The 57,671-nt window shown below is 44.7% G+C and carries 53 protein-coding genes (1 of these 53 running past the window's edge); 27 read left to right on the top strand and 26 right to left on the bottom strand.

The features are described 5' to 3' along the window. Both JGK20_RS05530 and fetB read right to left on the bottom strand, forming a co-directional pair. Positions 1–257, bottom strand: partial view of a Uma2 family endonuclease gene (locus tag JGK20_RS05530; RefSeq protein WP_293208971.1) — the start only. It extends 364 nt beyond the left edge of the window; 257 of the gene's 621 nt are visible here — the first part of the coding sequence; it begins with the start codon at positions 255–257; the stop codon falls past the left edge of the window. Between the two features lie 194 nt (positions 258–451). Then, complete coding sequence (fetB, locus tag JGK20_RS05525) at positions 452–1,231, bottom strand: iron export ABC transporter permease subunit FetB (RefSeq protein WP_293178359.1); 780 nt, start codon at positions 1,229–1,231, stop codon at positions 452–454. Between the two features lie 127 nt (positions 1,232–1,358). On the opposite strand from fetB, the gene JGK20_RS05520 reads away from it, so the two are divergent. From JGK20_RS05520 to JGK20_RS05510, 3 genes are all read left to right on the top strand, one after another. Continuing rightward, the gene (locus JGK20_RS05520; RefSeq protein WP_293178362.1) at positions 1,359–2,531 is read left to right on the top strand and encodes a DegT/DnrJ/EryC1/StrS family aminotransferase; all 1,173 of its coding nucleotides are present in this window, start codon (positions 1,359–1,361) and stop codon (positions 2,529–2,531) included. A 560-nt stretch (positions 2,532–3,091) separates the two neighbouring features. Next, the gene (locus JGK20_RS05515; RefSeq protein WP_293178365.1) at positions 3,092–3,298 is read left to right on the top strand and encodes a hypothetical protein; all 207 of its coding nucleotides are present in this window, start codon (positions 3,092–3,094) and stop codon (positions 3,296–3,298) included. A gap of 20 nt (positions 3,299–3,318) precedes the next feature. Continuing rightward, complete coding sequence (locus JGK20_RS05510) at positions 3,319–4,995, top strand: AarF/ABC1/UbiB kinase family protein (RefSeq protein ID WP_293178367.1); 1,677 nt, start codon at positions 3,319–3,321, stop codon at positions 4,993–4,995. Here JGK20_RS05510 and JGK20_RS05505 read toward each other — a convergent pair. Next, positions 4,992–5,150 (bottom strand): hypothetical protein, encoded by a 159-nt coding sequence (locus tag JGK20_RS05505; RefSeq protein ID WP_293229694.1) that lies wholly within the window; start codon positions 5,148–5,150, stop codon positions 4,992–4,994. The genes JGK20_RS05510 and JGK20_RS05505 overlap by 4 nt on opposite strands. Positions 5,151–5,169: 19 nt before the next feature. Here JGK20_RS05505 and JGK20_RS05500 point away from each other — a divergent pair, with 19 nt between their 5' ends. Further along, a complete protein-coding gene (locus JGK20_RS05500; RefSeq protein WP_293229691.1) occupies positions 5,170–5,550 on the top strand; it encodes a hypothetical protein in 381 nt (126 codons plus the stop codon). A 52-nt stretch (positions 5,551–5,602) separates the two neighbouring features. On the opposite strand, the gene JGK20_RS05495 is transcribed toward JGK20_RS05500, so the two are convergent. Continuing rightward, a complete protein-coding gene (locus JGK20_RS05495) occupies positions 5,603–6,628 on the bottom strand; it encodes an Npun_R2821/Npun_R2822 family protein (RefSeq protein WP_293229688.1) in 1,026 nt (341 codons plus the stop codon). Positions 6,629–6,684: 56 nt separating this feature from the next. On the opposite strand from JGK20_RS05495, the gene JGK20_RS05490 reads away from it, so the two are divergent. Beyond that, positions 6,685–6,951, top strand: a complete 267-nt coding sequence (locus JGK20_RS05490) for a hypothetical protein (protein WP_293193360.1) — start codon at positions 6,685–6,687, stop codon at positions 6,949–6,951. 15 nt (positions 6,952–6,966) lie between these two features. Here JGK20_RS05490 and JGK20_RS05485 read toward each other — a convergent pair whose 3' ends face one another. The 11 genes from JGK20_RS05485 to JGK20_RS05435 all read right to left on the bottom strand — a co-directional run bounded on the left by JGK20_RS05485 (position 6,967) and on the right by JGK20_RS05435 (position 18,745). After that, positions 6,967–7,839: an Npun_R2821/Npun_R2822 family protein gene (locus JGK20_RS05485; RefSeq protein ID WP_293229685.1), complete on the bottom strand. Its 873-nt coding sequence runs from the start codon at positions 7,837–7,839 to the stop codon at positions 6,967–6,969. After that, complete coding sequence (locus tag JGK20_RS05480) at positions 7,836–8,810, bottom strand: Npun_R2821/Npun_R2822 family protein (RefSeq protein ID WP_293229681.1); 975 nt, start codon at positions 8,808–8,810, stop codon at positions 7,836–7,838. Before JGK20_RS05480 ends, JGK20_RS05485 begins: the two co-directional genes overlap by 4 nt. Before the next feature lie 115 nt (positions 8,811–8,925). Next, positions 8,926–9,876, bottom strand: a complete 951-nt coding sequence (locus JGK20_RS05475) for a glycosyltransferase family 10 (RefSeq protein WP_293229679.1) — start codon at positions 9,874–9,876, stop codon at positions 8,926–8,928. Between the two features lie 91 nt (positions 9,877–9,967). Further along, the gene (locus JGK20_RS05470) at positions 9,968–11,167 is read right to left on the bottom strand and encodes a glycosyltransferase family 4 protein (protein ID WP_293229676.1); all 1,200 of its coding nucleotides are present in this window, start codon (positions 11,165–11,167) and stop codon (positions 9,968–9,970) included. A gap of 139 nt (positions 11,168–11,306) precedes the next feature. Further along, on the bottom strand, positions 11,307–13,307 hold the full coding sequence (locus tag JGK20_RS05465; protein ID WP_293178388.1) for an ATP-binding cassette domain-containing protein: 2,001 nt from the start codon (positions 13,305–13,307) through the stop codon (positions 11,307–11,309). An 86-nt stretch (positions 13,308–13,393) separates the two neighbouring features. Next, the gene (locus JGK20_RS05460) at positions 13,394–14,551 is read right to left on the bottom strand and encodes a glycosyltransferase family 4 protein (RefSeq protein WP_293178391.1); all 1,158 of its coding nucleotides are present in this window, start codon (positions 14,549–14,551) and stop codon (positions 13,394–13,396) included. 14 nt (positions 14,552–14,565) lie between these two features. Further along, positions 14,566–15,363, bottom strand: a complete 798-nt coding sequence (locus tag JGK20_RS05455) for a class I SAM-dependent methyltransferase (protein ID WP_293203539.1) — start codon at positions 15,361–15,363, stop codon at positions 14,566–14,568. Positions 15,364–15,389: 26 nt separating this feature from the next. Further along, a complete protein-coding gene (locus JGK20_RS05450) occupies positions 15,390–16,217 on the bottom strand; it encodes a hypothetical protein (RefSeq protein ID WP_293178394.1) in 828 nt (275 codons plus the stop codon). Continuing rightward, entirely contained in the window at positions 16,217–17,140 is a 924-nt protein-coding gene (locus tag JGK20_RS05445) for an alpha-1,2-fucosyltransferase (protein WP_293178397.1), read from the bottom strand. Before JGK20_RS05445 ends, JGK20_RS05450 begins: the two co-directional genes overlap by 1 nt. Before the next feature lie 47 nt (positions 17,141–17,187). After that, complete coding sequence (galE, locus tag JGK20_RS05440) at positions 17,188–18,189, bottom strand: UDP-glucose 4-epimerase GalE (RefSeq protein ID WP_293178400.1); 1,002 nt, start codon at positions 18,187–18,189, stop codon at positions 17,188–17,190. Positions 18,190–18,541: 352 nt separating this feature from the next. Further along, positions 18,542–18,745 (bottom strand): hypothetical protein, encoded by a 204-nt coding sequence (locus JGK20_RS05435; protein ID WP_293178403.1) that lies wholly within the window; start codon positions 18,743–18,745, stop codon positions 18,542–18,544. A 224-nt stretch (positions 18,746–18,969) separates the two neighbouring features. Between JGK20_RS05435 and gloB the strand changes: the two genes are divergently transcribed. The 5 genes from gloB (at position 18,970) to JGK20_RS05410 (ending at position 30,758) form a co-directional block, all read left to right on the top strand. Continuing rightward, positions 18,970–19,743 carry a hydroxyacylglutathione hydrolase gene (gene gloB, locus JGK20_RS05430; protein WP_293178406.1) on the top strand — a complete coding sequence of 258 codons (774 nt, stop codon included), beginning with the start codon at positions 18,970–18,972 and terminating at the stop codon, positions 19,741–19,743. A 472-nt stretch (positions 19,744–20,215) separates the two neighbouring features. Further along, complete coding sequence (locus JGK20_RS05425) at positions 20,216–20,365, top strand: hypothetical protein (RefSeq protein WP_293196482.1); 150 nt, start codon at positions 20,216–20,218, stop codon at positions 20,363–20,365. 109 nt (positions 20,366–20,474) lie between these two features. Then, entirely contained in the window at positions 20,475–25,568 is a 5,094-nt protein-coding gene (locus JGK20_RS05420) for a PAS domain-containing protein (protein ID WP_293229673.1), read from the top strand. A 350-nt stretch (positions 25,569–25,918) separates the two neighbouring features. After that, complete coding sequence (gene rplI, locus JGK20_RS05415) at positions 25,919–26,377, top strand: 50S ribosomal protein L9 (protein ID WP_293127513.1); 459 nt, start codon at positions 25,919–25,921, stop codon at positions 26,375–26,377. A 277-nt stretch (positions 26,378–26,654) separates the two neighbouring features. After that, positions 26,655–30,758 carry a replicative DNA helicase gene (locus JGK20_RS05410; RefSeq protein ID WP_293229670.1) on the top strand — a complete coding sequence of 1,368 codons (4,104 nt, stop codon included), beginning with the start codon at positions 26,655–26,657 and terminating at the stop codon, positions 30,756–30,758. A gap of 198 nt (positions 30,759–30,956) precedes the next feature. Here the strand turns inward: JGK20_RS05410 and JGK20_RS05405 are convergent, their stop codons facing one another. After that, complete coding sequence (locus tag JGK20_RS05405; RefSeq protein WP_293207258.1) at positions 30,957–31,562, bottom strand: FKBP-type peptidyl-prolyl cis-trans isomerase; 606 nt, start codon at positions 31,560–31,562, stop codon at positions 30,957–30,959. Between the two features lie 256 nt (positions 31,563–31,818). Then, the gene (locus tag JGK20_RS05400) at positions 31,819–32,145 is read right to left on the bottom strand and encodes a phasin family protein (protein ID WP_265235356.1); all 327 of its coding nucleotides are present in this window, start codon (positions 32,143–32,145) and stop codon (positions 31,819–31,821) included. Positions 32,146–32,361: 216 nt separating this feature from the next. Here JGK20_RS05400 and JGK20_RS05395 point away from each other — a divergent pair, with 216 nt between their 5' ends. The 5 genes from JGK20_RS05395 (at position 32,362) to JGK20_RS05375 (ending at position 35,991) form a co-directional block, all read left to right on the top strand. Continuing rightward, positions 32,362–32,718, top strand: coding sequence for a zinc ribbon domain-containing protein (locus JGK20_RS05395; protein ID WP_293178492.1), 357 nt, complete (start codon positions 32,362–32,364; stop codon positions 32,716–32,718). 76 nt (positions 32,719–32,794) lie between these two features. Further along, a complete protein-coding gene (locus JGK20_RS05390; protein ID WP_293229667.1) occupies positions 32,795–33,760 on the top strand; it encodes a BadF/BadG/BcrA/BcrD ATPase family protein in 966 nt (321 codons plus the stop codon). A 50-nt stretch (positions 33,761–33,810) separates the two neighbouring features. Then, on the top strand, positions 33,811–34,005 hold the full coding sequence (locus tag JGK20_RS05385; RefSeq protein ID WP_293178421.1) for a hypothetical protein: 195 nt from the start codon (positions 33,811–33,813) through the stop codon (positions 34,003–34,005). Between the two features lie 33 nt (positions 34,006–34,038). Continuing rightward, positions 34,039–34,695 (top strand): hypothetical protein, encoded by a 657-nt coding sequence (locus JGK20_RS05380; RefSeq protein WP_293178424.1) that lies wholly within the window; start codon positions 34,039–34,041, stop codon positions 34,693–34,695. 219 nt (positions 34,696–34,914) lie between these two features. Next, complete coding sequence (locus tag JGK20_RS05375; protein WP_293178428.1) at positions 34,915–35,991, top strand: transposase; 1,077 nt, start codon at positions 34,915–34,917, stop codon at positions 35,989–35,991. A gap of 613 nt (positions 35,992–36,604) precedes the next feature. Here the strand turns inward: JGK20_RS05375 and JGK20_RS05370 are convergent. Further along, positions 36,605–36,820: a hypothetical protein gene (locus tag JGK20_RS05370; RefSeq protein WP_293149964.1), complete on the bottom strand. Its 216-nt coding sequence runs from the start codon at positions 36,818–36,820 to the stop codon at positions 36,605–36,607. A gap of 44 nt (positions 36,821–36,864) precedes the next feature. Beyond that, complete coding sequence (locus JGK20_RS05365; protein ID WP_293149962.1) at positions 36,865–37,098, bottom strand: hypothetical protein; 234 nt, start codon at positions 37,096–37,098, stop codon at positions 36,865–36,867. Between the two features lie 373 nt (positions 37,099–37,471). On the opposite strand from JGK20_RS05365, the gene JGK20_RS05360 reads away from it, so the two are divergent. Continuing rightward, positions 37,472–39,220 carry a hypothetical protein gene (locus JGK20_RS05360; protein WP_293229664.1) on the top strand — a complete coding sequence of 583 codons (1,749 nt, stop codon included), beginning with the start codon at positions 37,472–37,474 and terminating at the stop codon, positions 39,218–39,220. A 186-nt stretch (positions 39,221–39,406) separates the two neighbouring features. Here JGK20_RS05360 and JGK20_RS05355 read toward each other — a convergent pair whose 3' ends face one another. Then, entirely contained in the window at positions 39,407–39,706 is a 300-nt protein-coding gene (locus JGK20_RS05355; RefSeq protein WP_293229661.1) for a hypothetical protein, read from the bottom strand. 242 nt (positions 39,707–39,948) lie between these two features. Between JGK20_RS05355 and JGK20_RS05350 the strand changes: the two genes are divergently transcribed. Further along, the gene (locus JGK20_RS05350) at positions 39,949–40,575 is read left to right on the top strand and encodes a hypothetical protein (RefSeq protein ID WP_293178440.1); all 627 of its coding nucleotides are present in this window, start codon (positions 39,949–39,951) and stop codon (positions 40,573–40,575) included. Here the strand turns inward: JGK20_RS05350 and cobS are convergent. Then, positions 40,572–41,366, bottom strand: coding sequence for an adenosylcobinamide-GDP ribazoletransferase (gene cobS, locus JGK20_RS05345; RefSeq protein ID WP_293178443.1), 795 nt, complete (start codon positions 41,364–41,366; stop codon positions 40,572–40,574). The two genes, JGK20_RS05350 and cobS, sit on opposite strands and share 4 nt — an antisense overlap. A gap of 548 nt (positions 41,367–41,914) precedes the next feature. Here cobS and JGK20_RS05340 point away from each other — a divergent pair. From JGK20_RS05340 to JGK20_RS05330, 3 genes are all read left to right on the top strand, one after another. Next, positions 41,915–42,361: a hypothetical protein gene (locus JGK20_RS05340; RefSeq protein WP_293219733.1), complete on the top strand. Its 447-nt coding sequence runs from the start codon at positions 41,915–41,917 to the stop codon at positions 42,359–42,361. 226 nt (positions 42,362–42,587) lie between these two features. Further along, entirely contained in the window at positions 42,588–43,718 is a 1,131-nt protein-coding gene (tgt, locus tag JGK20_RS05335; protein ID WP_293178449.1) for a tRNA guanosine(34) transglycosylase Tgt, read from the top strand. Between the two features lie 60 nt (positions 43,719–43,778). After that, the gene (locus JGK20_RS05330) at positions 43,779–43,916 is read left to right on the top strand and encodes a photosystem II reaction center protein K (protein WP_293149949.1); all 138 of its coding nucleotides are present in this window, start codon (positions 43,779–43,781) and stop codon (positions 43,914–43,916) included. A gap of 159 nt (positions 43,917–44,075) precedes the next feature. Here the strand turns inward: JGK20_RS05330 and JGK20_RS05325 are convergent, their stop codons facing one another. After that, positions 44,076–44,630 (bottom strand): glutathione S-transferase family protein, encoded by a 555-nt coding sequence (locus JGK20_RS05325; protein WP_293178452.1) that lies wholly within the window; start codon positions 44,628–44,630, stop codon positions 44,076–44,078. 573 nt (positions 44,631–45,203) lie between these two features. Here JGK20_RS05325 and JGK20_RS05320 point away from each other — a divergent pair. From JGK20_RS05320 to JGK20_RS05310, 3 genes are all read left to right on the top strand, one after another. Beyond that, positions 45,204–45,803, top strand: a complete 600-nt coding sequence (locus JGK20_RS05320) for a cytochrome b/b6 domain-containing protein (RefSeq protein WP_293196486.1) — start codon at positions 45,204–45,206, stop codon at positions 45,801–45,803. 328 nt (positions 45,804–46,131) lie between these two features. Then, entirely contained in the window at positions 46,132–47,712 is a 1,581-nt protein-coding gene (locus tag JGK20_RS05315; RefSeq protein ID WP_293189883.1) for an SDR family NAD(P)-dependent oxidoreductase, read from the top strand. An 8-nt stretch (positions 47,713–47,720) separates the two neighbouring features. Continuing rightward, positions 47,721–47,999 carry a hypothetical protein gene (locus tag JGK20_RS05310; protein ID WP_293189885.1) on the top strand — a complete coding sequence of 93 codons (279 nt, stop codon included), beginning with the start codon at positions 47,721–47,723 and terminating at the stop codon, positions 47,997–47,999. A 162-nt stretch (positions 48,000–48,161) separates the two neighbouring features. Here JGK20_RS05310 and JGK20_RS05305 read toward each other — a convergent pair whose 3' ends face one another. After that, the gene (locus JGK20_RS05305) at positions 48,162–50,540 is read right to left on the bottom strand and encodes a cache domain-containing protein (RefSeq protein WP_293189887.1); all 2,379 of its coding nucleotides are present in this window, start codon (positions 50,538–50,540) and stop codon (positions 48,162–48,164) included. A 289-nt stretch (positions 50,541–50,829) separates the two neighbouring features. Here JGK20_RS05305 and JGK20_RS05300 point away from each other — a divergent pair, with 289 nt between their 5' ends. Further along, positions 50,830–50,994 (top strand): hypothetical protein, encoded by a 165-nt coding sequence (locus JGK20_RS05300; RefSeq protein ID WP_293178467.1) that lies wholly within the window; start codon positions 50,830–50,832, stop codon positions 50,992–50,994. A gap of 238 nt (positions 50,995–51,232) precedes the next feature. On the opposite strand, the gene JGK20_RS05295 is transcribed toward JGK20_RS05300, so the two are convergent. From JGK20_RS05295 to JGK20_RS05285, 3 genes are all read right to left on the bottom strand, one after another. Beyond that, positions 51,233–51,697 (bottom strand): hypothetical protein, encoded by a 465-nt coding sequence (locus JGK20_RS05295; protein WP_293178469.1) that lies wholly within the window; start codon positions 51,695–51,697, stop codon positions 51,233–51,235. A gap of 176 nt (positions 51,698–51,873) precedes the next feature. Then, entirely contained in the window at positions 51,874–52,434 is a 561-nt protein-coding gene (locus JGK20_RS05290) for a sugar O-acetyltransferase (RefSeq protein ID WP_293178472.1), read from the bottom strand. A gap of 178 nt (positions 52,435–52,612) precedes the next feature. Further along, positions 52,613–53,332, bottom strand: coding sequence for an MBL fold metallo-hydrolase (locus JGK20_RS05285; protein ID WP_293178475.1), 720 nt, complete (start codon positions 53,330–53,332; stop codon positions 52,613–52,615). Positions 53,333–53,362: 30 nt separating this feature from the next. On the opposite strand from JGK20_RS05285, the gene JGK20_RS05280 reads away from it, so the two are divergent. The 3 genes from JGK20_RS05280 (at position 53,363) to JGK20_RS05270 (ending at position 57,315) form a co-directional block, all read left to right on the top strand. After that, a complete protein-coding gene (locus tag JGK20_RS05280; protein WP_293189890.1) occupies positions 53,363–54,835 on the top strand; it encodes a site-2 protease family protein in 1,473 nt (490 codons plus the stop codon). A gap of 750 nt (positions 54,836–55,585) precedes the next feature. Then, the gene (locus JGK20_RS05275) at positions 55,586–56,068 is read left to right on the top strand and encodes a hypothetical protein (protein ID WP_293229658.1); all 483 of its coding nucleotides are present in this window, start codon (positions 55,586–55,588) and stop codon (positions 56,066–56,068) included. A 164-nt stretch (positions 56,069–56,232) separates the two neighbouring features. Beyond that, positions 56,233–57,315, top strand: coding sequence for a DUF6745 domain-containing protein (locus JGK20_RS05270; RefSeq protein ID WP_293229656.1), 1,083 nt, complete (start codon positions 56,233–56,235; stop codon positions 57,313–57,315). Positions 57,316–57,671: the final 356 nt, after the last annotated feature.

The raw sequence follows: 57,671 nt of genomic DNA, 5'->3' as shown, positions 1-57,671 counted from the left end.
ATCAGAATATCCGGCGAATAAGCTGATTCGTTTTCTGGTGGCTTAATTAATGCTTTTCCGGGGATGAAGTATGGACGTTTTTCTTTTCTAAACTCAGCAGTTAATTCGGAGGCTAAAAAACCGATAACTTCTTCATGGTCTCCTAATGGCTGTGACATTTCAACAATCTCTCCATTGTGCAGTTCGTAACGTCCGTTTTCAGGTTTCCAGTCCAGAAATTCTTCAAAGGTTACTGGTTTAGTTGCAGTTTGAATCATGACGAAGTCTCCAATCAAATTTGTTCGTAGTGAGGATTTTAGTCCGCATCAAATTCAGAGGACTGAAGTCCTCACTACAAACCTTATTACCATTATATCGAAAATGAGTTATTTTGTGGCGCACGCAATAAAATTGGTTCATAGTGAGGACTTTAGTCCTTCATGAATGCGGACTGAAGTCCTCACTACGAACCTTACCATTTGATTAATTGTGCATCTTGATTAAAAAAACTCCGGCACAATCCCTCAGTCAACAACAGAGTTGCTATTAAAGTTGCTAGCGCCAACACAAACATAATCAAAATTTGGTAAGATGCTGCATCCAAAGGACTGACACCGCTCAACATTTGACCCGTCATCATTCCCGGTAATGTTACGATACCTACGACTGTCATTGTGTTTAATGTGGGGATTAATCCAGCTTTGATCGCATCTTTGCGGTACTGTTTTACTGCTTGCTGCGGAGTCGATCCTAAACTTAAATGGGTTTCTATTTCTAATTGGCTGCTGTTAACTGTACTCACAAGTCTTTCACCAGCGATCGCCCCTGAGTTCATCGCATTGCCCAAAATCATCCCCGCTAGGGGAATCAAATACTGCGGTTCGTACCAGGGGTCAGGTTGCAAAATTAGTAAGTGTGTATAGGCCAGAGTAAACGCCGTACCGATCGATATCGAACCCACAACTAACGGCAGCAAGTGCTTGATTTTTTTGCTAATCCGGTTGGTGGCCACCATGCTAGCCGTGGCCAGCATGATTGCTAACACTGCTAACACCAGCCACGGATTTTTCCCCTCCGGCGCAAACACCACGGCGAGCACGTAGCCGACTCCGATTAGCTGGATTAGGGTGCGCCCCGCCGCGATCGCCAGAGCCCCTTCCAACCCCAATCCCTGCCACGCCGAAAGCCCGATCGCGATCGCCACCATCCCCAAAGCCCAACCCAAATCAGTAAAATCTAGCAGAATTAACATCCGCGCTCCCTTTCGATAAAGTGATTGTTTGCCCGTCCAACTATAAGATATTTGAATAAAGGTTTCTGAGAAACAGTTTTGCTGTAAGAATTTGCTTTGATAATGGTTGCAATTTGTGGTGTCAAGAGTGAATAACGTTCCCCCCCTCGATTTAACCCAGCAGTACGCCCAGATTGGCGACGAAATCGGCGCTGCGGTACAAAAAGTGCTCGCCTCTGGCGGCTACATCGGCGGCCCCGCCGTCAAGAGTTTTGAGCAAGAGTTTGCCAACTACACAGGCGTTTCCGACTGCGTTGGCTGCAACTCCGGCACCGATGCCCTAATTTTGGCTTTGCGAGCTCTCAAAATCGGCCCCGGCGACGAAGTAATTACCACTCCTTTTACCTTCTTCGCTTCCGCTGAAACAATTAGCGCTGTGGGTGCAACTCCCGTATTTGTCGATATTGACAGCGGGACTTTTAATCTGGATGTCGAACTTTTGGAAGCGGCAATTACCGACAAAACCAAGGCAATTATGCCGGTTCACATTTTCGGACAACCCACAGACATGACTCGGTTGATGGAAATTGCCACCAAGCATAACTTAGCCGTCATCGAAGATTGCGCCCAGTCTGTCGGGGCCGAGTGGGAGTCTAGAAAAGTCGGCAGCATCGGCCATGTGGGCTGCTTCAGCTTTTATCCGACCAAAAATTTAGGCGCTTGCGGTGACGGCGGCGCGGTGACAACAAACGATCGCGCCCTGGCAGCTTCCATGCGTATGCTTAAGGAGCACGGACAGTCTTCTAGGTATTTTTACGAGGAAATAGGCTACAACAGCCGTCTGGATGCCCTGCAAGCGGTGATTCTCAGCATTAAGTTGCGGTATCTCGACAGTTGGAACTCCCAACGGCGCGAGAAAGCAGCCGTTTATAGCGAATTTCTTTCCCGCGTGCCCGGAGTTGCTGTCCCCAAGGAATTGCCAGCAGCCAAGCCTGTTTGGAATCAATATACAATTCGCTTGACAAGTCAAGACACAATCCGGCTGACAAGTCCAGAAGGCGCGCCAAATCCTTCTGGTAATTTCCGCGACTCGATGCGGACTAAGTTGCAGGAATCCGGCATCGGTTCGATGGTTTACTATCCGTTACCTTTGCACCTGCAACCTGTTTACAAATCTTTGGGCTATCAAGCCGGTCAGTTGCCTGTAGCTGAGCAAGTTTGTCGCGAAGTCTTGTCTTTGCCGATGTTCCCGGAACTTTCGAGGGATCAACAGGAGAGGGCAATTTACGGGCTGAAAGATTGTTTGGCAAAGGGCGGATAGGATTTAGTGGCTTTTGTGCGATCGCCCGATCGAAAGAAATACCTGAGAATAGAGGAATTGTAGGGTTGCAGTGTCGTACTGGTGCAGCGGTCAGGAAAACATATTAAGTGTTTTGACTGATCACTTGTACTTTTATCAGAAATTTGGGTTTAAAACCCCGTCATAAGCTTGACGGCTTTCTGCTATAGTATTCGTAGGTTGCTGACCGTGAGAACGTGAGGAAACAGGTTGAACGTCCTACTCCGGGATCTCAAAATCTTTAACCGTCAATGGTAAAAACCAAATCCACACGGTAAGAGCAAATAAAAATCAAATAGCGTGGGACACACGCGAATTTACGCTTGGGGAGTAGTCCGTAAGAGTGCTTGCTGTAAAAGGTGTAGTCGGACTAGACATGAAACTGTAAGACCAAAACTGACATTGTTGGTAGAGGCACGATTCAGCCCAAGAATCCTCGTACCTTGATAGTCGAGGAGTGTCAAGTACTATATTTAATGAAAAGAAACAAATTTAGGCTGGCAATCCGCCTTCAACGGGTGCATTTTCCGCTCGCCTAAAATTTGCGATCGGTCAATGATGAAGAAGGAAGAAGGAAGAAGGAAGAAGGAAGAAGAAAGACGGAAGAAGGAAGACGGAAGAAGGTTTTAACTTTCGACTTCCGATGCCCGATGCCCGATGCCCGATGCCCGATGCCCGATGCTTTTATGCCCGATGCCCGATGCCCGATGCCCGATGCCCAATCTCAATTTAAGCTGCAATTTTCATAAAACAAGAGGAAAATAAACGAGTGCCTCAGTATCAATTCACTCAGGCTAGACGCTACGATCCACAGGCGATAGCCCAATATTACCGCAACCGTCCTTGGAAAGCAATTTGGCGAGCAATAACCGTTATTTGGTCATTTGCAGGCTTCGTACTCGGAATGCTGTGGGACAGTTGGCAGCACGAAGTTGCCGCCCACCAGCCGGAACGCGCCGCCCATCTGCGACTAATACTCACTCGCTTAGGCCCCACTTTCATTAAAGTCGGCCAAGCCCTGTCTACTAGACCAGACTTAATCCGCAAAGACTTTCTCATAGAACTAATCAAACTTCAGGATCAACTGCCGCCCTTTGATTCGGTGCGAGCATTTGAGATTATTGAAGCAGAACTCGATCGCAAAATCAGCGAAACTTACAGCGAAATCTCCCCCGAACCAGTCGCCGCCGCCAGTCTCGGTCAAGTTTATAAAGCCCGTTTAATCACCGGAGAAGAAGTAGCAGTCAAAGTTCAGCGACCGAATTTGCTACCAATCTTGAGCCTTGACCTTTACTTAATGCGCTGGGCTGCTGGATGGTTGGGCCCGTTGTTGCCACTAAATCTCGGTCACGACCTCTGTTTAATAGTCGATGAATTCGGTATTAAATTATTCGAGGAAATTGACTATATCAACGAAGGCCGCAACGCCGAAAAATTTGCGACCAATTTTGCCGACGACCCGACCGTAAAAGTTCCGAGCATTTACTGGCGCTATACTGCAAAATGCGTTCTCACTCTCGAATGGATTGACGGTATCAAGCTAACAGATATGGCAAGTGTCAAAGCCGCCGGTTTAGACACTAATAGCTTAATTGAAATCGGAGTTCGCAGCGGTTTGCGGCAGTTACTGGAACACGGTTTTTTTCACGCAGACCCCCATCCAGGAAATCTGTTTGCCTTAGCGGACGGCCGCATGGCTTACATCGATTTTGGGATGATGGATCAGATGGAAGAAACAACTAAAGAAACTTTGGTTGATTCTGTCGTTCACTTGATCAACAAAGATTATTTAGAGTTAGCCCAGGATTTTGTAAAACTTGGGTTTTTGACACCAGATACAGATATTATGCCGATCGTCCCGGCGCTGGAATCTGTCCTCGGCGATATCGTCGGCGAAAAGGTAGGAGACTTTAACTTCAAGACGATTACAGACGAGTTTTCGGAGTTGATGTACGACTATCCTTTCCGAGTCCCCGCCAAATTTGCCTTAATTATTCGGTCTCTCGTCACAGAAGAAGGTTTAGCCCTTAGCCTCAATCCAGATTTCAAGATAGTTGAGGTAGCCTATCCCTATGTAGCCCGACGTTTGTTAAACGGAGAATCTCCGGCATTGCGCCGTCGCCTGATTGAGGTATTATTCAAAGATGGCAAATTCCAGTGGAATAGATTAGAGGAGATGATTGCGATCGCCAGATCCGATCGCAGTTTCGACCTGCTACCCACAGCCCAACTCGGCTTGCAATTTTTGCTGTCAGAGGAAGGGTCGTTTTTGAGACGCCAGGTAATGTTAGCCTTGATTGAGGACGATCGAATTCACACCGAAGAAGTTGGCAGCCTCTGGAACTTAGTCAAAGAAGACCTGCAACCAAGTCGCTTGTTCAACGTTGCTTTAGGCGCTTTGACAGAGTTCTCCACAGCAGGAACAGCCGCGCTGAATCGATTTTAATTAGAAGGAAGAAGCAAGAGGGAAGAAGGAAGAAGGAAGAAGGAAGAAGGAAGAAGGAAGAAAAATAATTCTACTTTTGCCAATTCCCAATTCCCAATTCCCAATTCCCAATTCCCAATTCCCAATTCCCAATTCCCAATTCCCAATTTTCCCATTACCCCAAAAGAATTATTCGTGTATTACTTTCCAGAACCTCCCTATTTTTTAATGACCGCTGGATTAATAGCAGGTATGGCATCAGGCTTAGCCTTTGAAGCAACTCTCAAACAAGCCGTAGAACTCTGGTCTAAAAATCGTTCTAGCCGTACTTTGTCCAACCTAAAAGGTCTACAATTGCAGTTGCCTTTTTTGGGAATGGCCGGCGGAATTTGCGTATTTTTAGCTTCAGGAATGGAGATATTCGGCTTCCCCAAATTACTGTCCTACGTTCTAGCCCTGCCGCTGACACTACTAACAGCATGGCTAGTTTGGACTCAACTAGCCAAAGTTTTAATTGAACTACAACGCGGAGGTTCCCAAGCCTTAGACTTGGATTCTTTTTTTGAAGAACCATAGTTAAACATCAACCCTCTTTTATAACGAAGAGGGTTGGTTCGTAGTAAGGACTTTAGTCCTTCTTTATTAAAATCCGCAACTTAAATAGAACATTATTAACCCTTTGAATACCCCAACTTTTGAAATTCCTCTGCAAGCGCAGTAACAAATTGGGAGGCGCGAGTTTTGGTCGTGTTTCCGGCGAATTCAAATAGCGGTAGTGCAGAAATACATCGCGGTAAGGAATCTCAACATCTTCGCCCGCACACAATCGAGTAAATTTTGCAGCCGAAATACTCATGTAATGCAAATAAGTCAGCCGCCGTCCTTTGTCGTATAAAACATAATCTATCACATCAAATTGAGAAGACCAATGATTTCCCGTTATCAGTGCAGGTTGATGATAAGCAAAATTATAAAAAGAGATAGCGCTGCGGGCGACTAAATAGTTAAATAAAGGTTGGTCAGTTCCCCGCAAAGACAAAATTTCTGCTTCTCCTGAAGTCAATTTATCTAAAAGTTCGGCTAAGTTATTGCGATTTAAAATACCTTTTTTTGCAGCAAACCAACCAGCACAAAAAATCTGAGATTCCAGTTTTTCAATCTCAAAAAATGCTGCGAGTTTTTCTGATGATAAATCAAAGACATAATTGAGGTCAGATTTGTATTGAAAATCGTTAGCTACCCAATCAAATTCATCAAGTTTTTGATAAATATAATCCAGAGAACCCATTAACAGAGTGTCCGCATCAAAATAGACAAATTTGTCAAAAGGGCCATCAAAACAGCAAAATTTTCGGTGCATTCCCAAACAGTGAACTTGCGCCCAACCTTTAGCTTGCCAAACTTTTTGAGCTTTTTGGTGAGATGTCCAAACTACAGTCGCGAAGTCTTCCCAAAATTGGATGGAATCGGCATTGTCAAATAGAGTAACATTGCTTCGCGAGGCAATTTCTACTCGAACTTTTTGCAAATTATCATCGTAGGGAATGATGCAAACAGGAATAGTTTTCGCCCCATTAACTTCGAGACTATTCAATAAAGCGACTAAGTGATCAAAAACCACATCATTGCCTAGAATATAAATACCATCAGTCATAGTTGGTTAATAAGTAACTGTTTAGGTGCGGGCAAGATGCCCACACCACAATAAAAATGATTGACTGTGGAACAGGCATCTTGCCTGTTCCTCAAAGCTTGTTTAAAGTTAAAAGCACAATAAAATTTATGAATTGTGGAACAGGCATCTTGCCTGTTCCTCAAAGCTTGTTTAAAGTCAAAACCACAATAAAATTTATGAATTGTGGAACAGGTATCTTGCCTGTTCCTCAAAGCTTGTTTAAAGTCAAAACCACAATAAAATTTATGAATTGTGGAACAGGCATCTTGCCTGTTCCTCAAAGCTTGTTGATAATAATATAACATATCAGTTTATCCTCATCTACTGAAAGGCCGAAGGATTTTTTGCATTAAATTTGGTTTTCTTTCATCCAAATAACGATAATGTTGCCAAAGTTTCCAATAAGGAGTACCGGATTTAATTGGTATTCCAGCCCAGTGAATATATTTTAATCTTTTGCCTTTGTCATAAAGCACATAATCTATTTCCTGAAAATGTGTAGAACCAGCCCAGCTTCCAGGTTCTGCTGCTGAATCTTTAACAAGATTCCAGCGTTTGAAAATTAACTTGAGAATCATATAATTTAGTATAGGCTGGTCTGTGACATTTTGAGTAAAGTCAAAATATTCTCGATGTTCCGAACATTCTCGCAAAATTTCATACATTTGCGATTCTGCAATCGTGCCTTTTCGGGAAGCCCAAAAACCGCTGTTGAATACATCTTGAAGCTGTGAGTCGGTAAAGATATTTTGTTCTTTGACAATGGGTGAAAATACATTTCGCAGTTTTTCGCTGAGGTGGTGATAGTCGCAGCAAAAAAAGTCTACTTCTGAGAGTTTGTTGAGGTTGGCTGCGATGTCTTCAAAGACGATGATGTCGGTATCGATGTACAGAAATTCGTCGAGGGGGCCAAACCAGGCGCAGAGTTTCCGCATTTTGTTGGGAAGGGCTAGAAAGTTGCGATCGAATATTTGGCCAATTTCCCTGGTAAACTGTTCCACAAACCCCAGATTTGGGTACAATTGCACACCATAGAGGCTGCTGAGGGCGGCGGCGACTTGCAGATAATTGTCGTCAAACGGGATCAAAAAAACTGGTACTTGACAATTGTACAGGCGTATGCTGGCTAAAAGGGCGATCGCACTTTCCATCACCTTATCATTAGCAACAATATAAATACCGCGACTCATAAATTTATCCTCAACCTTCTCAAGACTCTTTCTAGCAAACTCGGCGCAGAAATATCAGCATAAGACTTTAGCGGTTCCCTAAAAACCGGCCGCTTCGAGGGTTCGCGGAGATAGCGGTAATGTAGAAACAAATCGCGGTAGGGAAACTCAATATTTTCGCCAGCACAAACTCTCCGAATTAAATCCGGCTGCACCCCAATATAATGAAGGTAAGTCAGGCGATTTCCCTTGTCGTACAAAATGTTATCTCGGGTTTGAAAATGTGGGGAAGTGACACTGCAACCAGTTTTTTCATCATCCGGGAGACTGCAACCAAAATTATAGCTGTTCATCCCCGTTTTCATCACCATATAATTGAGCAACGGCTGTTCTCCCGCACCTGCATAGAGAATTTCCGCCTCCCCAGATAGCAGTTTACCTAACAGCCATTCTCTAGTATCACGGTCAAAAACTCCTTGCTTGCTGGCGTAAAATCCAGAACAAAATATTTCCGAGTCGAGCCGATTTTGCTCAAAAACTTCCAGCAGTTTTGGCGACTGAATGTTATATACTTTAGTTGGGTCGCGAAATTGAAAATCATAAACCACAAAATCATATTTATCTAATTTATCAAAAACCGCATCTAGCGAATTCATTGCTAAAGTATCAGCATCCATGTAAATAAACTTGGCAAACGGGCCGTCGAAAGCGCAAAAGCGGCGGTGCGCGCCGTAAAGCCGGAACTTTTTGCGATTTAAGCGCTCAGGTGCGGCGGCTTGCATAAATTCATCCCATCGCTGAATTGATGCAGTATCTTCATAAATAAACACGTTGGGACGGTTAATGATTTCTGCTTTGATTTGTTCTATATGCTCGTCGAAAGGATAAATACAGACAGGAATATTTGAACCTAAAATTACTTCAATACTGTTGAGTAAAGCAATTAGTTGGTCGTAAACTACATCGTTTGCTAGCGTGCAAATTCCCTTCATATCATGTCCTATCTATTGACCGTAATAACTAAGGTTAGTTCGTAGTGCGGACTTCAGTCCGCTCTCCGGCTGCGGACTTCAGTCCGCACTACGAACCTATTTTTTGTACTATTTCCTAAGATGCAAAATTAGACAGCCAATTGAGCAAGTTCAATTCGTGGAGAATGATTTGCCTAGCTTCAGCAATTTTATCCCTCGCTTCATGCCAACAATCCGGCGTAGCAATCACCTCTTTAATAAATTCTACTCCCTTCTCATCCAAACTGGGAAGCCGCAAAAAACTTCCCGCCGGCAACAACTTATCCGCCGCCGCACCGCCGTAATAAATCGGCAAATTCCAAGCTAATAAAGCATCCCAAAGTTTTTCGCTGACATACCAATCATTTTCTGCATAATTCTCCACAGCCAAATTGTAATAATAAGGTGCGACAGCGTGCCATTTATTATTAACCGTGCCGTTTCCCTGCGCCCAACTTGGCAAGTTTCGCCCGTAAAGGTCAAAATCTAATTCTGCTTCTTGCAGCAAATTGATAAAATCTAATCTGCGTCGGTGGTTGGCTGTGCGACTAACGCCCGAAGTTATCCAAGAACAGGATTTAGTTTTAGTTGGTGGTGGCATTTCATTCAATTCTCGAAACGAGTTTGAGTGATACCAAATCGCGGGCATATAATTGGGATTGGGCGCAAAATCATCCGGCCCGGAAACGTAACCGCAATAAAGTTTTGCTTGTTCGTAGTTGGCTTTGGTAATCTCAATTACTTCTGCTAAAGGCGGTTCTCGGATTAAATAAATAATCCGTTCTTTGGGGACATTTCGGAATTTTTCTCGAATGTCATTTTCTGGTGTTGGATGCTTGTAATGGCGTATTTTGTCGAGCCATAACTGCTGTTTCGGCTGCCGGGGAAAGTCAAATTGATACATGACCAAAAAATCTGGTTCCTGGTGGTTGGCGAGCATTTGAATGTTGCCCCATTTGCCGAAGTTGTGGGGGGTTTGTTGCCACAGCCAGTCGCTTTGATTCATGCCTGGATAGGTGGTGATTGCGCTGATAATTATTGGGTTCATTTCTCTCTTAGTCCGCGGAGGCGGACTTTGTTTATGTAGCCGCGGTTTCAACCGCCGGGGCTAGGAATAGGTAATTTAAAATTATACAAAACTAATGAATAATTTGCGATCGCACTTCTTCATCCACATAACTCAAAATCCTCTCGATCCTATTTTCCCACGAAAATTGCTTGACAAAACCCAATGTTTCTGCATAACCTTCGCTTCTCCTCGGATATTTTGCTAAACTATCTCGAATGCTTTGCGCGAACTTGTGCGGGTTATCAGGTTCGCACCAAATGGCAGCTATATTTCCAGATTTGAATTCCATTAAAGATGCAATCTCCGTCGCAACAATAGGAGTTCCCGATGCCATATAATCAAAGAACTTCAAAGGAGATGTGAATGTCGCAGCCTCTGTCTGACAGTGAGGGTGAGTCAAAACATCGGCGGCTTGCAACAAGCTGGGTAGTTGATTTTGAGGCAGGTAGCCGAGAAAATTGATGTTCTTGACTTGCTTGTCTGTGGCTAACTGCTGGTATGCTGTTACTTGAGATGAGTCACCACCGGCGATCGCAAATTGAACTTCCGGCAACACCCGCGCCACATCCACCAGCATATCCACACCCTTAAACGGGTACAGCCCACCCGCATACACCGCTAAATATTGCCTTCCACCTGCTAATAATCGCTGCCGCCAATTCTCGGCTGCTTCTGTTTGTCTCACCAGAAACAACTGGTTAAAACCATTGTGCAGCATAATGACTTTTTCCGCTGGCATCCCATTTTGAATCATGCTGTATCGCACAGTATCTGCAACAGTTACAGCAATTTGAAAGAGAGGATTATTAACAACCTCCGGCTCAAATTTCTTATCTTCGTGGTGGTGTTGTTCGTAGATAGCAGGAATTCCGTGTTTAATGGCAGCTTTAACAAAGTTCCAGTCGCGAGTATGAACAATTTTAGTCGATTTCAGCAGGTGAATTGGCAAGTAGTATTTTGAGACTATTGTACTGGAACTTGTCCACTTGCTGTTCAAAAGGTCGATCGGCCACGGCATCGGTAAGTATGCTATTTTTAATTGCTCTTGAATATTGTATATTTGAGCAAGTTTTGCATCGGGTTTTCTCGGTTGAAAAGGATGAAACCAATCAACTGGATTAAAAGCCTTCCATCCTTTACGGATATATACCAAAACTGCTGGATAACCGAGATTTGCTGCGGCATTTGCTGAGTGTGCCACTTGAACTAAGCTGGCTACATTCGGTTGTGGCAAGATATTTCTGGTGAAAAATACATAGTATTTCGACATTGGAATTGGTAATGGTAATTGGTAATTGGTAATTGGTATATTGGTAAACTGGATTCAGTGCGAGCGTCTCCCTCGCGGCTGGATCGCGAGCGAGACGCTCGCACTACTATTCTAATAACAAATAACTAATAACCAATAACTATTTTGTTGCTTGACGTTTAATAGTATTTTCTATAAATTCCAAAGTTTTGAAAATATTAGCAGCCGAGTGATATGATTCTCTGATTAACTCATCTCTTTCTTCGGGAGAATCAACCATTTCATCTACTAGCAACTTCAGGTAAGCTATCATCGGAGTCAGGCGAGTGCGAATTTCGTAAGAACCTCTAATCAAAGCTTCATCGCGAGCGGTTTCTTCGGCAAATTGCATTGAATACAAGCGAGTGTAGTAACCTCCTTTGGCTAGCAATTCTTCGTGAGAACCGATTTCTACGACTTGTCCGCGATCGATCACGGCGATTTTGTCGGCTTTTTGGACTGTGGAGAGGCGGTGGGCGATGACTAAGGTTGTGCGATCGCAACTCAGTTTCTCGATCGCCGATTGCACGTATCTTTCCGAAACCGTATCCAGCGAACTCGTTGCCTCGTCTAAAATTAAGATTTCCGGGTTTTGCAGCAAAGCTCTAGCGATCGAAATCCTCTGACGCTGCCCTCCCGATAATATCACACCGCGATCGCCAATTTGAGTATCCAACCCCTCCGACAACCGTTCAATAAACTCATAAGCATTCGCCCCCTGCGCCGCTTCCACAATTTCAGCCTCCGTCGCATCGGGCCTAGCGTAAGCAATATTTTCGCGCACCGAAGCATTAAACAAAAACGTATCTTGGCTAACAATACCCATCGCCTTTCTGAGACTTTTTAGCTCAAATTCGCGCAAATCTCTACCATCTATCGAGATACTACCTTCAGTAGGATCGTAAAATCTCGGCAGTAAATCTGCCAAAGTTGACTTCCCAGAACCCGAAGTTCCTACCAAAGCCAAAGTAGTGCCGTAAGGTAGAAATAAATCAATTCCTTGAAGAACTAAATTTTTGTGATTAGGATAACTAAAAGATATTTTATTAAAACTAATTCCCGATCGCAAATGAGTGTATGGCACAGAACCGTTCAGCATAAACGGCTTCTCATCGCAGCTCAAAAAATCATCAACTACTTCTACGCTAGCTGACGTATTAGCAAATTGACTCCGCCCGCTATTCAACTGAGAAATCAAAGGAATTAACCTAAAAAGTACCAATAAATAGGTCAGCAGAACAGTTGAAATAGACTCAATTTCATTAGCAAATATTGTACGACCGATAAATACAATCAAAATTATCACGATCAAATTAACAACTTCGTTAATTGGGGCAATCGCCGCATAATTTACCTGAGCCTGAAAATCCGCGTGTTCTCGCCTTTGAATTAAATGCTTAATCCGCTGATACTCCCTTTCTTCGTTACCCGTTGACTTAACTAGCCGAATCCCAGTCATGGTTTCCAGCACCCTCACCGAATAATCTTTCGACATTTCAGAAAGCACGAGACCAAAATGCTTAGAACGGTTAATAATATATTGATTTGTGCAAGCAACCAATCCCAACAAAAGCGTAGATGTCAACGTCAACTTCCACGATATAGAAAGCAGCAAACCCAGAAACACCAAAACAGTGACTGAGGTAGTAAACATTCCAATTGCCGTACCAACTGCACTCGCAGTCCGGCCAATCTCTCCGCCCAATCTATTAATCAAATCCCCGACTTTAGTTTTAGAATAAAAATCTAAATCTACTTCTAACAACAACCGCAAACCTGCTTCTCGCAAATCAAAAGTCAGAGAGCGCGTCAGAGAAGTGGCGACTAAAGTATTAATATAGCTAGCAAGATTTTTTAATATAATTGCCAGAACAATCGCCCCGGTCATCAACATTAAACGCTGATTTTCCGGCATTCCCTCAAAGGGATACATCAAACTTTTAATGAGAGGTGGAGCGCCGCGCAGCTCGATAGCTTCCCCCAAAAAAATTAAAAGCACTGGTACAATCAGAGTAGTGCTGATACCGCTGAATAAAGCCCCAGCAAAGCCCAGCATCACAGTTAACACAATCCTGCCCGGATATCGTCTCGCAAATTTTAGGAGTAGCTTATTGGCAGACATGAAGCATTCCCAGCTAAACAGTACGGCATCTCAAAATATTCTTTAATTACAGCCAGTTTTTCTTCCTCCATTCAGTCGCTTCAATTTCACCTATAGCTACCTGCAATTATATCTGAAAGTATCGGTGCCATTGCTTGAATACTATATTTTTTCACGCATCTTTCCCGAGCTTTCATTCCTTGGAAATTGGCGGCTGTAAAATTTTGAAATATCCATTTAATTTTTTGGGAAATTTGATCGGGAGAACTAGGTTCGACTAAATAACCAGTTCCGCCTAAAATTGTAGGAATATCTCCCACGCGCGTAGACAAAACAGGCTTAGCCATTGCCATGCCATCTGTCAGCTTGAGCGGAAACTGAGCCACCGCTGTCAGAGTGTCTCGCTGAGGAACAACGACAACGTGAGCAGCCGCTACAACTTCCGGCATCGTTTCCACAGGAAATTTTGGCAGTTTAACAACCCAACGACCCCATTGTTGCATAAGTCTATCATCATAATCATCATAAGGACTTCCGCCGACGATCGCTAATTTTAAATCGGGCTCATTTAACTGTTCGAGGGCCATCAAAACATCCTCAACACCTTTGTGAGGTCGCGGCGCCCCGGGAAACATCAGAACTCTATAGCCCGACAAGCCGTAACGCTCTCTGCTCAATTCAGGATTGTATTTAACAGGGTCAAACATTTCAGTATCCTTACCATTAGGCAAATATACACCACCAAAACGCTGTTTTAAAAACTCTGTATCAACGGTGACAGCATCAGCACGGGAAACTAAACCTTCCATCCACTTGACATATAGCGGATGATCCGGTTCTCGCAATTGACCATTGTGTTTAAAAATATCTCGATAAAGTTGCTTAAAAGAAGGGCGATATTTCCATTCGTCACCGCCGAACCAGCTAAGTTCCCAGTCATCAATGTCTAAAATGAGAGGGCGGCGAGTATCGAGTTTTTTGAGCAGCGATAAACCAAAACTTGTAGGCTTAGGTTTCACTGCATAAATAATATCCCCATCGATTTTTTTCAATAATTTTTGAACATCCATCAAAAACCCTGGATAGTTTTTCCCCGGTATCGCACATACGGGGATGCCTGTCGGAGGAATAGCATACAATTCCTTACCAAACTGAAATCCCACAACTTCTACATCACATTTAAGCTCGATTAGGACTTGAGCTAGTAGAAAAGCACGAATTGCACCTCCTCCAGACAAATCGCTCACCACTAATGAAACTTTCACTTGGTAATTTTTTATTAAAAAAGTTGCTTTATTTTCCTGCTTAAACGATCTTTTGTCAAGGGTAGCAAAGCAAAAAATATTTTTTTCAGTGAAATCCTTGGATCTTTTAAGGCTAAAATATCTTTGATTTCTTGTCTTAATTTGGTAGCTGCTGATGCCGTTCGCAAGTAAAGCTGCGGATGAATTAAGGAAAGCTGAAAAATGTTAGTTCTCGCTGCCTCTTTTTGCAAGACTGGATTTGTTGTTAAATATTCCCGATTCGCAAATATAAGTATATTCTGGGCGTAGTACCATTTAACTCGCTCATTTTGCCATATTTTATGTCTCATGCAGTCAATCGCCACATATCCTTGCTCTTGAAAGAGTTTCGCCCAATAGTCTGGCCACTGTTCGTTAACGTGATTTGTTCCCCCTTGAAATGGTACTGCGGCAGAGAATAAAATCACTGGGCCAAGCTTCACTAAAGACTCTATAAATACTCGGGCACACTCTGGGGGCAAGTGTTCTGCTACTTCTAGAGAAACAACTAAATCAAATTGTTGTTGGACGCGCAAAGGTTGGGTTAAATCTAATGCTAAAAACTTGTTTTCAGGGATTTCTAGCATTTTGATATCTACCCAATCACCGTCTATTCCTAAAAAATCTTCAACGCCGAATTCTTGGAATGCGGACAGCCAAGTCCCCGTACCGCAACCGACATCAATTACTCGTTTGGGCTGCACGAATTCCCAAAGGATAGGGATAATTTCTATGGCTGATTCGTAGGAGGTTGTTTGTAAGTATTGATATAATTCTTTGGTATAATGTTGCACGGCCTAGAGTAGTAAGTTGGTCAAGTTTATTTTAAGCGCCAGGGATTGTTAATTTGATTTGGTAAAAATATTTTAGCGGTGCGATCGACTATTCGAGTAAAAAGCGATCGCGTGACGTTCTTTGCGTACTGCGGGCGGTAGGGGTAGGTGCAGTGCATGACTTTTATCGGTTTGTCGATCGCATAAGCATCTTTCCACTTATCCAAATAGTTGTACACAGGGGACAATGTTCTCATTTGCGGTTTCACAGATTCAATAGCAGCAGCAAAAGCACCCTGGTCTTTCAAAAGTAGCACATTTTGATGCGCCACTACTATCTCGAAATATTTCTTAAATTCCGCGAACAATTCCTGATTTGTACTGCTTTTCGTAAAAGCAATAAATCCGCCATTGTATTGAATGGTATTTTTGTTTAGTGGCAATCCCACAGACTGCAAAGTTGACAGAATATCTTGCTTGACTCTTAATAAATTGCTCGCTTTCGCAATCGCAGGCTGCACATCTTCTGTCACCAACAAATCCACCTCATCAAGATAGCCGAAAACCTCATCTATTGGCGACAGCAAACAAATATCGCAATCCATATAAATAGTTTTCTCAAACAGAGATTCCCCGTACAAAGACAGCTTGGCTTGGCGCGACGCTAAAACAGGATTTTCGTGAGAGGGTGCTCTTTGCAATATGACATTTCCAAACACCTGAAGTAAAGGATATAAAATTCGAGGTACTCTATCTATTAAAATAATAATTGGTTCCTGGTGAAATTTCCTGACGGACGCCAGAAAATGAACGCAATCTTGGAAAGAGTAAAGACCTGTTAAAATAGTGATAAATCCCTTAGTTGCTAGTTTCATTAGTGCGTCCACTCCCAAAAACTCTCGTTCCAGTTATCTCGATAATTAAAAATTCCTTCCCATTCATAAAAATGCACAAAATCTTTCAAGTTAATTACTTTATTGATATTTTTGAGCATATAAAGAGGTTTTTCGCCATAAAAAGAAGCCCACATAGTATAACTACTAGGCGGCCCGACAATATAGTCGCACTCAGCCAAAGCATAGATATCTTCGATTAAATGACCGTTAGCAAAAACGCAGTTAAAATCATCAAATAACTTAGGATTTTGCTGAATATTAGAGCAAATCAAAAACTTGATTTTGTTACCTTCAAATAGTTTGACTATTGAATTCATCACTTCTAAGTATTGCTCAGTTGTGTAAAAGTATCTCCCCTTTTGGTGCTGAGCATAATCCCCTTGACGGATGTGAACTCCAACGATCGTATCTGCGTTATTTTTTACATTCAATATCAAACTATTTACATTGATTTTATATTGTTGTAATGGTGTAAAGTAGGATCTAATCTCATCGGCGTACTTATACAACTTTGGCAAATCTTCTACAAACCAGCCATCTCGAAATAACCAGCCTTTAAAACAAACAATTGAACTATTTTTTATTGCTTGAATATCCCGATAATTTATCCAATTAAACGGCTTTTCTCTGGTAATTTCTTGCGTTTTAAAGATATTTTTATTGCTTAAATTATTGATGAGTTTAAAATATTTATTTCTGATAAATCTGTTACCTGATACGGTAAAATATGGAGGAGGATAACAGCACAATAAATCTTTGTTCGTGTCTACAAAGAATTCTGCATATTCTTCAAAAGCTGGATTGAGGACAGTGCAATTATGCTCGATCGCCCAAGCTATGAAATTGGCAAAAAGCAGCAGTCTGTTGCCTAGTTGTCCCGATTTAGCAGATATTATCAACATAGTCGCTATTTTGGTTAAGGTAAGGTGCGCGGCGCGCACCCTACAGACTAAGGGTGATGACGTTTTTGGTGCCACTGCCAAGCGTGAGTTACAATATCCTTAATGTCGGGATATTCTGGAGACCAACCCAAGGTTTCGATCGCCTTTTTGCTGCTGCCAACCAAACTAGGCGGGTCTCCCGGACGCCGATCGCACTCCACAGCCTTAATCTCTTTTCCCGTCACTTGGCGGGCTGTTTCAATCACCTCTTTTACCGAAAACCCGCCACCGTTGCCCAAATTAAAGAAATCTGATTTGCCGTCATTTAGCAAATATTCTAGCCCTAAAATGTGAGCTGACGCCAAATCGTTAACGTGAATGTAATCGCGAATGCAAGTACCGTCAGGAGTATCGTAATCGGTGCCGAAAATTGCGATCGAATCTCGTTTTCCCAAAGCAGCGAACAACACCAACGGGATCAGGTGAGTTTCGGGCTTGTGATCTTCTCCTAACAACCCGTTCGGATCGGCTCCAGCGGCGTTAAAATAGCGAAAACAAACAGACTTAAAATTGTACGCCGCGTCAAAGTCTGACAAGATCCTTTCTACCATTAACTTAGTAGCACCGTAGGGATTGATCGGATTTTGCGGGTGGTCTTCGGTGAGGGGGATTTTCTGCGGTACGCCGTAAGTCGCGCAAGTAGAAGAAAACACCAATTTCTTAATCCCAGCAGCAATCATCGCTTCCAAAAGTGTAATCGTGCCGATGACGTTGTTCCGGTAATATTTAGCTGGATCGGTAACAGATTCGCCGACGTAAGCGTAAGCAGAAAAGTGCATTACCCCTGCAATGTTGTGGGTGGCGAACAAGTTGTCGAGAAGTGCGCGATCGTTTGTATCACCAACTACTAACCCTACTTGCAAAACCTGCTCTACTATATCTCGGTGGCCGTAAACTAAATTATCTAAAATCACTACACCGTAACCGGCATTTTTCAGCGCTAATACTGCGTGAGAGCCAATATATCCAGCTCCGCCTGTTACCAAAATTGTTGGTTTTTCTGTACTCATATTATTCTGGGTTGTTTTGTAGCTGTAACTGTCGATGAGATTGCAATACGGTTGGGTTAAGCCTGTTTATGCCCCGGAGATCCCCCTCGCATCCCCCTTAAGAAGGGGGACGAAAGAGAATTCTCTTGTCCCCCCCTTTTTTAAGGAGGCTGTGAGAATTCTCTTGTCCCCCGATTTTTAAGAGGGCTTTGAGAATTCTCTTGTCCCCTCATTTTTAAGGTTTGTGAGAATTCTCTTGTCCCCCCCATTTTTAAGGAGGCTGTGAGAATTCTCTTGTCCCCCCCTTTTTTAAGGGGGGTTAGGGGGGATCGGCGTTAACTGCAACTGTGGATTATCTTGTGAATTTACCAGCTCAATCGATGAACTTGAGGCGACCAATTTGGATGTAATCAAATATCCGATTGATTTGATATCGATCCTCCTCTGAAATTTTATCATCAGATAGGATCGTAGAAGTCAAAACTAAATGTTCCCGGCGAGAGATTTTGCCAGACGTGACAATCCGATCGACCATTTGAGAAATTGTTAAGTTGGATTTGTTTTGAGATGTTCGCATTTATTCGATCGCATTTATGTCAGAATATTTAAAGCTGCTGGGAGTTCTCGACCTAAAAATCGTCTGTACCAGACTGCAAAGCAATTTGTGGAACAGCAGAAACAATGTATCAGAGTTTTACTTCCAAAGATAGATGCGCTGATTATAGAATTCTGCATTATGCCTTCGGAACACGCTCACAATATTTTAATTGTATAATATTTTTTCTAGAGAGGCTGTTTTCTATGCAGGTCTATCGGATTCCGGTACTGTCGGACAATTACATTTTCTTGCTGTACGACCCCGATCGCCATACAGTAGCAGTGGTCGATCCAGCGCAAGCAGAACCGGTCTTGCAGCAAGTGCGATCGCTCAAAGCCGAATTAATCGCAATTTTCAACACGCACCACGATCGCGATCACGTAGGCGGCAACCAGCAACTGATCGATCGCTTCCCCCAAATTACAGTTTACGGCGGCGCCGAAGACCGAGGCAGAATTCCCGGACAGCAAGTATTTTTACATCAGGGCGATCGCGTTGAATTTGGCGATCGAACCGCCGAAATTTTCTTCGTGCCCGGCCACACAAAAGCCCACATAGCCTACTATTTCCCGCCCAGCAACCCAGGGGAAACCGGCGAATTGTTCTGTGGAGACACTTTGTTTGCTGGAGGCTGTGGCAGACTCAAAGAAGGCACTCCCGCCCAAATGCTAGCTTCCCTCGAACAATTGCGAAACTTGCCCGACAATACCAGAGTTTGGTGCGCCCACGAATACACGCTGACAAACTTGCAATTTGCCATTAGTGTAGATCCCGACAATCCTGAGTTACAGCAGCGCTTGGCAGCAGTTAAAGAAGCTCGCAGCCGATCGCAACCTACAATACCATCATCGATCGGCATCGAGAAAAGCACAAACCCCTTTTTGCGCTGGGATTTTCCGAGTCTTCAGTCAGTCGCCAACAGTCAAGATTCAGTGCAAACCTTCGCTCGATTGCGCGGGATGAAAGACCGATTTTGACAGTTGACAGTTGACAGTTGACAGTTGACAATTGACAGTTGACAAAAGAAGGAAGGGTCTTGGAGTAATGAATCGTCTGATTTTAATTTTTCTTTAAAAAGGAGAGGCTTTCAACCAATTCTTTCTGGTATAGCCCTTCTCAAAAAAGTGAGCTATGACATATGCCCTATGCCCATGCGTACCTCATCTTTTTGAGAAGGGCTATAAATGTCTGTATTGGGTTAAGTTGGGGGCACGAACCAAAGTAAAAGGCGATCGGTCTAAACATCAGAAGAGCCGTGGCACTGGAGGAAAAATAGACCGCTATATTGGGTAAATGCGATCGCCATTTACCGTTAACACCAAGATAGCCTTGCCAAAATTTGCGATCGGGTTTAGTTAAAGCAATTGGGTTTTTCGTTACCTGCGCGCAAGTGCGATCGGATCGCCCTCGAAAACAAGCAACAGCAGGCGATCGCAATCTACAGAAACGTTGAATAATGATGAGACCGATCGCTCATTTGCCACAGCCAGAAAATTGCCTCTCGCCTTTGCTTACACAACTGGTCAAGGCGTGGAGCTCTGGTATAAAATAAATTGTCGAGATATTGAAATTCCAGCAGAACGATCGACATCTCTCTGAGGTTTGAATTGTCAGCCTGTTTGCATCAAAAGTTTTTGTGATTATTTCCTTATATATAATTGATGAGTACGATTAGCTTTGCCACAAGTAAAACGATCTTTGTTAAAAGATGAAAAATCTAGGCAATACTGAACCCCAAGCGAAAATAGACTCCTCTGTTTCAGAGGATTCTAACAAAGCACTCAACCCGAGTGCAGCTTTGCAAACAGATGTAGGGATGGTTCTGCAATTGGCAGACGGCAGCATTCAGGCGTGCAATTCTCGCGCCGAGAAACTGTTGGGGATGACAGCAGAACAAATGCAGGGAAACACTTCCATCAACTGTCCGTGGCAGACTCTGCGTGAAGATGGCTCGGATTTTCCTGGGGAGACGCACCCGTCTATGGTGGCGCTGCAAACCGGGAAACCCTGCTCAAATGTCATCATGGGCTTCTATCAACCACAGGGAGAATTGATTTGGTTGAAGATCAATTCTCAACCTTTATTTCAGGGAGATCGATCGACTCCCTACGCCGTAGTTACCACCTTTATAGAAATCGGTCAACCTGGGCCAAGATTCGTCGGTGACGCGCCCGCCCAACAACAGTCAGACACCCTCGAAAGTATTTCCGACGGGTTCTTTGCTTTGGATCGAAACTGGCGGTTTACCTACGTTAATTCTCAAGCGGCGCGGTGGATAAATCGACTCTCGAAAGATTTGATCGGCAACACCGTTTGGGAAGAGTTTCCCGAGTCTGCGGGCAGTTTGTTCGATCAGGAATTTCGCCGCTGCGCCACAGAGCAAGTTACAGTTAGTTTTGAATCTTTTTATGGGCCGCTCAATGCTTGGTATGCGGTACGAGCTTATCCGATCGCATCGGGAATTGCCGTTTATTTTCAAGATGTTACCGAGCAGAAAGCCGATCGGGCTGCTTTTATTAAACAAGGGCAAACGGCGCACCAACAACTAGCAGAAATCGAGGCAATTTATGCTAGCGCGCCGATCGGACTTTGCTTTATCGATACCGACTTGCGATTTGTCCGCATCAACTCGCGCCTCGCAGAAATTAACGGAGTTCCCGCCGCCGCCCACATCGGTAAAACATTGCGGGAAATCTTGCCACAACAAGCAGATGATTTAGAGCCGCTTTACCGAGAAGTTATCGCCACTAAAGTTCCCGTCGAACAGCTCGAAATTCACGGGGAAAACTCAGCGCAGCCGGGAGTAGAACGTAGTTGGCTGTTGAGTCTCTATCCGCTGAAAGCCCAGGACGATCGCGTGCTGGGCGTGAATGTGATGGTACACGAAATTACCGATCGCAAAGCTCGCAAAAAAGAAATTCAACGGCTCAACCAGGAACTACAGCGCAGAGTTAACGAACTGCAATCAATATTTGATGCTGTACCCGTCGGGATCGCGATCGCCCACGATCCAGAGTGTAATGTAATTCGCACTAACAGGTTTGCTCAGTCGATGCTAACAGTGCGGCCGGATGCCAATGTTTCTGCAAGCGGAGACGAAGCCGCACTCCTTCCCTTCAGACTGCTTAGCAACGGCCAGGAAATCCCGCCAGAAGAGCACCCAATGCAGCGGGCGGCGGCTTCGGGTGCCGAATTGCGAGATGCGGAATTTCAAATGGTGCGATCGGATGGGGCGACGTTTGATTGGTTGATGAATGCGGTGCCGTTATTTGACGCACAGGGCGCAGTCTGCGGCTGTGTCTCGGCGTTTGTGGATATTAGCGATCGCAAACGAGCGGAGGCAGCTTTGCGCGACTCTGAGGAACGCTACCGCACTTTGTTTGAGTCCCTAGACGAAGGCTTTTGCGTCATCCAAATACTGTTTGACGACAACCAAAAGCCGATCGATTACCGCTTTTTGGAAATCAATCCGGCCTTTGAGAAACAAACCGGACTCGTACAAGCTGCGGGCAAAACTGCGCGGCAGCTCGTTCCAGAACTCGAAAATTATTGGTTCGAGATCTACGGCAAAGTTGCGCTGACAGGCGAACCAGCGAGCTTTGAACACGGCTCCGAAGCCATGAACCGCTGGTTTGAGGTTTCAGCGTTCCGCACGAGCGAGCCCCAGAGCCGCAAAGTCGCCATACTTTTCAAAGACATCAGCGATCGCAAACAGGCGGAAAATCGCCTGCGGGAACAGTCAGAGCAACTGCGGCTGTTCGTCAAACATTCGCCTGCGGGGGTGGCGATGTTTGACCGCCAGATGCGGTATATGCTGGTGAGCGATCGCTGGCTGGAAAGTTACGGGCTGGGCGCTCAAAACATTGTAGGTCGATCGCACTACGAGATATTTCCAGAATTGTCCGATCGTTGGAGACAAATCCACCAGCGCTGTCTGGCGGGAGCAGTCGAAATGTGTCCAGAAGATCCGTTTCCCCGCGCTGATGGTTCGATAGACTGGGTGCGCTGGGAAATTCACCCTTGGCGAACCAACAGCGGTGAGATTGGCGGGATCATGATTTTTTCCGAAGTAATCACCGATCGCAAAAACGCTGAACTCGCGCTGCAATTGGCAAACCAGCAAGTCAGCAATATTATCGAAAGTATTACCGATGCCTTTATCGCGATCGATGCACAATGGCGCTATACCTACGTTAATGCCACTGCTGAAAAACTTCTGGTGCGATCGAGAAACGACTTGTTAGGTCGATCGATCTGGGAGATATTCCCCGCCGAAGCAGAATCCAACTCAAGGCTGTATCAAGAATTTCATCGAGTCGTTTCCGAGCAAGTTTCTGTCAAGTTTGAAGAGTTTTCGCCGTCGCTTCAAAGGTATATAGAAGTCAGCGTCTATCCAGCAGCCGATGGACTTACGGCTTATTGGAGCGATATTGGCGATCGCAAACGCACAGAAGAAGAACTGCGGCAAAAAAATGCAATTTTGAACGTAATTAACGAGTCAGCGCCCACGCCAATTTTTGTTAAAGATCGACAAGGATGTATTATTTATGCCAATCCAGCCACCCTGGAGGCGCTGGGAAAACCTGCTGCTGAAGTAATTGGCCGGCGCGATCGCGATTTATACGCAGTAGCAGAACTGGGAGCCACAGTCTCGGAAAACGATCGGCGGATTATGGAATCCGGTCAAACAGAAATCGTCGAAGAATCTCCCGATGGCGTTCGGACTTTTCTGGGAATGAAAGCTCCCTACCGCAACGAAGCCGGAGAAGTAATCGGCTTGATTGGCATCTCCAACGACATCACAAAACGCAAGCGAGCCGAAGTCGCACTGCAAGAAAAAACGAAGTTACTCCAAGTAATTATAGACAGCATTGGTGACGGTTTGATTCTCGCCAACCAACAAGGGGAGTTTGTGCTGTTTAACCGCGCCGCCGTGAGAATATTCGGTCAGCTAACCAATGAAAAATCCTCTCAGGAATGGTCGAACACCTACGGACTATTTTTGCCAGACCAAAAAACCCTTTTCCCCGAGGAGGAACTACCTCTAACCAGAGCAATCAAAGGTGAATATGTCAATGATGTAGCGATATTTGTCCGCCACCAAGATTGCGAAGGTCGCTGGATCAGTATCAGCGGTTATCCGGTAGTTGATACCAGCAGAGAAATCACAGGCGGAGTGATTGTCTGTCGGGATATCACAGAACGCAAACAATCAGAAGCCGCGCTGCAAGAGAGCGAACAGCGATTCCGCTATATGGCTAACAACGCTCCATTTATGGTCTGGGTAACAGACTCTACAGGCTACTGCACTTTCTTGAGCGACAACTGGTATGAATTCACAGGTCAAACTGAGGAAACAGGTTTGGGATTTGGTTGGATAAACGCGGTGCATCCAGAAGACCGAGAATACGCCCTTAACGGATTTTTGAGGGCCAACGAACGCCAGGAACATTACAGCATGGAATTTCGCTTGGGGCGCAAAGATGGCGGATATTCTTGGGCGCTGGATGCGGCGGCTCCCAGATTTACCGACAGCGGACAATTTGAGGGTTATATCGGTTCTGCGATCGACATTACAGAGCGCAAACAAGTGGAAACCGAGCGCGATATGGTTCTGCAATTGGAACAAACGGCGCGCGCGGAAGCCGAACGAGCTAACCGGATTAAAGACGAGTTTTTGGCGGTGCTTTCTCACGAGTTGCGATCGCCCTTAAATCCGATTTTAGGCTGGTCGCAACTGCTGCTCGGCGGCAAACTGAGCGCGGCTAAAACCGCCCAAGCCTTCGAGACGATCGAACGCAACGCCCGACTGCAATCTCAATTAATCGAAGACTTGCTCGACGTGTCTCGGATTCTGCAAGGAAAACTCAGATTGAATGTTGCTCCGGTGAATGTCGGCACCATTATCTTGTCTGCTTTGGAAACCGTGCAACTAGCAGCCGAAGCTAAAAAGATTCAAATTCAAACAATCTTAAATCCAGATATCGGACTCGTTGTCGGCGATACAGGTCGCTTGCAGCAAATTGTGTGGAACTTGTTATCTAACGCGGTGAAATTCACGCCCGAAGGCGGTCGAGTAGAAGTTAAATTAGCGCAAATCGCACACGAAGTTCAAATTCAAGTTTCAGACACGGGTAAAGGGATTATTCCCGATTTCTTGCCCTATGTTTTCGAGCATTTCCGACAAGAAGACGGCGCCACAACTCGCAAATTTGGCGGTTTGGGATTGGGATTGGCGATCGTCCGCCAACTGATTGAACTTCACGGCGGAAGGGTGTTTGCAGAAAGCCCCGGAGAAGGTCAAGGAGCGACGTTTACGGTGAGATTACCGCTATTAAATGATGATTCTAGAACGCAGGATGAGACAGAACGTCATTCATCTGAGAGTGCCAATCTTTCATCTTTGCCGCTCGCTGGATTGAGAATTTTGGTAGTAGATGATGAGCCGGACTCGCGCGATTTTGTCGCCTTCGTGCTAGAGGACGCGGGTGCAGAGGTGATTTCCCTGTCATCTGCTGCTGAGGTGCTGCTGTCGATCGCCCAAACTGCACCGGATCTGATCGTCAGCGACATCGGAATGCCCGAGATGGACGGGTATATGCTGATCCGTCACATCCGCACTCAGCTCGCGCCCGAGTATCGGGGGCTAGTGGCGATCGCCCTAACAGCCTATGCTGGAGAAGCCAACGAGCGTCAAGTTTTGCAAGCCGGATTTCAAAAGCACTTATCTAAGCCGATCGATCCAACCCAGTTAGTTGCTACAGTAGCGCGGGCGATCGGCCCAAAGCTAAAAAACCCATAATAGGTTCGCAGTCAGTTGACAGTTGACAGTTGACAGTTGACAGCTTGTCAGTCAGATCCGTCGAAGGGTTGACGGTTGACAGTTGACAGAAGTCCCACGGAATAAGGATGAGATATCATTTTTGGTGCATTCATCCGTCTACAGCGAAGGTGGTGCAGAAATCGGAGAAGACTCTTCGTCCTTACTACGAACCTGATTAAGAAGGACTCTTAGTCCTGTCAACTGCCAACTGCCAACTGCCAACTGCCAACTGCCAACTGCCAACTGCCAACTCTTCCTTCTCCCTTGCGATCGCCCGTCAAACTTCGCTATTATAGAAAGTTGCAGTTAAAACCCCACAATCAACGATCATGGCCAAGCGCGTCCAATTAGTTTTAAACAAAGATGTCAGCAAACTCGGCAAAGCTGGCGACGTAGTAGAAGTAGCCCCAGGCTACGCCCGCAACTACCTAGTACCCCAAGGAATGGGATTTAAAGCCACTCCCGGCATTCTCAAGCAAGCAGCCCGCCGCAGAGAAGAAGAAAGACTGCGCCAGCTAGAGCTCAAGCAGCAAGCCGAAGTCCGCAAAACCGCCCTGGAAGCAGCCGGGCCTTTCATCATCTCCAAGCAAGTCGGCGAAGGAGACGCGATTTTTGGTACAGTCACCAACCAAGAAGTAGCAGAGCTGATCTTCAACTCTACCAGTCAAGAAGTCGATCGGCGCGGCATCACCCTGCCCGAAATTCGCGGCACTGGTACATACAAAGCTGAAATCAAACTCCACGCAGAAGTTACCGCCGAAGTTGATGTTCAAGTTGTCCCGATGTAATTTGGTATTGGGAATTGGGAATTGGGAATTGGGAATTGGGCATAGGGCATAGGGAATTGGGCATAGGGAATTGGGCATAGGGAATTGGGCATAGGGAATTGGGCATAGGGCATAGGGCATAGGGCATAGGGCATTGTCATTTGTTTTTCCACTAACCACTAACCAATAACCACTAACCACTAACCAATAACCAATAACCACTAACCAATAACCACTAACCAATAACCAATAACCAATAACCAATAACCAATAACCAATAACCAATAACTATTGACTAATGAGCGATTTGATGCCGACAAATATAGAGGCAGAGGAAGCAATTTTGGGCGGGATTTTAATCGACCCCGAAGCTATTTCCCGAATTTCTGAAATCTTGCGACCAGAGTTTTTTGCCATCACCGCTCATCAAGTCATTTATCGATCGGCATTAGGGCTATTTTTGCAAGGTCAACCGACGGATTTAATGACCGTAACGACTTGGCTGACGGATCGCAACCAGTTAGAACAAGTCGGAGGATTAACTAAATTAGCACAATTAGTCGATCGCACAGTTTCAGCAGTCAACATCGACCAATATGCAGCTTTAGTCGAAGACAAATATCAGCGGCGCCGATTGATCGAAGCGGGCAACAACATAGTACAATTAGGTTACGAGACATCAGCGCCACTAGAAACAGTCTTAGACCGTGCCGAACAAGAAGTTTTCGGCATCACTCAAGACCGCCCGCAACAAGATTTAGTATCGATCGGCGAAACCCTAAACCAAACATTTCAAGACTTAGAAAATCGCAATGAAGGCCTCACGCTTCCCGGTATTCCGTGCGGTTTTTATGATTTAGATGCCATGACAGGCGGCTTTCAGCGATCGGATTTAATCATCGTTGCTGCCAGGCCGGCAATGGGCAAATGCCAAGCAAACTCTACCATAACGCTTCAAAGCGATGGAAGCCTTGCTACCATTGAAGAAATCTATCAAAAACGTCAAGCTGAATTACTAACTTTAGGAAAAGATTGGAAGTTTCATCTAACTAGACCATCTGCTTTTATAGATGATGGAATTAAGCCTGTATTTCGCGTCACAACCAGATTGGGACGCTTTATAGAAACTACAATTACACACCCATTTTTAACAATTAAGGGTTGGCGGCAGTTGGGGGAAATACAAGCAGGCGATAAAATTGCTGTACCCCGCAGGATGGATGTTTTTGGTAAAGAAACCATTCGTGACTGTGAAGTTAAGTTATTGGCTTATCTAATTGGCGATGGGTGTTTGACACGCAGCGCGCCGCACTTCACCAATGGAAATACTGCTATACTAGAAGACTTTGCTAAGGCTGCTACTAGCTTCGGAGGTCTTAGGCTGCGATACAACGATCAAGGGAGACGCGCACCAGAATATTACGTCATGGGCGATCGAGACAGTTACAAAGACAAAATATCTTTCTTTGGTCTGAATTTGCAAAAAGTCCTTAAAGAACAACATTTGTATGTTAAAGAATTTGCTAAAATATTGAAGGTTTCACCCGATTTAGCCTCGGATTGGGTGCTAGGATTGGCATTCCCAAAGCAAAAATTATTTAGTCGCATCTGTGAAACTTTAGATGTCGCTCCCAAAAAACTAGCCGGCCCGGGAATGGAGGCTATTAATACCTTGCATCAAAACCCGCTGAGATACTGGTTAGAAGAATTAGGTCTGATGGGAAAAAATGCTCACCAGAAAACAGTACCAGACATAGTTTTTAGATTGGAGCGATCGCAAATTGCCCTTTTCCTCAACCGCCTCTTTTCCACTGACGGCTGGGCTACCCTACTTACCAGCGGTCAATCTCAACTAGGCTACTGTTCTGTCAGCGAAGGACTAGCTAGACACGTACAGCATCTACTGCTGAGATTTGGCATCATTGCCGCCCTCAAAAAACGTTTAGTTAAATATAAAAATACTCGTAATCCAGCTTGGTTTATAGATATTACTGATGCTATATCTATCAAAATATTTATATCAGAGATTGGCATTTTTGGCAAAGAAGAAGCATTGTTTAAAGTTAAAGAAGCACTAGAAAACAAAAAATCTCACAATAACCGTGATTTAATTCCTGTCGAGGTTTGGGAATACATAGCATTAGCCAAAGGCAACGAATCTTGGGCATCCTTAGCAAAACGCGCAGGCATCAAAGGTTATTCCAATATTCACGTTGGTCAACGTGCGCTGTCCAGGCAAAGACTTTTGGTTTTAGCAACTGCTTTAAATAATTCGTGGCTGAAACAACTGGCAGATAGCGAGGTTTACTGGGATGAAATAGTTTCGATCGAACCGATGGGAAACAAGCAAGTCTATGACTTAACTATCCCGGAGACACACAATTTTGTGGCTAATGATATCTGCGTTCACAATACGGCCTTTTGTACCAACATCGCGCACCACATCGCCGCCGGAGGGCAAAAATTACCGGTTGCCGTTTTTAGCTTGGAAATGTCGAAAGAACAGCTAGTGCAGCGTATTCTGTCCAGTGAAGCCAAAATAGAAAGTAATAGGTTGCGATCGGGCAGAATCAGTCAAAATGAATGGGAACCCATCAGTACAGCCATTGGTAACTTATCAGAACTACCGCTGTTTATTGATGATACTCCTAATATTACCGTGATGGAGATTCGCTCCAAAGTCCGCCGCCTCCAAGCAGAACAAGGCGGATCTCTCGGATTAATCTTGCTAGATTACCTGCAATTAATGGAAGGTAGCAGCGACAACCGCGTGCAAGAATTATCTCGAATTACAAGAAGTCTCAAAGGTTTAGCCCGCGAGATCAACGTGCCGATTATTGCTTTGTCTCAGTTGAGTCGAAGTGTGGAAGCCAGGACAAATAAGCGGCCGATGATGTCGGATTTACGGGAAAGTGGATGTCTGAGTGGTGATAGTTTAGTTACTATGGCTGATAGTGGATTAGAAGTCCCGATTCGCGATTTGGTCGGTAAATCTGGCTTTGCTGTTTGGGGATTAAATTCACATACCCTGAAACAGGAAAAAGCGATAGTGACTAATGCTTTTTGTACAGGGGTAAAGCCAGTCTGGGAGATGACAACTAGCTTGGGAAATTCAATTAAAGCAACAGGCAATCATAAGTTCTTTGCATCAGATGGTTGGAAGCGTTTAGATGAATTAAAAATAGGCGATCGGATTGCTATACCTCGATCTATTCCTTGTACTGAAGTGCAGACGATGGGTAATGCTGAATTAGCTTTACTAGGACATTTAATTGGTGATGGTTGTACTTTACCCCGACATAGTATTCAGTACACGACGCGAGAATTAGATTTAGCTGAATTAGTTGCACATTTGGCTACAGAAGTATTTGGTGATGAAATTAATTCCCGTATCAAACGCGAACGTGATTGGTATCAAGTTTATCTCCCTGCTAGTTATCATCTCGCTCCCAATATTAAAAATCCGATTACTAAATGGCTAGAACAATTAGAAGTCTTTGGTTTACGTTCCCATGAAAAATTTATTCCCAGTTTAGTATTTACCCAACCCCAAGAATCGATCGCTCTTTTCCTTCGACACCTATGGGCAACTGATGGTTGTATCAAACCGGCTAAAGGGAAGAAATGTCTTTATCCAGCTATTTATTATGCCTCTAGTAGCGAGAAGTTAGCCAGAGGAGTCCGTTCTCTGTTGCTTAGACTGAACATCAATGCGGCTGTCAGAGTTGTTTCTCAAGGTGGAAAAGGACGTACACAATATCAAGTTTGGTTGGGAGGAAAGTCAGATATAGAAATATTTGCGAATGTAATCGGTGCAGTTGGTAATTATAAAAAATCCAGTTTAGAAGATGTGAAAGTATATCTCAATAATTCTGAATGTGGGAAGACAAATCGGGATTTAATTCCGAATGAACTTTGGCGAACTCAAGTCAATCTTGCCCAAAAACGCCTTGGTTTAACCATCAAACAGATGCAAGATTGCTTGGGTATGCGTTATTCAGCCACAACGGATTACAAATGTGATATTGGTCGAGAACGCACACATCAGTTAGGGAATATTTTGGATGCCGAAGAGATATGCAAGCTAGCTGTTAGCGATATCTATTGGGATAAGGTGAAGAAAATTGATTTTTGTGGTGAAGAAATGGTTTACGATATAACAGTCGAAAATCTTGAAAGCTTTGCCACACAAGGTTTATATGCCCATAATTCGATCGAGCAAGACGCCGACTTAGTAATTATGCTTTACCGTGATGAATACTATAACCCTGATTCGCCCGATCGCGGAATTGCCGAAGTAATCATCACCAAACACAGAAACGGCCCCACAGGAATCATCAAACTATTATTTGACGCTCAATATACCTCCTTCCGCAATCTCGCATCTCCGAAGCGCTCTTAAGAAGGAAGAAGGAAGAAGGAAGAAGGAAGAAGGAAGAAGGAAGAAGGAACACACAGCAAGCTTGAGCGCGATCGATATTTTACGTTTAATTAGGTCAATTTACTTAAATCAACCAGGATTTACACAGAAACCCGGTTTCTTAAAAAAACCGGGTTTCTCCACACCGTCAAAGTTTTACGCTTAGTTAAGTTAAGCTACCTAGCCAGCGATTTTCAATAATTCCACATCAAAAATCAGCGTAGCATTAGGAGGAATCACCCCGCCCGCACCGCGAGCACCATAACCTAATTCAGGCGGAATAATCAACTTGCGGCGTTCTCCAACTTTCATTGTACCGACACCTTCATCCCAACCCTTAATTACTTGACCGACGCCAATTTTGAACTGAAAAGGAGAATTGCGATCGCGCGAACTATCAAATTTCGTGCCATCCTCCAAAGTGCCAGTGTAGTGCACTACAACCGTCTGACCGATTTTTGGAGTCGCCCCATTACCTTCTTTCAATTCAACATATTTCAGACCTGAACCTGTGGTAACAGTTTTCTCAGTATTTTCAGTTTTCTCTGTATTTCCAGTCATGTTATTGCCAGCAATAGTAGCTGGTTCTTTTGGTAAATTAGCATCAGCTACTAGCAAGCTATCTTCAGTGAAAGACTTCGCTGAGAGTATCTCAAGCGCAGCATCGGTTACAGGATTATTCACTTCGGAGGCAACTGCTGTAGGTACATAGCCGCTCATTTGAGCGACTATCAAAAACACAAAGCAAACCAGCATTACGCCCAAGCTGACCAGAATTCCTTGCAAAATTAATCCTCCTGACACTTTTAACCGCGATATCTCAGATATCTAAGACATCTAGTACAACAAGAACTACAAAATTTTATCTGAACTTTTCCGCCCAAAAATAGCGGCTGCCAGTTAATTTTAAAGGCAAAAGAAAGTATGAAGTCAGAATCTTTGTAATTCTACCTTCTGCTTTCATTCATAAGTGCCTGATTGAGCCTTCTGCGTTCGGGTGACAATTTTATCACAAGATCGCAGCGAGAGCGCGCGATCGCACTTAGCGCCAGTTACGGTTTTCTAGATCCCGCATCTGACGTTCGAGACGATCGAGCCTGCCGCGCAACTCATCCATTTCCGACTGTCGGGGAACGCCCATATCTTGCAGCATATTCCGGAGTTGGCGCTGCAACTGCGTATCCCAATTGCCCTGCTCGGACTTGAGATGTTCAGTCACGTCATCGACAAAGGTTTTGGCTTGCTCGGGATTGATTTTGCCATCTTTGACCCATTGCTCGCTGGCTTCCTGCAATTTCTCCGCCACCAAGGATGTAGTACCAATGCCCAGCATTACCAGTTGTTTGAGTAAGTTGCTATTGTTATCCATAGATTTTTCCTACTGTTTGCCCCAAAATACCCGATCGGCTCAGGTCGCCTGCGGTCGCTGCGAAACCCTTTGTACAATTTTAGTTACATCAGCACTGACCTACCTTTCTATTTTGGAGCATCCAGCAGCCTGCTGGCGAGTTTAACCCGCCAATCGGCGTTCGGAAAACCCGCTAATAAGCCTCCCGACAAAATTACCCCATCACCCTGCTATCCAATGCCTGAGTGTCCCCGCTGTCACCAACCTGTAGACTCCCGAGCGATCGCCTGCACCCACTGCAAAACCCCTCTCAAAGCTTTCGGTCATCCGGGTATCCCGCTTTATCGATCGGCATCCGCAGAATTTCTGTGCGCTACCTGTACTTACCACGAAGACGACACCTGCAACTACCCGCAGCGTCCCTTCGCCAAAGAATGCACGCTTTATCACGATCGAGCTGAGCCGCTGGTACCACAGACGAGCCGTTATATCAGTGGTGGCTGGCCCCAATCAATCAAAAATTGGTGTCAGCGAAATGTCGTTTGGCTGGCTTTATTTGGTTTAATTATTATTAGCATTGCCCTGTCGATTTAATCTAATTATATCAAGCGTAGAATAGAGATATCTGCGTATGTCGGGCTTGCTATGCGGTTCATTCTCTAAATTATCCATGAGTTACGTATTCGGCATCGACGGCGGCGGAACTAAAACTATCTGCATCTTAATAGACGAAAACAGAGTTGTTTTGGGACGGGGGGAAGCAGGGCCCTCAAATTATCAAACGCAGGGAATCGAGACAGCAAAACAATCAATTGAAGTGGCAATCGAACGAGCAGTTCTGTCCGCTAAAATAGAGCCAAATAGCAATCTCAACATAGAAGCAATTTGTCTGGGACTAGCCGGCGTCGCGCGTCCAAAAGATATTGAAATAGTGCAATTTGTAGTGCAGAACTTGCAGTTGACGAATACTTTACCAGTAACCCGATCGCTCTTGCCCAGAAATATCGTAATTTGCAGCGACTGCGCGATCGCACTTGTGGGCGGTATCGGCAATCCAGTCGGTATCGCCGTTATTGCTGGAACTGGTTCGATCGTTTTCGGGCAAAACCGTCAAGGGAAAACTAAACGAGTCGGCGGTTGGGGATATATTTTAGGCGATGAAGGTAGCGGATATGACATCGCTGTTGCCGGTTTGCAAGCTGCTTTGAAGTTCTATGACGGACGCTCGGAGTTTACCGTGCTGGCCCAAAAATTTCAACAGCATTTAGGTCTAAATAACCTGGAAGAATTGGTAGAAGTCGTTTACCGGCGCGGTTGGGGAGTGACAGAAATTGCAGCTTTAGCGCCGATTGTCGATCGAGCAGCAGCAGAGGGCGATCGCGTCGCTGACGGCATTATTAGTCGTGCTGTGGCAGAATTAACATTTTCCACCAAAACAGCTATTTCAGCGCTGTTTAGCCCCACAGAAGAATTTGAAATTGTGACGATCGGAGGTGTGTGGGGTTCAGAAGCTAATTTCCGGGGTAGGTTTGAAAGTGCGATAAGCGCGATCGCCCCGAATGCTAAGGTAATTTTGCCCCGATCCGAACCAGCTTTCGGTGCAGCGTTGTTAGCATTAAACGCTCTCAAGAATTAAGCTCGTCCGGCGCTTCCTGCTAGGATTTCAGCTTAACTGCTAAAAGGACGATGAATCCCAATCTCTCCTTTATCTTCCTTATCTTCCCGATCGCCCCAGCCTTGCCAATTTTCGAGATTTTGCCAAAATTAAAAATTCTTGATTATCTACCTTATCTTCCCAACTTGCAGAATCTCTACCTGCCATCATTAAAACATCAAATGAATCCGAAACGCGAAACAGATTTAGCAGTAGTACATTCCTAAGTAAAACAAAACAAAACCAAGGAGACAAATTATATGATTACTTCTCACAAATGGCGCTCAGCAACAGCAGCAATCCTCGCAGTAGGCATTACAGTTGCAACCAGCGCGCCTCTGGTGGTAGCTACTCCCGCAGAAGCTCAACAACGAATTTCACAATATGATAGCATCCGAATTCCGTCTGGCAGTGTAATTCCAGTTAGCTACGAAAAAGAAAAAATTGTTGTTACCCGCGATGAAACTGCACCTTTAACTTTAACCGTATCGCGAGACATCCGCACAGATCAAGGAAGAGTATTAATCCCCGCAGGCAGCCAAATTGTCGGGGAATTGCGACCGGTTAGAAGGGGCAATCAAAGGGGTACTCAATTTGTTGCCAGAGAGTTAATTGTCAGCCGCCGCCAACGCTATCGGATTGATGGCTATTCCGGAGTTATTACCAGAACCGAAAGAGTTCAAAAAGGTGCCGGCACAGGTTCAGTAGCGCAAGGTGCAGCATTAGGCGCAGCAGCAGCAGCAGCCCTAGCAGGCATTACCGGGGACAAGGCAATTGCCACTGAAGAAGTATTGGGAGGCGCTGGCATCGGCGCATTAGCGGGAGTATTGTTGGGGCGGCGCAGTGTTGACGTGATCGTGATTCGCCCGGAAGAAGATTTATCAGTCAGATTGCGATCGGACATCGTGCTGCGGTAATATTAAAATCTTCCGATTAAGTATTTGCAGCAAAACATTGTCGATCGCAAACTTGTGGTCTCCCGATAATTGGCTAGGCATACTATTAAGGTTGTGCTTAGCCATGTTTGTTGGCGGAATTATTGGATGGGAGGTTGACAAAGGCTAGACAAATAAGGTAATAGAAACACTTGACAAACCTAGACGACAAAGCGTACTATTGAGAAAGTTATTTAATTGATGCTTGTGCTGTTATCAATCAAGACAAAGTTAAAATTAACAAGTGCCGAAAAACAATTGATGAGTAAACACGCTGGAATAGCTCGTTTTACTTACAATTGGGGTTTGGCGACTTGGCAAAACTTGTACCAAGATGGATTAAAGCCCAACAAATATATTCTCAAAAAGTTTTTCAATAATTACGTCAAGCCAGAGCTGGAATGGATTAAAGAAAAAGGGATTTGTCAAAAGATCACTCAATATGCTTTCGACCAATTAGGTAATGCGTTCGATCGTTTCTTTAAAGGACTGGGTGCTTATCCCCATTTTAAAAAGAAGTTTCAACACGATGCTTTCACTCTTGATGCTGGTGGCAAGCCGATGAGAGTTGGCGGGGTAAGGATTAAATTGCCTACAATTGGCTGGATTCGGACGTTTGAAGGATTGCCAAATGTTACTACTTCTAAAATAACAATTTCTAGGATTGCTGATGACTGGTATTTATCTTTTGCTTACGAGCAGAGTCAGCAAGTAATAGCCAAACAATATGAAGTTGTTGGTGTAGATTTAGGCGTGAAAACTTTAGCTACACTTTCGACAGGAGTTGTGTTTGAAAATCCCAAGTATTACTACCAAGAGGCTGCGAAACTGAAGCGACTGCAAAAACAACTATCTAGAAAAAAGAAAGGCAGCAATCGCCGATTTAAAGCGAGAATGAAAGTGGCTCGTCAACACAGTCGAATTGCCAATCTCCGCAATAATACTCTTCATCACGTTACTACTTATTTAAGCAAAAACCACGCGAAAGTAGTAATTGAAGACCTAAACATAGCAGGAATGATGGCTAATCATAGGTTGGCTAAAGCAATTGCTGACTGTGGATTTCATGAATTCAGACGACAACTAAAATATAAGTGTCGAAAATTTGGTTCCGAACTAATGATAATTAGTCGGTGGTACCCAAGTTCTAAAACTTGCTCTAGTTGTGGGAATATTCAAGATATGCCGCTTAAAAAACGCACGTATGATTGTTGTTCGTGTGGCATATCTATCGATCGCGATCTGAATGCCAGTCTGAACATATCAAGGTTGGCTTAACCTTGAAAGCTCGTTGAGGGATAGCCGCTCCGATGCCCCCGATGAAACGAGAAGTAATGACTAGACTTGTCTAGGATTTATATAGCAGTAATTAAAGTATTGGAGCGTCGAAGTCGTCCCAAATAGTCGATCGCCCAACTCGCGTGGCTCTGTACTTTTTTGCAGCCGTTAAAAGTGACAGATAGACTCTGGTTTGAGGGGACAAGTCTTATTTGCGATTAGATCATCATCTAGCCATAAATAAGTTAATTTTGTGAAAGGTTTCATGGGTATTATGTCTGATAAGTTATCATCGTTATAATTAGGTACGTAGTTGGGCTTTAGCCCTCTTTTTATATAAAAAGAGGGCTAAAGCCCAACTACGTACCTTTTATTTATATAACAGTTGCATCCCAGATGCTATCCGACCTTTGAGCGATGCTTTCGGTAGTTTAAAGTTTATTTTTACGACAATAAAACTGCACTGCTTCGATCGGGGGATTAGGGCGAATCTGCCTTAAGTGAACGGTATTGCGTTATAATAAAAATTAGGGGGAAAATCCACTTATAATATTAGTTAATTTTTAGGCATAATAATCACTGTCTATCCAGCCCAAAGACTGAATAAACAGGATTAATTTTTTCCATAAATAGTGGGCAAACTTATCAATTCCAAAGACTCTTGCCGCACGCGACCCGCCATCGCAGCTAACTGCAAGCTCATAAAAGCATTCAAATCTTCCAAATCACACTTTGACGAGGAAAAAATATGCTGCATTTCATTTTCCGCTTCCAAACTCAGATATCCAGCGTCAATAGCTTGTTTTACAACTTCACGAATCAGCACGATCGAAATGTTCCTTACTAAAATTCAAGGTGTCCAAAGCAAAATAATTACCAACAAGCAGTTTCCGAGGCGGTCTCCCCAAATATTTCAAATTGTTTGAGTTCGCGAGACTCTTGTTTTACCAAGCCGGACATGGCTGCTAGTTGCAAATTCATAAAAGCATTTAAGTCTTCCAGGTCATACTTTGTGGTGGTTAACATCCGCCGCAGTTGATTTTCGGCTTCCAGACTTAAATAACCTAGGCTCAGAGCTTGTTGGGCGAGATCGCGAATCAGTACCATAACACTTGGGAGTTTTATTTGTTGAATAGCCTCAGTATCAACGGTTTTCACTGACTCCGCAGTGACGGCTATTGCTCAATTTGTGTGACATTTTTAATGGCCGGCCGTGACAGCCGGACTCGCAAAGTGTGACTAAGTGTTTGCACGGGTGTGACATGGATCACGCGGGGGAGAGGGGAGAGGGGGAGATGGGAGAGGGGGAGAGGGGGAGAGGGGGGAGCATTTTTCTTATTCCCTTTGACTAATGACTGATGACTCATGACTCATGACTCATGACTCATGACTGATGACTCATGACTCATGACTACTACCTTCTACCTTCAGAAGGCTCTCACCGTCTATAATCAGCAAGTTAAATATTTACGGCAAGACTATGGAAGCACCACTTAAAGATTTGTTACAACAAATAGCCAGATTATCGGAAACTTATGCTAATTTAGCCGATCGACTCTCCCAAGCAGCCAAACAACTGCAAGACTCGGGCTTTCCTCCCTCGGACAGCTTACTTCAAGAAATTAGCGCCTACAGCCGAAACTTTGCAGAAGTCCAAAAAAAAGCACTCGAACTCAATAAATCCGCCCTCGCCCCAGGGGAAATTGCTTCCCTCAAAGACATTCAAAACTTAGTCGAGACAGCCACAGCTTCCGCTGGTAAAGCAGGAATTCGCGATGCAGCTTTGAAAGTGCTCGATCGAGTATTGGCGATCGCCCACCGCGAACAAAGCGACTTCGCGCCCTTACAATCAGTTCATGGCAGAGCTCGGGAACTTCACCGCGCCATTTCCGAATCCGCCCCAACTCAACTGCATTCCGACGCAGAATCCTTAGTGGGCGGCAAACACCCAGTTGCAGCAGTGCTCGCCCTGGTGGAGCAGCAAGACAAACTAGATGACGAACAGTGGGTGATCCTCGAAGAAACAGTCAGCGCCGCTTTTGGGAAACAAATAGCCGTCGCCATTTCCAGAGGCAAATTAACCGTTTCGCAGATGGTAAAAGCAGCACCTGCGAAAGTCGAGCCCGTATTTCAAGCAGCAACCGAACCAAAAATCAGCACCGAACCTCTACCGGAAGTTATTATCATCCCCTCGGGAAATGCGGCGCCGAAACAAGTTACAGTTGCACCACAAATCCAAATTTTGGAATCCCCCGCCGCGACGGCGCCCATGCACGAGGTGATTATCGTTCCTAGCGTGGAAGTACCTAAATCCCTCCAAGCAACCGGTTTCGGCAACATTGTGTTTGGGGCACCTCGCGAGATTCAACAAGTGCCAGTAGAGGGCGGTTTGGGATTGAAAGTTTTGGCGCACATTCAGGGAATTGGCGATCGCACTTTTAGCGCTCAAGAATACGCCGGCACTAAAGGTAAAGGCCTCCGCGTTGAAGGATTTCAAATTAATATTGAGCCACAAATTCCTGGCTTAACAGTCGAGTATATGGCTCATGTCGAAGGTGTTGGCGATACCCCTTGGATTGGCGAAGGGGAATTAGCCGGTTTTCGCGGTCAAGCGAAACGAATTGAAGGATTTGCCGTGCGGTTGAGCGGGCCGCAAGCTGATAAGTATGACGTATTTTATACTGCTCACATTCAGAATATCGGTGACACCAACGTATCCTCCAACGGCGAATATTGCGGCACTCGCGGCAAAGGTTTGAGAATAGAAGGGATCAAGGTTTGGATTGGGCCGTCTGCGAGTGCTCAAGTTGTGGGGCCTGTGGGTTTGAAAGTGTTGGCGCACATTCAAGGAATTGGCGATCGCACTTTTAGCGATAAAGAATACGCCGGTACTAAAGCTCAAGGCCGCCGAGTCGAAGGTTTTCAAATTAAAATAGAGCCTCCGGTTCCCGGTTTAAATTTGCAGTACATGGCTCATGTTGAAGGAGTTGGGGATACTGCTTGGATTGAGGAAGGGGAATTAGCCGGTTTCCGGGGTAAAGCCAAGCGCATTGAAGGATTTGCAGCACGGCTGACTGGGGTGAAAGCTGATAATTACGATGTATTTTACACCGCTCACATTCAAAATGTGGGTGATACTCCTGTTGGTTCTAACGGTCAATATTGCGGCACTCGCGGCAAAGGTTTGAGGGTTGAGGGGATGACGGTTTGGGTTGAGGCTAAAGCGTAAAGATTGAGAATGAATGGAAAATTTGGTGCTGCATTTTCCATTCATTTAAAACCGGGATTTTTTAGTCAACCAGCATAAATACTGCGATAAAGTTTGTAGTGAGGACTTCAGTCCTCATCAAAGGAGAGAGGACTGAAGTCTTTACTACGAACTTATTTAATTGTCGTCGTGACTTTTGAGATGATATTAATGGTGCAGCAGGTGCGATAAGCTTTCAGCAGCATGGGCGATCGCACTTGGAGTAGCTTCGCAACCCGCGGCTTCGGCGGCACAGTGGCTGGCGTGGAGTGCGTGTCCGACTGTTTTCGCCCCAGAGTCGATCGCGCCGTCAGCTACAAAACCATTAGCTTCGTACTGGCCCATTTCGGCTTGCATCTTCTTGTTAAACTCAGATTGATTCGGTTCCCAGTTGCGGACTGTTTGGACAATCTCGATCCCAGCCCAAATTAGCATTCCGAGGACGATCGCAGCAATCAAGTATTCCATAGCTTTTACACAAATTGAGGTTAGCTTTATCTAATTTAACGCAGCAATTGGCAGCAGGCAGGATAAAATACATCAGATGCGAGTTCGGATTTCCGCCTATTCTAGTTTTCGGCAGCCGGATAGTTCGGCACTCAAGTAATAGTTTTAACAATCGATAACAAAGTAACTATTTTAGAGTTTAACTTAATTTATACCGTAATTTAAACCGAAACAAAATTTATAATCGTGAAGGATAAAAAATTATGCCATACAGTCAATTTACTACGATCGCCAAAGCGAAACAAGCTTTCGGTCTGACAGTCCAAGAAGGAACTCGCTTTATACCTCCGCTAAGCCCGATCGCACCCTCAGACATCCTCAGCGGCACCCTCCAAGATAGCCTCCCCATCGTCGCTACATCGGGAAGTGAAAAAGCGCGATCGGAAGGGATTATCTATCCGGTGCTGCTGGAAGTGAGGCGGATTCTCGATCGCCAAATTAGCCTTTTCTCCGGCGAAGATTTCACGATCGACGAAGCTGTCGGACTGAATGGAGTGTTTGATTTTCTGCTGGCGCGATCGTCCGAAGTGCTAGAAATTGAAGCCCCCGCCGTTGTAATTGTCGAAGCTAAAAAGACCGACCTCAAAAGCGGATTGGGTCAATGTATTGCCGAAATGGTTGCCGCTCAACGCTTTAATCAAGCCAAAGAAAAAAACATCCCCATCATCTATGGGAGCGTGAGTAATGGCATTCAATGGCAATTTATCAAACTCGAAAACCAAATTGTGACGATCGACTTATCCGTCTATCCTCTGCCCCCAGTCGAGCAAATCCTCAGCTTTTTCGTTTGGATGATCCAGAATGGTGCTGTTAACTCAGAAACAATTTAACCTTGCAATGCCGCCAACAGACATAACAACAAAGCCTCAGTCCACTCAACAACAGCACCGTAAGTATCGCCCGTGTGGCCGCCCAAACGGTGGTTAAACCAGGCTCCGGCAAAAATTCCGATCGCACTTCCCCCCAAAGCCATCCCCACTGCCAACAGCCAGCGATCGCCCTCCAAGACAACTTGCAACACGCTCAAACTCAGCAGCAACAGCACTCCTGGGATAAAATCAAAAGGTGAATAAATCGATTCTTTATGAAAAGCTCCCTTCCCCTCCGGGCGGAGATACGGATAGCGGGCGATCGCCACCAGTTGGGCCCACCTCCCCCAACCCGCCACACCCATCAAAGCCAACCACCGATAGTTACTCAAGTCCGAGAGCGCGGCAGTTTTGAGCAGGACGATCGCGATCGCAGCCATCGCTCCAAAAGCCCCTGTAACGCTGTCCCGCATCACTTCCAGCCTGCGAACCGGGTCGGGGACTGCCAGCCCGTCCGCCGCGTCCATCGCCCCGTCTAGGTGCAGCCCGCCAGTCACCGCGATGCCTAAAACTACCACCAATGCCGATCGAGTCAGAGCAGGCATACCCAACAACTGCAACCCAAAATCCGCGAGTCCCAGCATCCCACCAATCAAAAGCCCGATCGCCGGTGCCAAGCGAGCAATGCCCCGAAACTCCAAAGTCCAAGACATCGGTACCGGCAAGCAAGTATAAAAAGCGACGGCCGCTGCGATGGCGGCACCTTGATTCCGGAAAAAGTCGATCGTAGAGCGAACCAATTTATCATCCATATTGACACTCCCCGACTATCAAGGTACGGGGATTCTTAAGACATTTCTGTCAAAATATCCCTATTGCTAGGGTTCCCAGGCTGACTACGTTTGCACGCTTAAGTGCGTAATCATATGTCCTCAAAAATGTTTTAGGCGTAGACTTTCCCACCGGGAGGGGGTAGGTTTTTAAATCTTGTCTGATCTGTTTATTCTACCATCTTCATTTGTGAAGATGGATTTGTTATTTTACTTAACAATGGCAAAAAGCCGTCCTATAAGGACGGGGTTTTCAACCCAATTTTTTGATAAGGTAGAAAATTTTTCATGTTGTATGCGGTTGCTAATCCATTAGCCTGTGCCAGAATTGGAATTGTAACAGCCTAGTCCTTTGGATCGGGCATTCCTCCTGCCCGAGCTCTTTTCCCCGGAAAACCTCTGCCGGCAGCGATCCCGAAGATCCCAATCTAAAATGGCTAAACTTAAGATCCGCGTTTCCCGTATCCAGAATTCTAGCTAACTCCCTGATTTCCAAGTCGGGAACATATTACAACAGAGGCTTTTGCTCCATGAGTGACCAATTAAATAACAGGGTAGTTGCTCCTTGCATCATCGATACAGGCATTGTCGTCAACAAGCGCGATATCAAAAGATTGCTGTTTGATTTAGGACGTGTCCGCTACCTTCACATCCAAGATGGCAAGATTTACAGCGAAGGGGAAGGTTATGTGCTCGAAGTCTTCGCCAACCCCGATCGTTCTACCCTGATTGCCAACCACGCGCTTTATTTGAACGTATATAGTTTTGATTACCTGGAACTTAAACAGTCCCCAGAAGAAGGTTCTTATTTTGACCTGATGCAAGATGGACGGCAGTTGCGGTTAATTCCTCTCTCCAATCCCTTGCAAGAACAAGTCGCCCGGAATTTAAATGCTGCGGCTTTAGATGCGGTAGTCGATCAGGTACTCTCAGGAAATTGGGATCTGCAATTGGATGAGGATGATTCTCCGTTTTAATCGTCAGTCAGTCGATTTTAGATTTTAGATTTTAGATTTTAGATTTCCTCGCAGCTTTGAATCTGGGAGGTAGAGTTAAGGTCTAAAATTTTTTGCTCTCCACGACGATTGTCGGAAACTTGTCTCCGTTTTTGGGCGGGGTCATGGTTTTTTTTGTCGCGATGTCAACAACAATAGATTACATAACACGGACTGCCCAGTAGCGGTTAACGATCGACGGTGACTAATGACTGAAGACAAGGCAAAATTTTCTTTTAAATGTCAGGCTAATTGCAGCCATACCCAAGCACGTGCAGGGGTTTTTGCGACTCCCCACGGTATTGTGGAAACGCCTAAATTTATGCCGGTGGGGACGCTGGCTAATGTCAAAACCTTGACACCGGCACATCTTGAGGACGCAGGTTCTCAAATGGTTTTGGCAAATACTTATCATTTGCACTTGCAGCCCGGGGAAGCGATTGTCGCCGGCGCGGGCGGATTGCACAAATTCATGGCTTGGCCTGGCCCGATTCTGACGGATTCGGGTGGCTTTCAGGTGTTTAGCTTGAGCCAAATGCGGACTATTTCTGAGAATGGGGTGACTTTTCGAGCTCCCCGCGACGGCCGCATCATTAATTTAACGCCGGAAAAGTCGATCGAGATTCAGAACGAGTTGGGCGCTGACGTGATTATGGCCTTCGATGAGTGTCCGCCTTACCCCGCTACACGGGACGAGGTGGAGGCGGCCACAGATCGCACTTACCGCTGGCTGCAACGCTGTATGCAAGCTCACTCACGCCCGGAGCAAGCTTTGTTCGGTATCGTCCAGGGGGGCGTTTTCCCAGATTTGCGATCGCGCGCGGCGAACCAGTTGGTAGACTTGGATTTGCCCGGTTATGCGATCGGCGGAGTTAGCGTCGGCGAATCGGGGGATTTGATCGCAGATATTGTGAGAGTTACTGCGCCCCTGTTACCGGCAAATAAACCCCGTTATTTGATGGGGATTGGCACCTATCGCGAAATGGCCTTGGCTGTGGCGAGTGGCGTAGATATGTTTGACTGCGTGATTCCGACTCGGCTGGGCCGTCACGGCACGGCTTTTGTGCGTGGGGAACGCTGGAATTTGAAAAATGCTCGGTTTCGGGAGGATTTTGCTCCGCTGGATGAGTCTTGTCCTTGCTATACCTGCCAAAAATTCAGCCGGGCTTATTTGGCACATTTGGCGCGGGCTAAGGAAGCACTCAGCTATACTTTGCTGGCGCTGCACAACGTGACAGAGTTGATTCGCTTTACTGGGAGGATGCGGGAGGCGATTTTGGCCGATCGATTTACTGAAGAGTTTGCCCACTGGCTGGCACCAACTGTCGATCGATCTTGATTGGCTTTGGTGAAGATATGCGACAATTATTAAAATTGTGTTGGATAGGTAGGTTGATTCATGGAAGCTGCATTACTGTTGGCTAAACTCCCCGAAGCTTATGCGATCTTTGATCCTTTGATTAATGTTTTGCCAGTGATTCCCGTGTTTTTCTTGCTGCTGGCTTTTGTCTGGCAAGCGGCTGTCGGGTTCAGATAAGTTTCATTTCATTAAAAAGCAGGGGCAATTTACCAATTGCCCCTGCTTTTAGCTGTTGAGTTTTTGAGCCGATCTCGTTTACGGTTATTTTGGAATTATTTAACCGCAGAGAACGCAGAGAAAGAGCCCAGAGAGCTGAATAATTTTGATATGCTATGTTTAGCCCTGGCCCATCGCAATTTTAAATGCCGGTCTTTCTGAGATGCGCTTCATGTAATCTAAAACAGCCGGGTAAGGACTGAGATCGACTTGTAGCATCATCGGAATGTAAATCAACATCGATCCGACTGCTGCGTCAGCGACACCGAATTCATCGCCCATTAAAAACTGCTGTTTCTCGAAAATGCTATTTAATGGTTGTAACAATTTCGGGGTTTCGCGATCGCGGCTGGCTTCGACAAATATTCCCGGGCCGAGAGTGGCGTTAGCAAAGATGACCCACTGCACGATTTCGGCTTGTTTTTCCACAGTGTCCGGCATCTTACCATATTTTTGAGCTAAATACAGCAAAATTGCCCCGGACTCCCAAAGTTTAAAATCTCCGTCCACAATAGCTGGTACTTTGCCGATCGGGTTAATTTCCAGAAACTCAGGCTGCAAGTGTTCCGCTGCTTGCATATCCAGCAAGACGAATTCGTAAGGAACCGCTATTTCTTCGAGATACCACTTGACAATTGAGGCCCTACTGCGACCTTGGCCGTAAAGTTTTAGCACGGAATTTTTATCCTTGTAATGCAATATTGTTGTTATAGCATTTTTGGTCAGTTGACAGTTGATAGTTGATAGTTGATAGTTGTCAGTTGATAGTTGTTGATTGGGAATTAGCCATTTGAAATTAGAACCTTCTGAGAATGCTGATGTTACGGGATCATCTCAGTTTTGCATTTACAGTGCGAGCTCTTAAGCTCGCACTACCTACCATAAAAAATGCTTCTTGCAAAACAATGACTAATAACGTTCGCGAGCCGGGGACAGCGCTACCGATTACTGACTAATGACTAATAACGTTCGCGAGCCGGGGACAGCGCTACCGATTACTGACCCATAACTAATGGCACTTCTGTTAAGTGTAAAAACAAGATTCTGCCATCCATTTTTGTTAACTATGAGATGTTATAATTACAATATTCTAATCGACTGTTTTAGTTTACACTAAACTTTAGTAAAATAGCAATATTTCATAATTCATTCATTTTTACGTCACATTTGTTTCACAATTGACTGTTGAAAAATGCCGGGATTAGCTGTATTATATGGCAGACTATTTATCAAGTCACAAAATTCAGAATGCCACAATCTCGACCTTACCAACCATTGCTGCTGAGATTACTGCACGGGGCTAACGCTGCGATCGCCCTTTTATCAATTTTGAGCGCATTTATAGTGTACAACACCTATGACGGGCGCTTCGGGAAAGTCCCCGTGCCTCGGATTGCAGACATTATCGGGATTCACGGCACTTTTGGCAAGCTGTTAATTTTAGGAGTGATGCCAGCTTTTGCATTGTATAGTTTCCATGCAGGTCAAAGACGGTTGGTGCAGCAAGATTCTTTTGCCAAACTGGCGCAGTTGGGAACACCGATTTGGTGGTACAGTTTGCACCGGATTGTGAATACTTTGATGTTGTTAGCGCTCACTTTTGCGATCGCATCTGGCAGTATGGTTAAGGAAGAATGGCTGCCGGCTGGGGATTTGACACAGGTTTGGTATTATTTGCACCTCTCTGGTTGGGTGGTATTGGTGTTTTGTCTGCTAATACACTTGTTGATGAGTGCGAAGGTGGGAGGTTGGCCCCTAATTTTGTCGATGTTCGATCGCAAATACCGCCCGGAGGATTCACCGGCTGTTTGGTGGCGGAAAATTCGCTCTTTTGTCGATCGCTCTTAATCGAGAACCCATTGATTGTGCATTATTTCTGGTAAAATCACCACAGACCAAACTATTTAACAAGTGATCGTAAAGGTAATGAGGTATGTTGTTGGGCTTAAGCCCTCTTATATTTATTATCTAGTAAGCAATGCCGAATCAAAAACTCCATTTATAGTCAGCTATACTTTATATTTCTGAGAAAGGCTATAGCCTTTCTCAAAAAAATGAGGTATGACTGACAGCTTATAAAACCACTAAACTAAGAAGGGCTGAAGCCCAACAACGTACCTCATCTTTCTGACAAAGGCTATAATAACTCCCAACAACCTCAAAAATCAATTAATTTATGCAAGTTTGTCTCGTTACAGGTGGTAATTCCGGTGTGGGTTTAATGACATCTTTAGGTTTAGCTAAATTAGGACATCATGTCTTTATTGCTTGTCGTTCCCAAGAAAAAGCTAAAAGCGCGATCGCCTACATCCGTGAAACCACTGGAAATCCCAATATAGAATATTTACCCTTAAATCTCGCCTCCTTAGAGTCAGTGCGTCACTGTGTCAAGCTATTTCAAGACCGAAATTTGCCCTTACATATCCTCGTCAATAATGCCGGAATATTCGATGCCAGAGGCATGACTCAAGAAGGATTTGAGTTGATTTGGGGAACAAATTATTTAGGTCATTTTCTTCTGACTTATTTATTATTATCTAAAATACCAGATTTTCCCTCAAGTCGCGTGATTTTCGTCTCCTCAGATTTAGCATTAAAACCAACTCAAATTAACTGGGATTTATTTGTCAAAAAAACACCCTTAAATTTTATCGAATCATATAACCAGTCAAAACTTTGCCTGTTGCTCTTAACCAGACAACTTGCCCAAAAATTAACCAATGTCACAGTTAACGCAGTTCATCCAGGTTTTGTCCAATCTAATATTACCATCGGTCATCGTTTGAGCAAATATCTCGGTTTAGGAATTAGTCCAGAAAACGGAGCTTATAGCAGTCTCTTATGTGCAAATTCTCCAGAATTTGAGTTGATCGCAGGTAAATTTTTAGGTCGAACAGGACAAGAAATAACATTACCTGTATTAGCACAAAATAATGATTTATGCCAACAGTTATGGGAAAAAAGTTTATTATGGACTGGCTGCAATCAATCCGTCCAGAAACAAAGAAATAATTATGATGCTACTGATGGGATATGGGGGCCTTACGATCTCAAGTTGAATCAGGATGAACTCGCGACTATTTGCGATCGTATCTTTAAGGAAGTTTTACCAAAACCGCCCGTTAAAGTTTTATTGACTCAGGCATTAAAAGCCCTTTTGAGGTGCCAATTTGGTTCAATTATGTTACTGCTGGTTCAATGTTACAAAGGCCAATTCTATATGGAAAGACATTTAGATTCGGCTGCGGTGTTGCACCTGTGTCAAGATGATAATTTATTGAAAATACTGACAGCTTATTTAGGAGACAATTTACAATTATGGCGGTCAGAATTATGGGTCAATTATCCCTCGCGTCAATTAATTCCTTTTTGGCATCGAGATATTTATCCTAATTTACTGACTGGGGAGGGAAAAACAATTAATATTTATATTGGTTTAACAGAAGTAACGGAGACAAACGGGTTTGAATATATCTCGAAAAGTGACCTCAAAAAATGTCAAGTCAAAATTACCGATTTCTTTAGTGGGAATCATTTTTTTCGAGTTCCCAATGAAGTTGAAGAGAAGGCGATTCCGGTAGTTTTAAAACCCGGTGAGTTTATTTTATTTACCGATCAACTTGTACATCGTTCGATTTATAATAGAAGTGGCAAAGTTCGTCTTTCTTTAACGTTACGAGTCGCCCAACCGAGTATAAAAGTTTTACCAGGTTACACTTCTAATTATCAGGAACCTGTCACTCTGAATTCTAGGTAAGTTGGGGATTGGGGATTAAAATTTTATTTATTTCTTATTTCTTTCTTCTTTGTGGTGAAAGTGAAGAATGTCAGCCAATTAGTGCAGAAGCTGAAGCAGAAGTTGCTCTGACTAGAAATGTGAAGAAGACTTTTTTCAATAACCAATCCGTAAAAAATGGTAACAAGAATAATAGTCCGATCGCTCTTAATGAAAAAATGAACAGAAATATCGTATTAATTGTTGTAGAAGTTTTGGTGATGGGAGGTTGGTTGTTTGCTGTGGCTGCTCCTTTATTATTCCCCTAATCCTATCATATCAAGTTTGGTGAAGAATTTAGAATTAGGTTTGTAGTGAGGACTTCAGTCCTTCATGAATGCGGACTAAAGTCCTCACTACTAACCGATATGAAGCTTTTTGTGGTGAGCGACAAGATTTGTGGCGGGTTTCCTAGGCTGCGGAATACCCGCTCAAAATATCGGCAATTCTATTATAAACTCAGCACCGCCTTCAGTTGGAGATTGAATTTGAGATTGAACTGGAGATTGAACTGTCATGCGCCCGCCATGCAACTCTACAATAATTTTATAGCAAACCGACAGCCCCAATCCTGTAAAATTTTTTAATGATTTAGTATGGTAAAATGGGTCAAATACTCTCTGTTGAATTTCCGGCGGAATTCGGGAACCGTTGTGGGCGATCGATACTGCAATAAATCTGCCTGTTGAATGCTCGACAATATCTGTTTTAATTGTAATAGTTTGATCGAATTTGTCAATCCTGTTAACAGCATCAATCGCCTTGCTGAGGATATTAGCGAATACTTGGCTCAGTTGACCGGGATAACACAAAATTGGTGGTAGGTTGCTGTACTCCTTGATTACTAATATTTTTTTCTCCAGTCGGTGAGCGAGCAACAGTAGAATATTGTCGATGCTTTCGTGAAGGTTGGCGCGTTCTTTGTTGGGTTCATCTGGAAGTGAAATGTTCCGCAAAGCCAGGATGCTCTGGCGTATGCGATCGGTTCCTATTTTCAGAGAGTTGAGAATTTGTGGCAAGTCTTCGCTGATAAAATCTAGGTCGAAGCTCTCTATTTCTTGGGCAATTCGCGGCACAGGTGTGGGATATTGTTCGCGGTAGAGGCGAAGTATCTTCAGCAAATTATTGAGATAATCGTTGACGTGAATCAGACGGCCGTAAATAAAGTTAATTGGGTTGTTAATTTCCTGGGCAATTCCGGTGGCGAGTTGACCGACAATTGTCATTTTTTCGCTTTGTACTAAATGCTCTTCGGTTCTTCTGAGTTGTGCTAATACTTCTTCTAAAAGTTTGAGTTCTTCTTGAATTTGCCCGTGGAGTTGGGATTGGGAAATTGCGATCGCCAGTGAGTCTGCAATTGCCTCCAAAACTTCCACTTCGTCGGGAGTCGCAAACCGCCGATTCGCACAAGCGAACAGATATCCCAGCCGATTAGTCTGAGTCAGTACGGGTACTGCTGCGTAGTGGCTGTCTGTGAGTTCGAGATGCACTGCTTCCTGAGAGTCTGTGGCATCGGGGGCGGAGGTTTTCTTGAGAAGTATCGTTTCGCACCGATGCAGCCGTGCAGCTAAATCTCCAGAGGGCCCTGTTTGGGCGCCGAAGATTCCCAAGCGCCCCGGTAAACCTTCCCGGCAATATTCCCAGCAAAATTCTACAGTATCTTGTCGCGGGTCGTACCAGCCGAAAATTGCCCGATCGAGCTTTAGCAAAGTACCGAGTTCGTCTACTGTAGTTTGCAGGATGCGATCGAGCTCCAAGGAAGCGCGAATGCGGCCTGTCAATCGGTGGAGAAGGGCTTCTGCGCGAGTGCGGATGCACTTTTGGGAAAACAGTTTCAGTGCCACAATTACCGCGAAAATAGCTGCGGCGAACAGTCCGGTGGCTGCTGCTGCTAATCTATTTAAGGCGAACAGTTCTTTTTCGAGATTGTCGCTGGGAATTACTAGGGCGATCGACCATTCAGCTTGTTCTAAAGGAAGATAGGCAACATAAACTCTGGCGTCGTTGATTTGAGTCAGTACAATGCCCGTTTTTTGATAAACCATCTCCCGGACTACATTCGCCAAATTAGGATCTGCGGACTCTAAAAGACTGGGAGCAGCTTTGTCAATATTTCCCATTAACCGAGTGTCGGGATGGACAATCGGCACTCCTTGAGAATTGAGTACAAAAGCGTAACTTCCTGCCTCATATTCCAGCTTTCCCGCTACTTCCCCAATTCTGTCGATAGTAATGACACCGTTCATTACTCCGATCGCCTTTTTTGGTTGATTCTCCTGAGAATTTGACCACACCGGAGCCGAAATGGGAACAATACTTTGTTTTTTGAGCGTGCGAGAAATGGTAGGATCTGAAACATATACTTGCCCAGCCATTGCCTTTTTGAAGTGTTGGCGATCGCTAACGTTAATCAAAGCTCTGCCAACTTTTGTGGTATAATAAGAACCATCTGGTTCGATTAATGCGAAATGCTTGAAGTCTTGCAGTCGATTTACTTCGGATTTTAAATAAGGCCCTGCCACAGACCAATTCATCGATCGCACCGGAGGAGTGTTAGCAAGGGTTTCGAGCTCAGTCTTTCTCGTGCCGATCCAGCGATCGATCTTATTACCGCGCTCCTTAACTTCTAACAAAACATTTCGCTCTAAATTGTTGACAATCAAGCGGCGAACCCTTTGATAGCTGATACAACCAGCGATGCTAGCTGCCATAATTGTTACGCCCAAAATTAACAACGCGATTTTGTAGCGCAGATCGTATTCGCCCTTAAATCTCGCTGGCAATAGTTGAGTTAATTTCCACCACTTCACTTTCGCAAAGCTTCCCATGGTTTGACCAATTTGTGAGATTGAAATTCTCAGCTCACCAGCGATGAACTTGCCCGCCTGTCAGCAGTCTGAAACTACTAGCAATAATTGCGGGGATTTTTGAATTTTTTCCCGCCGGCCCGCTCACCTTGTCTGACTGGAATCAGATTCTACCATATTTTTGAGAAACTACAATATTTATTCAACAATTTAATTATTCAAATTTTTCATAGTTTTGTTAACTGCTATTAATAATTTATGTCAATTGGGCAAGATAGCCCACAAGCACCCGATGTTGAAAAAAAGAGTAAATCTGGGACAGTTGACAGTTTTCATCAGTCAGAAGGAAGAAGAGAGAGGCAAGAAGGCAGATGCCATTCGGATTCGCGAGCGTCAAAAAAAGGAAGAGGGAACAAGAAGGAAGAAGAGAGAGGGAATACACAGCCAGCTTTGTTAGCCACTCATATTTTATGTTTAATTAGGTGGATTGACTGGTTTGGTAATGTTGAAATATATTGCTTTTGTGCAATTAGATAAGGTGCGGACTGCACCCTACATTGATATGTATGGCGTTGCCGCAATCATAAAATATTAAAAGTTTTGAGTTATTGTTGAACGAAAAATTTGTTGTTAAATCTTTAATTCAAATCTCAAAACTTTTTGCGGTGCTAAATAGCTGCTGTTTGGCGATTTATTTATAGAACCTTGTGAGTGTGTTCGTGCTGTTTCACATTGTCTTCAGTGCGAATGACGCGCTCGGTGTTCAGCACTCTTTTGCGTTCTAAGGAATAGGTAAAGTCGTTGCGAACTGTTCCTAAGGGAATGTGAACTTGAGCCTCGGGGCGGATTTTGTAAGTGCGGGCTGCGGCGATCGCCCGAAAGCCAAATTCTTCGCTAAACTGAGCTTCGGCGGGGAATTCCGGCAGCCTTTTGGGTGATTCGCCGTCGAGTATCGAGCCTAAAGTCGTCCCCCAAGCCATTTCATAAGATGTGGGAATTCCCTTGACAATTGCTTGCAAAGCTGCTGAGGGGATAGGTTCGATTACTTTTACTTGATGAACTTCGCCTTCTTCTTTGATGAAGCAGGTGGCTAAACCCACTACTATGTAGTCGTCGGTGCCGAGTTCGGGTGCGCTGGGATAAACTGTTGCAGTCGTCATAAGAAAAGGTTGGTAGTGGAGAAACCGGGAGGGAGAAATTAAGCGATTTGAGATTTTTGCCGGAGATTTTTTCGGGGGATTTTACCTGAAAAATCTCAAACTGGCGGTTCTAGTCTCTAAAATTTTTGTTTAAAGCTCCAAAAAGCCGATCGCGCCAGTTAGTCGATCCTACCACATCAAGGCAACTGCCGGATGATTCGGCAAGGATTCCCCGCCGCCACGACGTTGGCGGGAATATCTTTGACAACAACACTGCCTGCGCCGATCGTGCTATTGTCGCCAATAGTGACTCCCGGGCAAATAATACTTCCGCCGCCAATCCAAACATTATTACCAATATTAATTTCAGAGGCGAGATCTCGGCCAGAAAGTCGGATTTCCGGATCGGTGGGATGAAAAGCAGTGTAAATTTGCACGTTGGGGCCGCACAGCAAATTTTCGCCGATGTTAACTCGATTGCAGTCGAGAATCACGCAGCCAAAATTCATGTACAATCCGTTTCCCGCATAAATATTGCTGCCGAAGTCGCAGTAAAAAGGCGGCTCGATTTCAATTTTGGGGCCGATTGCACCGAACAATTCGCCAAGGATTTCTAACCGTTTCTCAGGTTCGTCTTCGCGGGTAGAATTGTAGATTCTGGCGAGGCGGCGGGCTCGCTGGCGATCGGCAATTAATTGTTCATCCGCAGCTAGATACAATTCGCCGGCGAGCATTTTTTGTTTTTCGGTTTTTTCCATAAGAATCGGCGGTAATAATCGGCCCTAATAATCGGCGGTAATAATCGGCGGAATAACATAAAACGGCGGTTGAAACCGCGTCTACAGAAACAATGTCCACCTCCGTGGACTGAAGAAAATAAGGTAATTTCAACCCAATACGCGATTGATAAGACGGCGGTTGAAACCGCCGTCTCCTTCAACCCGCGGAGGCGGGTTTTGCTTGTATAGACGCGGTTTCAACCGCCCGGTGTTCTTGATTCTGCAAACAAACTGTTAAATCCAGATTAGTTAATTGCTCAAAAGCTCGATCGATCGATCCTTTTCCCCGCAAAAAACCAGTATTCGCAGCGGGGCAGATATATTGAAGAGTCGAAGGCGAAAATCGATCGATAATTGACTGCACGCTGTTAATTTGCCTCGGCCAGTGAAAAGTTTTTGGCGTTCTCTGCGGTACCGGAGCGCCTTCTCGATTGGGGAGCAAGTGTCTGCCGGTAAACAACACTCCACCGCTGCCAGTATCATAAAGGCAAGATGAACCAGGAGAGTGGCCGGGAGTCCACAATGCTTTTATGCGATCGCTCACAGCAAATTCTCGCTCAAAAACCGTCAGTTGCAATCCTGGGAGCAAATAAGCTTCCTGCTCTTGAATCAGGATATCGCAGCCCGTGGCTTCCTGAATCTCCCGCGCCTTGGCGATCGCGCCGCGGTGGGTGAGAAACAGCAGCCGCACGCCGCCGTTTTCCCGCAAAAAGGCTAGGTTAATCTCATCCCAAGCGGGACAATCTACCAGGATGTTCGATTCGTTTTCTACAATGAAATAAGCTGTCGCACCCAGCGTATCCCGGTTAGGTGGGAAAGCAAAAATATTTTCCAGCACGAGCCTGGGCTGTTTGGAGACTGAAGTCTGTTGTTTCAAGGATATATTCAGAGGCATGGAATAAATATTATGTTTTTTTTACTATGGTTGCTTGTATTGGGGTTGATCTCTTACTACTTGTTGCAGAGCAGCACCAGCCGCATCACGCGAACTCCGGTATGGCTGCTGTGGCTGGTAATGATGGCGCCGGCGCTGATTTGGAGCGGTTGGCTTTTAGTTAACGGCGCGAGCAAAAAAGTACCGCCCGAGTTGGTAATTATACCTTTTCTGGTTTGCCCTTTTTTGTACTGGTTTTTGGTACAGTTGGGGCGCAAGCAAATTACCGCCTCCACGGCTGAGCAGATAGCAGGCTCTGGAAGTGAACCGACAGAGCCCAAACCGCCCCTGCGCCCGATCGATTCCGAGGAAGAAGCGAGCTTGCGCGATTGTTTTCCTTGGTCAATTTACTTTTTGCAAGATTTAGAATTTCGCGCGCAGGCTGTCATTTGTCGGGGACAGTTGCGTACGAACCCGGAGGCGGCTTATCAGGCGATTCGGGAGAATGTCCAGAAGCATTTTGGCGATCGCTTTTTAGTCATCTTTCAAAATAGCTTGAGCGGTCAACCTTTTTTTGCCATAGTTCCCAATCCCAGCCACCAATCCGGGGAAACTTCGGTCAAAACTGAATCTGTAACCAGGCCATTTTTTGCATTAGCTTTGGTGCTGATTACGGTGTTTACGACTACAATTGTCGGCTCGCAAATTGCCGGAGTCACTGAAAAAATTTTGCAGTCCAACCCGTATGTGTTGCTTCAGGGTTTGCCTTATTCCTTGGCTCTCATTACAATTTTGGGAATTCACGAATCCGGTCACTATTTAGCTGCCAGATTCTACAAAATTCGCACGACTTTGCCTTATTTTATTCCGGTTCCTTTTTTCTTGGGAACTTTTGGTGCATTCATTCAAATGCGGAGTCCAATTCCCAACCGCCGAGCTTTATTTGATGTCAGTATTGCCGGCCCGCTGGCGGGTTTAGTCGCGACAGTGCCGTTGTTGATTTGGGGTTTGGATCATTCGACAATTGTACCGCTGTCTGACAAGTCGGGAATGTTAAATTTTGACTCTTTTAGTCCGAAATTTTCGCTGCTGATGACTTTGTTGAGCAAGTTAACCTTGGGCGGCGCTTTCAATGCGGAAACTGCGATTAATTTGCATCCGGTAGCGGTGGCGGGCTATTTGGGTTTGATCGTGACTGCATTTAATTTAATGCCTGTGGGACAACTCGACGGCGGGCATATTGTACACGCGATGTTTGGCCAGCGGGCGAGTATGGCGATCGGGCAATTTGCCAGAATTTGTATGCTGCTGCTTTCTTTTTTGGAACAGGGTTTGCTGTTGTGGGCAATTATTTTGTTTTTGACGCCTCTCAACGACGAACCTGCGTTGAATGATGTCAGCGAATTGGACGATAGGCGAGATTTTTTGGGGTTGCTGGCGATCGGGCTTTTGTTAATTATTTTGTTGCCAGCGCCCAAGATACTCCTTCAGTGGTTAAATGTTTAGAAGGAAGAGAGAAGAGGGAGCATCTCTTTTTTGTCATTAATCATTGGGCATTGGGCGAAGCGAAGCGGAGGGATTGGGCGAAGCGAAGCGGAGGGATTGGGCATTAGGGCATTAGTCATTAGGCATTCAGTCGGTCAACTGTCAACTGTCAACTGTCAATGACTTGCGAGCTGAGAAAAGCACTACAAATGCTTTGCGCGCTCGATACTTCCTGGAAAGATGCCAGAGAGAAGAAGGCTCGCTTCGGCTACGCTGGCTGACAAGTCGCTCAGGATAAAAAGAAGGAAGAAAAAATCAGGATTTACTTATCGTCGCGAGATAGAAAAAAGAGAGACGTTCACAAATTCCTTAAGGATTGCTATTGAGAGCCTCTCAGTTTTGTCTTTATAGTGCTGTCCCCGATCGCCCGGGCTTTGTCTAACCCGTGGGATGGGGGACATCACTCACATAAAAAAATGCTCTTTATAAAAATGAGATGCTCCCTTACTATTTAAGCTAGTTTATCATTTTTCAACTCGATTTCTATCTCAAAGTGATGTTTATTTTCACCATAAAGAATTGGTTGAAAACCTCTCCCTTTGAGAGAGAAATTAAAATCATAATATTCATTACTCCAATCCTCTTCCTTCTAGTTAGAGGTCGCTCTCAAACTGTCAACTGTCAACTGTCAACTGTTGAACGAGTTATCTGATAAATATGTCCTACAGAACCTTCACTTTCCAACAATTAAAAGAGCGGTTTGGATTGGAGATGTCACTCAGTCCAATTTTGAGTGCCAAAATTATTCCTTTAGAACCATCCCAATGGCTTTGGAGAGCTCTCGAAATTAGTTCTAACACTGCTGTAACAACAGCAAAAGAACGTTCCGAACGGATTATTTCTCCTATTTTGTTAGAATTTAGAGAAAAAAATCACAGACAATTTTCTGTTTTTTCCGGTTGGGCATTTGATGTAGATGTTTCTCAGGGATTGCATGGAGAATGCGACTTTCTACTTTCTGGGACACCGTTGAATTTTGAAATTAAAGTTCCATTTTTTGCACTTAGAGAAACAAAAGGCGGAGAAATAGAATCTTGTCTGCCGCAGTGTGCTGCACAAATGGTGGCGGCTCAGCTATTTAACGAACGCCAAAAAAACTCAATCCCTGCCGTATTTGGCTGTGTAACTTCGGGGGTTGTCTGGCGGTTTCTTAAATTAAAAGGAAATAATTTAATTATTGATGATGATGTTTAGGGCATAGGGCATAGGCATCGCAGGCATACCTCACTTTTTTGAGAACCGCTATAATTACTATCCTAAAATAGGTTTGTAGTGAGGACTTCAGTCCTTCTCTATTTTTGAGGAATCAAGTCCTAACGATCGCACTAAATTAATTATTCAATCGAAAATAAAACAAGATGAAAGTACCAACGATCGCACTAACTCCCGAACAAACAGCGCTAACTCCCATTTATCGCGAAAAGTGGCGGCAAATTGGACTGTCGATCGCACCACTCGATCGCCCGATCGCGACAGCCGCCATCAACACCGCCTACAACATCATCGGCTTGGGCGAACCGGAAATTATTTTCTGTGACAGCCCTTACATAGCTTTGGAAGCTCTTGAACGGCTAAGGATACGCGATTCGGGTCTGGAAACTGGTAGCGAAATTCGAGACAAAATTCATAATGAATTGTACGATACATTAAGAAGTCAACTCGACCGGAAACTGGAAAATCAGATTTACAGCCAACTCTATAACCCGCTATATGCTCAACTGATAAGTCAATTCCAAATTCACGTTAAAGACGAAGTTTATGCCAAATTAGCAAAGAAGTTGGGCAGCAGATTTCACCAATTTTTTGTCAATATAACCTATAATAATAACTGGATCTTATCCGAACTTTCGGCCTGTCACGGAAGTTGGGTAGATTTTTGTATTGAGGTGTTAGGATTGGAGTGCGATCGCTCTTTGTACTCAGCCTTTAAAGCCTTAGTCGAAAACTGCGGCTGGATTTACCCGTTTGAGAAAAAGTGCTTTGTGTGCGATCGCCCGCGAAGAATTAATTTTGACAGCGAATATTTGCTCCACGCTTTATGTCAGCCCGCCATCGAATTTGCTGACAACTTCAGAGTATACTCTTATCGTGGCGTGCTGTTACCCGAAAGCATCGGTCAAGTTGCGCCGGAGTCTTGGGAGGCTTCATGGCTGCTAAGAGAAAAGAATGCGGAAGTGCGGCGAGTGTTGATTGGGGCGATCGGCTATCCGAAAATTTGTCAAGAATTGCAAGCAATAGAATTGGATACTTGGCAAGAATATACTTTGTTGAAAATTGAGAATGATGTTGACATAGAGCCAATATTTTTGTTGAAGATGACTTGTCCGAGTACGGGACACATTCACGCTTTGCGAGTGCCGCCAAAATTGCTAACGGCTAAAGAAGCAATTAGCTGGGTAAATTGGGGAATAGCGCCCGAAGAATTTAAAGTGCAAACTTGATATCGTGTGCGATCGATTAACCAGCCGTTCGTAGTGCGGACTGAAGTCCGCGGTATTTTGCGGACTGAAGTCCGCACTACAAACCTTACTACAAACCTTTTTTTATGATGGTAATCGATCGCACGCGATCGGACAAAAAAGTTGAGTGTTTGGAGTGCGAGTTTGGAGTTTAGGAACGAAAAGTTAATAACTTATACATATTTGTGGGATGGGCGTCCCGCCCGTCTTTTCGGGACGGGCGGGACGCCCATCCCACAATAATAGACCTCTTGCAAAAATAGTTAGGACGGGCTAGAAGCCCATCCCACAAAAATCTTTTTTCTTGTGGGATGGGCTTCTAGCCCGTCCCAAAATTT

This window comes from Microcoleus sp. PH2017_05_CCC_O_A (assembly GCF_020738785.1).
In the GTDB taxonomy this organism is placed as follows: Bacteria; Cyanobacteriota; Cyanobacteriia; order Cyanobacteriales; family Microcoleaceae; genus Microcoleus.
Note: the sequence above shows the minus strand (reverse complement) of the source record. Positions and strands in the feature narration are given on the sequence as shown.

What these genes read in the sequence shown, in the direction of transcription:
- fetB (WP_293178359.1), bottom strand. Translation starts at nt 1,231, where the DNA reads ATGTTAATTCTGCTAGATTTTACTGATTTGGGTTGGGCTTTGGGGATG.
- JGK20_RS05505 (WP_293229694.1), bottom strand. Translation starts at nt 5,150, where the DNA reads ATGGGAAAATTGGGAATTGGGAATTGGGAATTGGGAATTGGGAATTGG.
- JGK20_RS05495 (WP_293229688.1), bottom strand. Translation starts at nt 6,628, where the DNA reads ATGACTGATGGTATTTATATTCTAGGCAATGATGTGGTTTTTGATCAC.
- JGK20_RS05490 (WP_293193360.1), top strand. Translation starts at nt 6,685, where the DNA reads ATGATTGACTGTGGAACAGGCATCTTGCCTGTTCCTCAAAGCTTGTTT.
- JGK20_RS05485 (WP_293229685.1), bottom strand. Translation starts at nt 7,839, where the DNA reads ATGAGTCGCGGTATTTATATTGTTGCTAATGATAAGGTGATGGAAAGT.
- JGK20_RS05480 (WP_293229681.1), bottom strand. Translation starts at nt 8,810, where the DNA reads ATGAAGGGAATTTGCACGCTAGCAAACGATGTAGTTTACGACCAACTA.
- JGK20_RS05475 (WP_293229679.1), bottom strand. Translation starts at nt 9,876, where the DNA reads ATGAACCCAATAATTATCAGCGCAATCACCACCTATCCAGGCATGAAT.
- JGK20_RS05470 (WP_293229676.1), bottom strand. Translation starts at nt 11,167, where the DNA reads ATGTCGAAATACTATGTATTTTTCACCAGAAATATCTTGCCACAACCG.
- JGK20_RS05465 (WP_293178388.1), bottom strand. Translation starts at nt 13,307, where the DNA reads ATGTCTGCCAATAAGCTACTCCTAAAATTTGCGAGACGATATCCGGGC.
- JGK20_RS05450 (WP_293178394.1), bottom strand. Translation starts at nt 16,217, where the DNA reads ATGAAACTAGCAACTAAGGGATTTATCACTATTTTAACAGGTCTTTAC.
- JGK20_RS05445 (WP_293178397.1), bottom strand. Translation starts at nt 17,140, where the DNA reads ATGTTGATAATATCTGCTAAATCGGGACAACTAGGCAACAGACTGCTG.
- galE (WP_293178400.1), bottom strand. Translation starts at nt 18,189, where the DNA reads ATGAGTACAGAAAAACCAACAATTTTGGTAACAGGCGGAGCTGGATAT.
- JGK20_RS05435 (WP_293178403.1), bottom strand. Translation starts at nt 18,745, where the DNA reads ATGCGAACATCTCAAAACAAATCCAACTTAACAATTTCTCAAATGGTC.
- gloB (WP_293178406.1), top strand. Translation starts at nt 18,970, where the DNA reads ATGCAGGTCTATCGGATTCCGGTACTGTCGGACAATTACATTTTCTTG.
- JGK20_RS05420 (WP_293229673.1), top strand. Translation starts at nt 20,475, where the DNA reads ATGAAAAATCTAGGCAATACTGAACCCCAAGCGAAAATAGACTCCTCT.
- rplI (WP_293127513.1), top strand. Translation starts at nt 25,919, where the DNA reads ATGGCCAAGCGCGTCCAATTAGTTTTAAACAAAGATGTCAGCAAACTC.
- JGK20_RS05410 (WP_293229670.1), top strand. Translation starts at nt 26,655, where the DNA reads ATGAGCGATTTGATGCCGACAAATATAGAGGCAGAGGAAGCAATTTTG.
- JGK20_RS05400 (WP_265235356.1), bottom strand. Translation starts at nt 32,145, where the DNA reads ATGGATAACAATAGCAACTTACTCAAACAACTGGTAATGCTGGGCATT.
- JGK20_RS05395 (WP_293178492.1), top strand. Translation starts at nt 32,362, where the DNA reads ATGCCTGAGTGTCCCCGCTGTCACCAACCTGTAGACTCCCGAGCGATC.
- JGK20_RS05390 (WP_293229667.1), top strand. Translation starts at nt 32,795, where the DNA reads ATGAGTTACGTATTCGGCATCGACGGCGGCGGAACTAAAACTATCTGC.
- JGK20_RS05385 (WP_293178421.1), top strand. Translation starts at nt 33,811, where the DNA reads ATGAATCCCAATCTCTCCTTTATCTTCCTTATCTTCCCGATCGCCCCA.
- JGK20_RS05380 (WP_293178424.1), top strand. Translation starts at nt 34,039, where the DNA reads ATGATTACTTCTCACAAATGGCGCTCAGCAACAGCAGCAATCCTCGCA.
- JGK20_RS05375 (WP_293178428.1), top strand. Translation starts at nt 34,915, where the DNA reads ATGCTTGTGCTGTTATCAATCAAGACAAAGTTAAAATTAACAAGTGCC.
- JGK20_RS05365 (WP_293149962.1), bottom strand. Translation starts at nt 37,098, where the DNA reads ATGGTACTGATTCGCGATCTCGCCCAACAAGCTCTGAGCCTAGGTTAT.
- JGK20_RS05360 (WP_293229664.1), top strand. Translation starts at nt 37,472, where the DNA reads ATGGAAGCACCACTTAAAGATTTGTTACAACAAATAGCCAGATTATCG.
- JGK20_RS05355 (WP_293229661.1), bottom strand. Translation starts at nt 39,706, where the DNA reads ATGGAATACTTGATTGCTGCGATCGTCCTCGGAATGCTAATTTGGGCT.
- JGK20_RS05350 (WP_293178440.1), top strand. Translation starts at nt 39,949, where the DNA reads ATGCCATACAGTCAATTTACTACGATCGCCAAAGCGAAACAAGCTTTC.
- cobS (WP_293178443.1), bottom strand. Translation starts at nt 41,366, where the DNA reads ATGGATGATAAATTGGTTCGCTCTACGATCGACTTTTTCCGGAATCAA.
- JGK20_RS05340 (WP_293219733.1), top strand. Translation starts at nt 41,915, where the DNA reads ATGAGTGACCAATTAAATAACAGGGTAGTTGCTCCTTGCATCATCGAT.
- tgt (WP_293178449.1), top strand. Translation starts at nt 42,588, where the DNA reads ATGACTGAAGACAAGGCAAAATTTTCTTTTAAATGTCAGGCTAATTGC.
- JGK20_RS05330 (WP_293149949.1), top strand. Translation starts at nt 43,779, where the DNA reads ATGGAAGCTGCATTACTGTTGGCTAAACTCCCCGAAGCTTATGCGATC.
- JGK20_RS05320 (WP_293196486.1), top strand. Translation starts at nt 45,204, where the DNA reads ATGCCACAATCTCGACCTTACCAACCATTGCTGCTGAGATTACTGCAC.
- JGK20_RS05315 (WP_293189883.1), top strand. Translation starts at nt 46,132, where the DNA reads ATGCAAGTTTGTCTCGTTACAGGTGGTAATTCCGGTGTGGGTTTAATG.
- JGK20_RS05300 (WP_293178467.1), top strand. Translation starts at nt 50,830, where the DNA reads ATGTTGAAAAAAAGAGTAAATCTGGGACAGTTGACAGTTTTCATCAGT.
- JGK20_RS05295 (WP_293178469.1), bottom strand. Translation starts at nt 51,697, where the DNA reads ATGACGACTGCAACAGTTTATCCCAGCGCACCCGAACTCGGCACCGAC.
- JGK20_RS05290 (WP_293178472.1), bottom strand. Translation starts at nt 52,434, where the DNA reads ATGGAAAAAACCGAAAAACAAAAAATGCTCGCCGGCGAATTGTATCTA.
- JGK20_RS05280 (WP_293189890.1), top strand. Translation starts at nt 53,363, where the DNA reads ATGTTTTTTTTACTATGGTTGCTTGTATTGGGGTTGATCTCTTACTAC.
- JGK20_RS05275 (WP_293229658.1), top strand. Translation starts at nt 55,586, where the DNA reads ATGTCACTCAGTCCAATTTTGAGTGCCAAAATTATTCCTTTAGAACCA.
- JGK20_RS05270 (WP_293229656.1), top strand. Translation starts at nt 56,233, where the DNA reads ATGAAAGTACCAACGATCGCACTAACTCCCGAACAAACAGCGCTAACT.